The sequence below is a fragment of the Pseudomonas sp. R28(2017) genome, assembly GCF_002112505.1.
GTDB lineage: Bacteria > Pseudomonadota > Gammaproteobacteria > Pseudomonadales > Pseudomonadaceae > Aquipseudomonas.
Genome location: NZ_NEHW01000015.1, coordinates 55962 through 112848, shown reverse-complemented (window position 1 = coordinate 112848; position 56887 = coordinate 55962). Strand labels below are relative to the sequence as shown.

Genomic DNA, 56887 nt, shown 5'->3' with positions numbered 1-56887 from the left:
ATCACGGCGCCGAACACCACCTGCAGGCCGTTGGTGCCGTCATTGCCGATGATCGCAACCATGGTCGCCACGCTGGCGAAGGACACCCCCTGGACCAGCGGCAGGCGGCAGCCGAAGAACGGGATGCCGAGGGTCTGCAGCAAGGTCGCCAGGCCCCCGGCGAACAGCGAGGCGGCGATCAGCATGCCGACATCGGCCGGCGACAGGCCAGCCGCCTGGCCGATGATCAGCGGCACGGCGATCATGCCGCCGTACATGGTCAGCACATGCTGCAGGCCATAGGCGAAGTTGGCGCCAATGCCGAGGTTCTCGTCTTCCGGACGAGGTGTAGCGGGAGAAGTCATGGTGAGTAGCTCGCTTTTGTTTTTGTTACGCGTCTAACTGCACGGATTCAGTCGCATTTCGGTGGTGCGGGTGTTACAGGGTCGCAGCCGGGCGCGCCGCGCTCCTGCGAGCGCGGCGGCCGGGGTGGTTCAGGTTATTCGCCGCTGACGAGCTGGTAGGCCAACTGGTTGTGGCGTTCCAGTACCCGCGGCAGGTCGATGGTGGTGATGCGGCCATCCTGCACCACCACCCGGCCATTGATCACGCTGGTGTCGACGTGGGTCGGGGTGCAGAACACCAGGGCCGCCAACGGGTCGTGCAGGGCACCGGCGTAGGCCACGTGGCCCAGGTCGAAGGCGACGAAGTCGGCGATCATGCCGGGTGCCAGGGCGCCGATGTCGTTGCGGTTGAGCACCTTGGCGCCGCCCAGGGTGGCGATTTCCAGGGCCTCGCGGGCGGTCATCGCGTCCGGGCCGAAGCCGACGCGCTGCAGCAGCAGCGCCTGGCGCACTTCGCCGATCATGCTGGCGCCGTCGTTGGAGGCCGAGCCATCCACCCCCAGGCCGACCGGTACGCCGTGGTCGCGCATCTTGCGGATCGGCGCGATGCCCGAGGCCAGGCGCATGTTCGAGCAGGGGCAGTGGGCGACACCGGTGCCGGTGCGGGCGAACAGCTCGATGCCGTGCTGGTCGAGCTGCACGCAGTGGGCGTGCCACACGTCGTGGCCGACCCAGCCGAGGTCTTCGGCATATTCGGCCGGGGTCATGCCGAACTTCTCGCGGCTGTAGGCGATGTCGTTGACGTTCTCGGCCAGGTGGGTGTGCAGCGACACGCCGTAGTTGCGCGCCAGCACCGCAGCTTCGCGCATCAGGTCACGGCTGACCGAGAACGGCGAGCAGGGGGCCACCACCACGCGCAGCATCGAACCGTGGCTGGCATCGTGGTAGTCCTCGATCAGGCGCTGCGACTCCTTGAGGATGTCGCTTTCCTTCTCCACCACCGAATCAGGCGGCAGGCCGCCCTGGCTGCGGCCCACACTCATGCTGCCGCGGGCGGCGTGGAAGCGCATGCCGATCTCGCCGGCAGCGTGGATGCTGTCGTCGAGCTTGCAGCCGTTGGGGTAGATGTACAGGTGGTCGCTGGAGGTGGTGCAGCCAGAGAGGATAAGCTCGGCCATGGCCGTCTGGGTCGACACCGAGATCATTTCCGGGGTCAGCCGCGCCCAGATCGGGTACAGGTTGGTCAGCCAGTTGAACAGCTCGCCGTCCTGGGCCGCAGGCACCACGCGGGTCAGGCTCTGGTACATGTGGTGGTGGGTGTTGACCAGGCCCGGGATGACCACCTTGCCGGCCATGTCGAGGATCACATCGGCGTGCTGCGGCAGCGTATCGCTGGGGCCGACCTGCTTGATCAGGTTGTCTTCGATGTACAGGCCGCCGCCTTTGATCTCGCGGCGTTCGCCGTCCATGGTGACCAGCAGTGCGGCGTTCTTGACCAGGAGGGTCTTGGGGGTGTGTTGCAGGGAAGCTTGCATGTCTCATGCCTGGCGCAATACGCAGCGACGTTGGCCGGTGTCGTAGGCGCACAGGCATGCATGTAAGCAAAGTTTGAAATTTTTGTATACAGAAAAATGCCGGGGCCCGCAGGCCCCGGTACGTTTCAACCCGCTTGCACGGGCGCCTTGCTGGCGCCTTTGCGCAGCCCTGTGACGCCCCAGGCGAGGCCCAGCACGGCAGCGATCACCGAGCCAGACAGCACGCCGAGTTTGGCCGCGCCCAGCGAGGCCGGGTCGCTGTAGGCCAGGTTGGCAATGAAGATCGACATGGTGAAACCGATGCCAGCCAGCAGGCCGATCAGGGTGATGCCGCGCCAGTTGACCTGGGCCGGCAGGCTGCACCAGCCCAGGCGCACCATCAGCCAGCTGACGCTGATGATGCCCAGCGGCTTGCCGGCCACCAGGGCCACGGCCACGGCGGTCATCACCCAGTGCGGCCCCTCGGCCGACAGGTCGATGCCCGACAGGCCGACGCCGGCGTTGGCCAGGGCGAACAGCGGCATGATCGCGTAGGCCACCCAAGGGTGCAGGGCACCGCCCACACGGGTCACCGGGGCCACCAGTTCACGCTGGGCCAGGCGCAGGCGCTTGAGTGGGGCGCTCAGGTCGCCGGTGTCCTGCTCGGGGGCCTTGGCGCGGCCGAGCAGGTCGTTGGTGAAGCGCGACACTGCATCCAGCGGGCGCTCGCCGATCGGCATGGCGGCAACCGGGGTCATCAGGCCGAGGATCACGCCGGCCAGGGTCGGGTGGGCACCGGTCATCAGCATGCCGACCCAGGTGATGGCACCAGGGATGACATAGGCCCAGGCCGAGCCAACGCCGATCTTCTGCAGCCCGATCACCAGCAGCAGGCCGACGGCGGCGACGCCGAAACCGCTGTAGTCGAGGCCACCGGAGTAGAAGACGGCGATGATCAGCACGGCGATGATGTCATCGATGATCGCCAGGGCCAGCAGGAACACGCGGATGTTGGAGGGGATCGACTTGCCCAGCAGGGCCAGCACGCCCACCGCGAAGGCGATGTCGGTAGCGGTCGGCACCGCCCAGCCTTGCTGCTCGGCTGGCGCATGGCCGAAGGCCAGGTAGATCAGCGCAGGTACCGCAACGCCGCCCACCGCGGCGGCCATGGGCAAGGTGGCCTGACGCAGGCTGGCCAGGGCGCCTTCGTGGATTTCGCGGCGGATTTCCATGCCCACGACCAGGAAGAAGATGGTCATCAGGCCATCGTTGATCCAGAAGTGCAGGGATTGCGAGAAGCTCAGCGAGCCGATGCCGAAGCTGACCGGCGTGTGCCACAGCGCGTCGTAGCTGGCGGCGGCCGGGGAGTTGGCCCAGATCAGGGCAGCGACAGCCGTGATCAGCAGGACGATGCCGCTGACCGCTTCGATATGAAGGAAACGCTCGAAATTGGCGAAGGCGCGTTGGGCCAGGCGCTGGGCGCGGGTCAAATGGGTTTTTTGCATAGGCGCAAGAACTCCTGCAGGCGGCCCGACCTGCACTGTTCTTTAACCTGCATCACTGCACCTTGCAGCTAGCACCCGCGGGGGAGTTTAGCGGGTGGGGGGGAGGGAGGCCAAGGATTTCCGCCTTTTCAGCCTCCGATGTGTGTGGTTGGTTTCACGGTTGTTCTGCTTGGGCAGGGGCGGTGCGGGATTCCAGGTCCATTTCGGCGGGCCAATTGACCTCGGGGGCCAGGCGGTCAAATGGGTTACGTAAAGCTATTTTTCCCTCAGTGTTCGGGCCCGGAGTCTCATCCTTGTTACTGGAGGGATGGAGGAAGTCGGGAATTGCTTCGGGGCCCTGTTGCATGTACAGCCTGACGATGGCCCAGTATTGCTCGCCTTCCTCTATATCGTCGGTAAAGAACACGCGGTCGATTACTTCGTCGGTGCCGAGTTTGCAGATCGAAATCTTCACTTCCTCCTTGAACCCACCGTAACCGGGAGCATAAACTCGGTACGCCTCGAGGGTGAGGTCATCCCAGTCGTAAGCTACGGGTATCACGCCCCAGTTCTTTTTGCCGAATGGGTTTAGGTGGGTGAATCGGTACTGATAGAAATAGACCTTGCGACGTTGTCTGTTGAAACGGATGGGTTCATTGTTGGGAAAGCCAAGATCCATTCGGATGTAAGGAGTTAGGAGGCAGAAGATGCAGGCGTGAAAGAAAATATACCAAGAGAGCTCTTTTAGTCCTGCTGAATCTAGCTTGAGCGGGAAGTGGCTGAAATATCTGATTGTAAAGTACAGGGTCATAATTGATGTCGCGACGCCTAAGATAATCCAACCACCTCTTAGTTTTAAGGTGGCTCGGGATAACTCGAGGTGGTTTTCATTTATGTCGGTTAAATTGTGAGGTGGCTTTTTAACTCTAGGGTCAATGGCCGCTTCGGTATTGGGGGCAGGTAGATCGTATTTCCAACCGAGATCTCGATCAGGCTTTTCCATTGTTTGTTCCCGATGTGGTAGGTTTTACGCATGATCTTCCTGGGATGGCTTGGTGCGAGATTCTAGGTCCATGTCAGCGGGCCATTGGACTTTTGGTGCACGCTGATCAAAAGGGTTGGAATGAATGCCCTCATTCCATTCCCAAGGCGGATTGACGAACTCAGGGAGCGCGTCGGGCCCTTGCTGCATGAACAATCTTGCTATATTCCAATACTGTTCGCCTTTTTCTATGTCTGCAGTGAAGAAAACGCGGTCAATTATCTCGTCGGTTCCAGGCTTGCAGACAGATATCCGGACTTCCTCCTTTAAGCCGCCATACCCCAAAGGTGCATAAAAGCGATAAACTTCGGCAGTGAGATTCTCCCAGTCGTAAGCAACCGGTTTAACTCCCCAGTTCTTGCGGCCGAACGGGTGAAGGCGATCCATTCGGTACTGGTAGAAGTAGACTTTTCGGCGGTGCCGGTTGAAGCGGATAGGTTCGTCGCGTGGCAGTTCCAACTCGAAACGAAGGTAGGGCGTAACTATAAAGAATGACCCAATGAATGTGGCTAGTGCTACGCTCGCAAGAACCAAGTCGATTTTAGGGAATGAACTGAAGTAATTAAATATTGAAAAAGTTGTTTCTAATGTGACTAGTAGAAGCAAAATTGGCCCAATAACGATCCAGTACCCCCTGAATTTCAGTATGGATCTTGGGATTTCCAGATGATTTTGGCTGATTTGATTTGGTGGTGGGTCTAGCTGGTCGGAAATTGATTGCAGAAGAGCCGGCGCATTTGGAGCGGGTAGGTCATATTTCCAGCCAAATCCGCGATGAGGAAGGGTCATTGTTTTTCCTCCTGTATTTTTACTTCTGCGACAGCGTCCGGAATGTTTCGATCTGGCCAGTAGGCCGATACAAGGGTGGCGGATAAAATGTTGTGTCTTCCAATGACAGGAGTGAGCTCTACGGTTCCAGTGATGACTTTCAAGTTGTAATTATCTTGGGGCTGCGGAAGCTTTTGATTGGTGTTTGTTATTTTAATGGTGTCTGCTTTGTAGTCCGGGGTTCTAGGGCGTTTCGAGGGTGCTAGGGAAGTGTGGTTGGCGGTTCTTGTTGTCAGGGATGGAACAAAATATTGTTCACTTGCAATTACTTCACCTCCAGTATGATCTGGTGGGTTACCGTCTCCTGAACGATGGATTATTAAGGCCCAGAGGTATCCGGAAGTGCCTTCTGTGAATTGAGGGAGCATGATTCTGAATTTTAGTGTTGTATTGGTTTCCAGGTTGACAAGGCCACCTATTTTCGGACTCGTTGCATGCTCTGCTTTGACGGTTACGAATGTCAGTCCATTTGTCAGGCCCAGTGTGCATGCATTCAATTCGGAGATTGCAATGTCCGCATAATTTGGCGAGTCCCAGTGGATTCGTGGGGATTCGTTGGCGTTGCCGAAATAACAGCGCCTAGCCCACCGCTCTAGAGGTGTTGATTCGCTCTCAGTGGCTGTTTTCATCAGGGTATACGTGACAAAGCCAAGTACTATCGCGATTCCTAAAGGCCCAAACATGATCGGGTAGAATACAGCAGCAGTTGAGAATACGGTGCTGAGTATTCCGGCGATGAAAGTGTACCTGTACCATTCGTATGAGGTTTCGTCGCCAGAGGTACTGCTTCGCCTCATTGCGAGCAATGCCTGAATTGAATCAAAGAGTCCGGTGATGGCGCTGATGGCTGCCCCGGTTCTCGCAACTGTACGACCAATGGAGAACCTGTTTTCTATTTTCGCTCTGTGTGGCATCAATAAGCCCAAAAGCTCTATTTCTCCACCAAGAAGACCTAGGCTCGATCCATATAGGGCCATCATGGCCTCATTGGACTTCGGGCCGATTTCTTCCTCCACTATTTTGAGGTTCTTTTCGAGGCTATCGTTCATCAAGTAGAGCCCACCCAGCGAAAGTAGCAACTCCCAGCCTCTTCCCGTTCTTCGTAGCCCGCTGAAGCTGTCGCGGACCAATTGCGATGCTTGGCCCGCGCTGATCTTCATCCCATTCAGCGTCTTCCGCGCATCCAACTCCAGTGTTCCCGCCGCGACTTTGACGTCCACCAGCGCCATCTTCGCCGCATCATTCAGCTGATTGACGTTCAGCTTCACCTCCCTGGCCAACCGCTCATGCAGGTCATGCGCCGTGCCTGCGACCCAAACGCTGACCGGGATTACCTGGTGCGCCACTTTTGGATCGAGCACGGCCAAGCTCAGCAGGCCGGTCTGGATGATCGGTTTGACTTTTTCTGCTTGCCTGAATATGCCGGCCTTCACGTCTTCGAGGTCCGGCATCATCTGCGCCCGCGCTTCGGCCAGTTTCTTGCTGGCGCTGTTTTGCAGTTCACGCAGGTGAGCGCTCTGCAGCGCGTAGTACTCGCCTAGCTTCATCTGCACCTGCAGTTCGATTAGGTGCACACCGTTGTAAATCCGCTGGCTGGCACTGTTCAGGTGCCGCACGGCGTGCTGGATACCAGGGTCGAGCCGCGCCTGCAGGCGCAGGCTGGCGGCATTCACCGCACCCTGCAGTTCGGTGATGGCCTGCTTGAGCGAGTCTCGCATCTTCAGGCCGGCGTCTTCACTGGTGATGAACTTGCTCAAGGCGTTGTAGAGCTTTTCGCTGTCGTTCCAGTTGATTGGCTCGGTTGGCGAGAAGCTTGGCAGCAGTGCCGCCATTAGAGGGCCGTCGCGCAGTAACAGAGCGCGGTAGGGTGGGCTGTTCGGGTCTTGCAGCCACTTCAGCCACAGCGTTTCACTGGTGCCCGGGGCTGGCTCAGAATTGGTGGGCGGCGCTTCGGTGATGCCACCGGCCAGGCATGCAGCAATGGTCTTGCTGTAGGCAATGCCCGATTCGCGGTCCCGGCCATCGTAGTCGTGCTGTTCGATCAGGGCGAAGGCCGCGTTTTCGCAAAGGTTCGCGTAGGTGCTGGCATGCCGGTCGATGAAGGCCTGAAAGCGAGCTTCCTCTTGGTCGTATTCGGCATGGAATGCCGCACGCCGTGGCTCGTCGTAGCGCTCTTCGAGTTTTTCATCGCTCTCGCGCTGGTGCATTTCGACTATGCGCTGGCGTTCTACCTCGGGAGCGGTGAACAGCGGCGGCCCGTCGCCAGTCTGTGGCTCGGACGTCATGGGTACTTTCTGCGCCGCCCACTCACGCTGGGTAGCGCGGATGATTTGCAAGATCTGCGACGTCTGCAGCTGATAGGCGCGCAGCGGGTCCTCACGCCAGGCCTGGCGCTTGATCACCCAGTTCAGGCGCTGGTGGTTGTACTCCTGAATCAGCCCGACAGTGTCGTCGAGCACCACCGCCAGCACGCCGTTTTCCAGCTGGTGGCGGGCCATGGCGTTGACCAAGTAACCGCGCAGGGCAGTCTTGCGCAGGAAACGGCTGTGGAAGCCATGGGCACTGTCGAACGGGCCGTTCAGTTGCTGGGCATACTCGAATACCTGGCGATCGACCTGGAGGTTCTCCGGGGTCATGGCCAGGCCCAGTAGCTCAGGGTGCTTGCGCGCCTGGATCAGGTCCAGGCCTTCGAAGCGCTGCGCAGGCGCTCGGCCGCTCTCGTAGGCTTGCAGCACGCTGACCGGCCAGGGATCGCTGGAGAAAGCCAGCCAGGCCGAACCGTAGGTGTCGGTGTCGACATTGAGGAAGGACGACGGGATGTCGTGGTCGTCATGCACGCAGCGCTCGGGCAGCGACGGGGGTGGTCCCAGGTTCGGCTCGTAGGGATTGAAGCGGCGCAGGTGGCCTTGCGCGGTGACTTCGTAGGCATGCCAGATACGCTGGTCGAGCAGCACATAGAGGTAGCCGCTGCGCAAGGTGCGCAGACCCATCCGGGTTTGCGTGGCGGGGTCGCTGCCGGGGCGGGTATCGGGGACCACGGCGCGGCGCAGGGGGAGGATCGGCAGGCCCTGGCGCTGGCAGGCTTTGCAGGGAGTAAGCAGGAAGTCTGTTTCGGTGATCAGGTTGGCAATGTCTTGAGAGAAACCCATGGGAAGTCCTCGTCTAACAGCTGGCGGCGCTTAGAACTGCGATTCTGATTTAGTATTCGAAGTCAGCCGTTGAAATTAAGCTGGCAAAGGAAGGCTAGCGAGGAATCACTTCGTTTTGGAAATTTCGACTTCCTAAAATGTTGTAGGAAAAGTTACCCGAATAGTAAATTTTCTATTAATTGAGAGGGCAGGTTTAAAGTCTCAGAGTTCGACTGAGAGATGGATTGAAATCAATCTGTTTGTTTGGTTTGGCTTCAGGATTTTCTCCTTCATCTACGATTGCTCGGGACGACGCGCAGCCGCAGCGCGACACAAGGTCGCTCCTACCAAGAGGCCAAGCCGGCATGCCCGATTATTGAATTCAATAATGTCGCCGTGCCACTATCCGGACAGCTGAGCTGCCAGCGTGCTCCCTCCGCCCGGCATGTTCGTCTCGACTGATTACACTGTTGAAGTCGCCACATAAGGAATGCCGTGGATGGTTTGCATGTTGCTGGGTCGTGCTGCCGAATCGGCAGGTCGCCTGTGGGCGAACAGGGTGGGCATCGGGCGTTCATGGAGCGGGCAGCCATGAGCAAACCCGCACGCGCAATCTCCCTGCAATGGCTGGTGGCCCTGGCCATCATGCTCGGCATGCTGCTGCTCGGCGCCGGCCTGGCCTGGCAGGGCTACCGCGGCATCAGCCAGGCCCTGGTGGCCGCGGCCGGCGATGCCGCGCAGCAGGTCGGCAAGACCATCGACGAACGCGCCCGGCGCCTGGTCGATCCGGCCCAGAGCAGCATTCGCCTGTTGGCCTTCAACCCTTCTACCGGCAACGTGTCGCAGCGCCTGGAGCGCCTGCCGCAGCTGGTCGAAAGCCTGAATGCCAACAAGATGCTCAGCGCCGCCTATGCCGGCTACCCCGATGGCGAATTCCTGCTGGTGCGCCGCTTGCGCGACCCGCAGTTGCTGGAGCGCTTTGCCGCGCCGCCCGGCACCCGCTTTCTGGTGCAGAGTGTCAGCCTTGGCGAGGGCGGAGCGATGGTGGGTGAGTGGCGCTTCTATGACCCGGCGCTGACCTTGCTCAAGGCCCAGGCAATGCCGGACTATCACTACGACCCGCGTTCGCGCCCCTGGTTCGTCGATGCATCGGCACAGTCCGGCACCGTGCTGACCCACCCCTACGTCTTCTTCACCACCCGCGAAATCGGCATGACCATGGCCCAGCGCAGCGTTGACGGCGCGGCGGTGCTCGGCATGGACGTTTCGGTCAACGACCTGGCCAGCGAAACCCGTGACCTGCGCATGACGCCCGGTACCGAGATCGCCGTGGTCGACGACCAGGGCGATGTGGTCGCGTACCCGGACCTGCAGCGGGTCATCGTGCACGAGGGCGACGCCGTGCGCCTGTCGCGAATCGGCGAGCTGGGTATCCCCAGCCTGCAACAGGTGTACAGCCGGCTGCCACAAGGTACGCGGCCACAGGTCTATCAGGTCGACGGCGCAAGCTGGTACGGCATGCGCGTGCCGCTGACCAACCTGGCCGGGCAGGACCTTCAAGTGTTGATCGCGGTGCCGGCGCATGAGTTGCTGGCGGGGGCGCGCAAGGTGCTGTTCGAGCAACTGCTGTGGACCGCTGCGCTGATGGCCGTGCTCCTGCTGCTGGGCGGCTTGCTCGGCCAGCGCATCGGCCGCCCACTGCACCAGCTGGCCGAGCAGGTGCGCGGCCTGGCCGATTTCGATTTCAGCCGCGAAGTGGGGGTGGACTCGCGGGTTTCCGAAGTGCGAGCGCTGAGCCGGGTGCTCCGGCGCATGTCCGGCACCATCCGCAGTTTCCAGGCGATCACCCTGACACTCAGCCGCGAGACGCAGCTGGAGCGCATGCTCGATGGCGTGCTGACGCATCTGGTGGAGGCTGCCGGGGTCGGCGCCGGGGCGGTGTACCTGTTCGATGACCGCCATGGCCATCTTCGCCTGGCCGCGTCCTGCCGGGGTGCGGGCTACCCCGAGGTCATAGAGGTCGCCGACGGCGAGCACCACGACCTGGCGACGGCGGTCACTCAGGCCATGGCGCTGGGAGGGCGCAGCCTTGCGGTGGTCCTCAATGACCGCAGCCATGAACGGCTCGGCATCCTTGTTCTGGAGTTGCAGGGTGAGCCTGCTGAAGTGGGCGAGCCGTTCCGTCGCTTCGTCGAGGAGCTGTCCGGCGCCGCCGCCGTGGCCATCGAGACGCGCCAGCTGGTCGAAGCCCAGCAACGCCTGCTGGACGCGATGATCAAGTTGCTGGCCGACGCCATCGATGCCAAGAGCCCCTACACCGGTGGCCACTGCGAGCGCGTGCCGCAGTTGGCGCAGATGCTGCTGGACAAGGCCATGCAGGCCGACAGCGGCCCCTTTGCCGATTTCAGCATGACCGAGGCCGAGCGCTACGAGTTCCGCATTGCCGCCTGGCTGCACGATTGCGGCAAGGTCACCAGCCCGGAATATGTAGTGGACAAGGCGACCAAGCTGGAGACCCTGTACAACCGCATCCACGAAATCCGCATGCGCTTCGAGGTGCTCTGGCGCGATGCCGAGCTTGCCTACTGGCAGGGCCTGGCTGCTGGCGAGGCCGGGCCGGTACTGCAGCGCACGCTGGAGCAGTGCCGCGCCGAGCTGCAAGAAGAGTTCGCGTTCGTCGCCACGGCCAATATCGGTGGCGAGTTCATGCAGGATGAGGATGTCGAGCGCCTGCAGCGCATCGGCCAGCGCCGTTGGCAGCGGCATTTCGATAACCGCCTGGGCATTTCCCGCGATGAGGAGCAGCGCTTTGCCGGTGCCGCGCCTGCAGCCTTGCCGGTCGATGAGCCGCTGCTGGCCGACCGCCCCGAACACTTGCTGCCCTGGGGGCCGCGCAAGCCGCCGGTGGTCAAGGGCGACCCGCGCAACGTCTGGGGCTTCGACATGCGCCTGCCGGCCAATGCCAGCAACCATGGCGAGCTGTACAACCTGGCTATCCGCCGGGGCACGCTCAACGATGAAGAGCGCTTCAAGATCAACGAGCATATCGTGCAGACCATCATCATGCTGACTGCACTGCCGTTCCCGCGCCAGCTGCGGCGTGTGCCGGACATCGCCGGCAACCACCACGAGAAGATGGACGGCGGTGGCTACCCACGCCGGCTGGGCAAGGACCAGCTGAGCGTTGCCGAGCGGGTGATGGCGATTGCCGATATCTTCGAGGCGCTGACAGCCGCCGACCGGCCGTACAAGCCGGCGAAGCGCTTGTCCGAGTCGGTGAAGATCCTGGTGTTCATGGCCCGTGACAACCACATCGACGGGCAGCTGCTGTGGCTGTTTCTCAGCAGCGGGGTGTACAGGGAATACGCCGAGCGCTTTCTGCGCGACGACCAGATCGACGAGGTGGACGTGACGTACTGGCTGGGGCAGTTCTAGGCTAGGCCTGGCTACCAGGCCAGGATCGCGGCCAGTTCCACCGCACACAGCGCAGTTACGCACACCGCCAGCAGCAGATTCACCGTGACGCCAGAGGCAATGGTCTCAGCCTGCAAGCCGACTACATGGCGCTGGTAGCTGCGGCGCAACCGCAGCCAGGCAGCGCCGGCAGCCAACAGGCACAGCACTGCCGGCGCTACGGCCAGCCAGCGGTGGTGTGGCACCCAGCGCAGGAAGAAGCAACTGCACACCACCATCGCCAGAATGGTCCGGCGCCAGGCCAGCAGTGTACGCTCCGGCTGCAAGCCGTCATCGGCATGGGCGAGCTGCGGGTCAGGCATGGAAGAACACCGCGTAGGCAAAAAACGCCATCACCAGCGACACGCCGATCGACAGCGCCGGGGCGATCAGCGGGAACGGCAACGGGCGCTTCTGGCGCATCGCCCGCTCCACGTTCAGCCAGCGCACGAAGGCCGGCAGGCTCAGCAGCAGGGCCAGGCTGATCAGCGCCACCGCCAGCAGGCGGCGGGTGCCGGGGCTGAAGATCTCGGCGGTGAACATGTCCACGGCGATGCCGCTGGCCAGCAGCGCCAGCGCGGTCCTGATCCAGGCCAGGAAGGTGCGTTCGTTGGCCAGGGTGAAGCGCGGGTCCGGTTCCTGGCCGTCGGCGAGCAGCTTGCTGGCCAGCCAGCCCCGTGAGGGCTCGGTGTTCTTGTTCAAGGGCAGTCGTCCTCCTCGGGTAAGGTCGGTGGGCGTCAGTGTGAGTGGCAAACCCTGCCAATGTCCATGGTTCGCCACCGGCCGGCGCTATTCGTACTCCGTTACGCCGCTGATATGCCGCCCGGCGACATAGCCGAAGGTCAGTGCCGGCCCAAGGTTGATGCCGCCGGAGGGGTACCAGCCGCCGAACACGCTGGCCATGTCGGTGCCGGCCGCATACAGGCCGCTGATCGGCTGGCCGGCGTCGTTCAGCACGCGGGCGTGGCCGTCGGTGCGCAGGCCGGCGAAGGTGCCGAAGCAGCCGGGCTGCACCTTCACGGCATAGAACGGGCCTTGCTCAATTGGCGCCACGCAGGGGTTGGGGCCCTTGTGCAGCGGGTCGCCCTGTTTGCGGTTGAACGCTGTCGAGCCGCGGCCGAAGGCAGGGTCCTGGCCTTGGCGTGCGTGCAGGTTGAATTCAGCGACCGTGGCGCTCAGCCCCACGGGGTCGATGCCGCACGCCTGGGCCAGGTGTTCCAGGGTGGTGCCGCGCTTCAGGTAGCCGCTGCGCAGGTGTGGCCCGATCGGCAGGGGCGCCGGGCGCGCATGGCCGAGGCCGAAGCGGCGCAGGAAGCGGTGGTCGCAGACCAGCCATGAGCAGACGTCTTGGCCCTGCGGTACGGCGGCGACCATGGCCGATACATAGTCGTAATAGCCGTGCGCTTCGTTGACGAAGCGCTTGCCGTTGGCCAGCACGCCGATGATGCCCGGCTTGCCGCGTTCGATGATGTGCGGGAAGTGGCCGACGCTGCCGTCGCGGTGTGGCACCTTCGACACGGGCGCCCAGGCCACCGGCGACTTCAGGTCGGTGGCCACCACGCCGCCGGCCGATTCGCCCAGGCGCAAGCCGTCGCCGGAGCACGACGGCGGGGGCAGGGCGAGGTTGTCGTGGCCGCTGGCATCGCGGGGGAACAGCTGCCGGCGCCGGGCCGGGTCGTTGGGGAAGCCGCCTGCGGCCAGCACCACGGCCCTGGCGCGGATCGTCCGTTCGCCTTGGGCGGTCGAGACCACCGCCCCCAGCACCTTGCCGTCTTCCATCAGCAAGCCCTTGGCCGCCGTCGACTCGATCATCCGCACACCCAAATCGTCAGCCGACTTCGCCAGCCGCGCCACCAGCGCCACCCCGTTGACCAGGTGCATCGCCCGGCCATGGCGGGCCAGGTGGTAGAGATGGCGGATGAAGCGTTTGCACACGTGCAGCAAGGCGCGGGGCGAGCGGGTCATGTTGAGGAAGGCGGCCAGGTCGGCACCGGCCATGATCGGCATGCCCATGAACGAGGTCTCGCGCATGGTCTTGCGCAGGCGCGGCAGCAGCGCGCCGAGCTGGCGCGCATCGTACGGCGCGGCAATCACCTGATGGCCGCCGAGGGCGGCGCCGGGTGTGTCGCCGTGCATGTCGGGGATGCCGTTGCCGTCGGCGAACTGCAGCGTGGTGTGTTGCTCGAAAAAAGCCACCATGTGCGGGCAGGCTTCGAGGAAGGCATCAACGCGCTCGGCGTTGTAATGGGCGCCCAGTTCGTTGCGCAGGTAGGTACGCGGCTGTTCGATATCCTCGCTGATGCCGGCACGCCGGGCCAAAGGGTTGCGTGGCACCCAGGCCCAGCCCCCGGACCAGGCGGTGGCACCGCCAAGAACCGGGTCCTTCTCTACCAGGATGACCTTCTGCCCGTGCCAGGCGGTCGTGACTGCTGCTGCCAGCCCGGCTGCGCCAGAGCCGATGACCAGTACGTCGCAGTCGCTTGGGAAGGGTTCGGCGGGCATTGCGGTATCTCCTGCATTATTATTGGAACCTGATTCCACAATATTCTTTTCATGTGGCTGGCACTGCAAGGCCAGGCGCCAACTTCTGGTCGATTACCGGACACTTCAGTGCCTGAGGCTCTCGACGCCTATCGACGGCATGGAATCATCTTCTAGAATTCGGCAAATTTTCAGGGATCCCCGTCATGGCTGGTAGTCAGATCGAACGCGCCTTCAGTCTTGTTGAAAGCCTCACCGGCGAGCCGCACGGCTTGCCGCTGCAAACCCTGGCCGAGCGCCTGGACATTCCCAAAAGCGCCACCCACCGCATGCTCACCGAGCTGGTGCGCCTGGGTTACGTGCGGCAGAACCGCGACAACAGCCGCTATCAGCTGTCCGCCAAGCTGGTGGCGATGAGCTTTCGTTACCTCTCGAGCAGCGGCGCCGACATCATCCAGCCGATCCTCGACCGCCTGGCCCAGGACAGCGGCGAGCTGGTGCGCCTTGGCGTGATCGAAGGCAACCGCCAGACTTGGATCGCCAAGTCCCAGGGTGCCCGTTCCGGGCTGCGCTACGACCCCGACATGGGGCGTGACGCGCCGCTGTTCTACACCGCTTCCGGGCATGCCTGGCTGGCCAGCCTGAACGATGAAGACGCGCTGCAGATGGTGTTGCGCCAAGGCATTGCCGACCCCGCCCAGTTCGGCCCCAATGCGCCGCGCTCGACCGATGACTTGCTGGCCTACCTGCAGCGCGCCCGTGAGCGCGGTTATGCCTGGGTCGAGCAGACCTCGGCCATCGGCACTTCAGCCCTGGCCGCCGTGGTGCGCCGCCCGCAGAGCGACGAGGTGATTGGCGTGCTCAGTATTGCCGGCCCCAGCGCCCGCCTGGCGCAAACCCGCCTGGCCGAGCTGGCGCCGCTGCTGCTGGCAGCGGCAGAAGAGCTGTCGGCGGCCAGCCGGGCAAGCGAATTGTTCGCCTGATGTGCATTTCTGGTCGGTAATCGCACAGTCTGTGGGGTAGGTCGTTCTGAAAAGCTGAACTTGGTTCTACATTGTGCAGTGTCGATTCTGGAATCTGGTTTCACAATCGGCGCCACAATAACGACAAGAGGACAGTGCGTTGAACTCACCCCTACGAATCGCCCTGATCGGCGCCGGCATCATGGGCCGCCAGCATTACCAGCACCTGCGCCGGCTGCCGCAAGCCCAGCTGTGCGCGGTGGCAGACCCAGGCCCACAGGCTGAAGCTTTCGCTGCCGAGTGCGGGGTTGCCTGCTTCGCCGATCACCGGCAGATGCTTGAGCAGGCGCGGCCCGATGCGGTGATCGTCGCCAACCCTAACAACCTGCACGTGGCTTGCGCTCTGGATTGCGTCGAGGCCGGTGTACCGGTGCTGGTGGAAAAACCGGTGGGGGTGCACCTCGATGAAGTCCGTGCCCTGGTCGAGGCCTCGCGCCGCCACGGCGTGCCCGTGCTGGTCGGCCATCACCGGCGGCACAACCCGCTGATCGCCAAGGCCCATCAGGTGATTGGCGAAGGCAAGCTGGGCCGGCTGATCAATGTCACCGCGCTGTGGCAGCTGCAAAAGCCCGACAGCTACTTCGAAACACCCTGGCGCCGCGAGCCGGGGGCGGGTTTTCTGCTCACCAACCTGATCCACGACCTCGACCTGCTGCGCCACCTGTGTGGCGAGGTGGTGCAGGTGCAGGCCTTCACCCGCAACGACGTGCGCGGCTTCGCCAATGAAGACAGCGCGGCGGTGCTGCTGCAGTTCGCCAACGGTGCGCTGGGCAGCCTGACCGGCTCCGACGCGGTGGCCGCGCCGTGGAGCTGGGAGTTGGACTCCGGCGAAAGCCCGATCTACCCGCGCCAGGATGGCCAGCCCTGCTACCTGCTGGCCGGCACCCAGGGTGCGCTGAGCATCCCACAGCTCAAACGCTGGCATTACGCCGAGGCGGGTTCTGGCTGGCACACACCGCTGTTGCAGAGCGAGGAGGCCATCCCCGCAGGCGAGGCGCTGACCTTGCAACTGCAGCACTTCATTCGCGTCGCCCAGGGCACTGAAGCGCCGTTGATCGATGCCGCCGACGGTGGCCGTACCCTGGCCCTTGTCGAAGCGATCCGCCAAGCCGCCGAAACGGGCCGGGCCTGCGCGCCAGCGCTCATCGCCTGATTTTTTCGTCCTTAGGTAAATGACATGACCGACCGAATCTTTTCCCTGGCTGCCCTGACGGTGCTCGAACTTTCCCCGCCAAAAATGGTGGAAGCCGCCGCCCGTGCCGGTTACAGCCATGTGGGCCTGCGCCTTGTGCCGGCCACCGAGCAGGAACAGCACTTCCCACTGGTGGCGGACGCCGAGCTGCGCCGGCAAACCCAGGCGCGCCTGCGCGACACCGGTATCAAGGTGCTCGACCTGGAAATCCTGCGGCTCAAGGCCGACACCTGTGTGGCCGATTTCGAAGCGATACTGGCTGTCGGTGCCGAGCTGGGTGGCAGCGAGTTGCTGGTGGCTGGCAACGACCCGGACGAAGCGCGCCTCACCGCAAATTTCGCCGCACTGTGCGACCTGGCCGCCGGCTATGGCATCCACCCGCACCTGGAGTTCATGCCCTGGACCGACGTGCGCGACCTGCGCCAGGCCATGCGCGTGGTGGCCAACGCCGACCGGGCCAATGGCTGCGTGCTGGTCGACGCCTTCCACTTCAACCGCTCGCGCTCCTCGCTGGACGACCTGGCGCAGCTGCCGGCGCAGTGCATGCGCTATGCCCAGCTGTGCGACGTCGCCGGCCCGGTGCCGGCGGACATGGACGAGATCCTGCGCCAGGCGCGCAACGAACGGCGCTTCCCGGGGGAAGGCGATGCCGACCTGGTGGGGCTGTTGCGTGGTTTGCCGGCAACCGTACCGTTGAGCCTGGAGATCCCCACCCGGCAGCTGATGGAACAGGGCATCAGTGGTGAGCAGCGTGCGCGCATGGCACTGGAGAAGGCCAAGGCGGTACTCGCCACAGTTTGAGCTCATGGCGCGAGCTACCTGATCGACGGCGAGCCGGCTCTCACAGGATTTTCACCCGTTACCAGGCGTGCGCTGTACCTGTGGAAGCCGCGCTCGCCCCGAATTGATATCCAGGATGCCGATCACAAATGACTGCTATCGACCCGAAGCGGTCGTTATGACGGTTGTCTTAGAACCGCTCGACCAGCTCATCGGGAGCAGTTACGCTGGCGTCATTTGCACGGAAGCAACAATGACAAAGCCATACCGAGGAAGCTGCTTGTGCTCAGCAGTCAGTTTCGAGCTAGTCGACCCGCCCCAGGCAGTGAGTCATTGCCATTGCAGCCAGTGCCGCAAAGGTCATGGAGCCGCATTCGGATCCTACGGAAGCATTCAGCGCAGCAAGCTGCGCGTGCTCCGCGGCGCCAATTACATCAAGACCTATGCTTCTTCGCCGACGGTAGCGCGCGAATTTTGTATGGAGTGCGGCTCAACCTTATTCTGGTCACGTTCTAAAGGTGAATATACCGATTGGATTTCCATAGCGCTGGGCACCCTTGATACGCCGTTCCTGCCGAAGAAGCATAAACACGTACATGTCGATTCCGCTGCGCCCTGGTATGCACCAGCTGGCATTCAGACTCAGAGCGACTGACCGGAAAGAGGACTGCCGGTTACGGCCGCTTCCGACCCTTTGCAGCCGTCCGAGGTGTTTACCAAACCAAGCAGATTCAAGAACCACATCCGCACCGAGGCGGTTGCGATTGCTCTTGACCAGCCATCGGCCCCTCTTAGAATGAGAATCCCATATCAAGGAACGATTTCATGATCACCTGCCATGTCCGGTACATCATCGATCCCTATCAGATCGATGCCTTTGAACGCTACTCCCGCTCTTGGATTCCAGTAGTCACCCGGATGGGTGGACAGCATCACGGCTACTTCCTCCCGGCTGAAGGGGCAAATAACGTCGCGTATTGCCTCTTTAGTTTCTCCAGCCTTGCCGACTACGAACGGTATCGGCAAGAAGCCGCAATTGATCCTGAATGCGTGCGTTTGGTTGAGGAAGCGTCCGAATTGAAGTTCATCGTGAGCTACGAGAGAAGCTTCCTGCGCCCTTTGCTTGCCTAGTGCTTAGGTAAGCTTCTCCTCACGCCGACCATAGAGTCGGTCTGATCTGCTCGCGCCCCTCCGAGTGTCCTCAATGGGTCGAAAGAAGCCATCCACGACCGGCGGCTCTCGACCCATAGTGGACGGCCCTAGCCGTCTGCTTGCGGTCAAAAGGATTTAGACTATTCCGACGTCCTATCAGAGATTTTTTACATGCTGATCGAATGCCAAAGGTGCGATCAAGGTTACGTTCAAGCAATGCTTGTCCGCGCTACACAAATTCCCCTGTGGATCTGCGAAGAATGTGAAGCTACATGGACGAGCCGGGCTGAGGTTAACACCCATCAATTTGAAGACTATGGGACGTTAATGGCCCGTATAGGCCGAAGTGGCTTATGGTCAGAATTGGAACCACAGTGAAAAGATCACCCTCGCATAATCTGTTGCTGAGTGCCCGATGTGGGTCGACGGTGGTTAGTCGCGACCGGCTGCTTTCGACCCATAGCAGCCCTTGAGCAATCTATGACGAAGCAGTAGCGTTGGCAGCAAGGTTGACGAGTAATACTCTGGTAAAAGAATGTCCTTCAATTCGCATAAGAAAAAGCTGCTGGATGAAACCGAGCCACTCCCGCACCGTGCGTCACATGCGCGCTCATGCGCCCTGCTGGTAGCTCAAAAAATAGGATTGCCTCGTGATGCTGTAATTGAGCTGGTGGCGCGTCAAACTGGCGTCAATCTCCATAAGCCACAGTCTGTTGCCGAACTGCTGATCGCTTTAGCGGAGCTGGAGAAAATACGCCTGGATCAATAGTGGCTATCCCAGCCTGCAGTCTTCGTCTGAGGCTGTCATAGGAACTGGCCGCTATGGGTCGTAAGCGGACGGTCGCGAATGGCTGCTGTCGCCCCACAGCGCTCGGGGCCGGTGGTTTACCTGTAAGCGCCGGCCGCCGGCGATGAGGCCAGTGCAGCCCCCCCCGGACACCCATGAAAAAAGGGGCCCGTCAGGGCCCCATCGAGGTAACTGGAATCCGGCTTTATTGGCTCTCGAGCTTGCGCGGCGCCATGAAGTACATCCAGATCAGCGCCAGGAAGTACATGGCCGGGATCATGGTGAACAGCACGGCATAGTTGTTGTTCGTCGCCATCAGCACGCTGCCGACGATCTGCGTCATGAACATCCCGCCAATCGCCGCGCACATGCTGGCGAATCCGAATACCGTGCTGATCAGGTGCTTGGGCGTGTAGTCCATCACCAGGCTCCAGATATTCGCCGTCCAGGCCTGGTGTGCACCGACCGCCAAGGCGATGGCCAGCACTGCGATCCACAGCCCGCTGGCATGGGCGGCGAAGGTCACGCTGACCATGGTGCAGGCGAAAATCAGCATCGATACCAGGCGCGCGGTGGTGGCGCGCACGCCGCGGCCGATCAGCCACGAGGAGAGGATGCCGCCACCGATGCTGCCAAAGTCCGCGGTCAGCCAGATCAGCATCAGCGGGATGCCCATCTGGGTCACGCTGATGCCCAGGTTGTACTGCTGGTTGAGGAACGGCGGCAGCCAGTACAGGTAGAACCAGAACACCGGCGCGGTGATCGCGTAGGCCACGGCGAAGGCCCAGGTGCCGCGCATGCCGAGGATGCGGCTGAAGGGCAGGCGCGCCACCTCAGGCTCGGCGTCCTGCTGGATGTAGTCGAGCTCGCTCTGGCGTACTTGCGGGTGCTCTTCCGGGTTGAAGTACTTAAGGCCCCAGAACACCAGCCAGACCAGTCCCAGGCAGCCCATGGCGATGAACGCCGCCTGCCAGCCCCAGACAGTGAGAATCAGCGGCAGCAGGGCCGGGGTGATCATGGCGCCGACGTTGGTGCCGGCGTTGAACAGGCCGGTGGCGATGGCCCGCTCGCCGGCAGGGAACCAAAGGCGCACGGTCTTCACGCAGGCCGGATAGTTGGCCGCTTCGGTCAGGCCGAGGATGAAGCGGCAGACCATGAAGCCGGCAGCCGAGGTGGCCAGGCCGTGGGCGCCGGTGGCCAGGCTCCACAGCAGCACGGCGGCGAAGAAGGCGCGCTTGACGCCGACCTTGTCGATCAGCCGGCCCTGCAGCACGAAGCCGACCGCGTAGCCGACCTGGAACCAGAAGTTGATGTTGGCGTAGTCCATCGCCGTCCAGCTCATGGCCTTGGCCAGCTCCGGCTGCATGATGCCGAGCGCGGCGCGGTCGATGTAGTTCAGGGTGGTGGCGAAGAACACCAGGGCGAGCATGCCCCAGCGGGTCTTGCCGACGGCGAAGGCGCCACGGATCTTGTCGCCGATGCCGGCAGAGGGCAACCGTGGGCTGGCGGTAGTGAGCTTGGAGTGGTTCATATCCTGGTCGTTTCTTGAAATTGTAATGAACGGCTGTTTCTCGAACGTGACCTGGCCCCAGGCAGGGGGTGCACGCAAGGCCGGTGCATGGTGGGCAGTGAAGCGGCGAGCGTCAATTCGCTGCAGGGGGCTACTGTTCGATAATCGAACAGTAGTGTGCCACGTTCACCGGCGGGCCAGCGCCTTGCCGGCGAGGTAGCCGAAGGTCATGCCCGGCCCCAGGGTGATACCACCGCTAGGATAATGCCCGGCCATCACGCTGTGCATGTCGTTGCCGACCGCGAACAGGCCGGGTATCGGCTGCTGGGCGTGATCGAGCACGCGTGCCGCAGCATCGGTGTGCAGGCCGGCGAAGGTGCCGAGGCTGCCGGGGAGCAGCTTCACCGCATGGAAGGGCCCGTGCAGCAACGGCCGCAATGAGGGGTTGGGCCCCTGCAGCGGTTCGCCTTGGGCCTTGTTGTAGGCCGAGGCGCCGCGCTGGAACAGCGGGTCTTCGCCGCACGCGGCATGCCGGTTGAAGTCGGCCACGCTGCGTTGCAGTTGTCCGGCGTCGATCCCGCAGCGTTGCGCCAGTTCTGCCAGGGACTGGCCGCTGAACAGATAGCCGCGGCGCTGATAGAAGCGGGTCGGGAAGGGGAACGGCTTGGCCCAGCCGATACCGTAGCGCCGTTGTGCGGCATGGTCGCAGATCAGCCAGGCTTCGTGCGCTTCGCCCGCTGGCGTGGTGGCGAACAGTGCATTCATGAAGTCGTGGTAGCAGTCGGCTTCGTTGACGAACCGTCGGCCGTCGCGGCGCACGGCGATGAAGCCGGGCTTGGCGCGGTCGATCAGGTGCGGGAAGTGGCCAATGCTGCCGTCGCGGCGTGGCACGCGGGACACCGGTGCCCAGGCACCGGCCTGAGCCAGCATGCCGACGTGCCCCCCGACCTGTTCGCCCAGGCGCAGGCCGTCACCGCTGTTTTCCGGTGGCGCGGCGCAGTGGTGCTGGTGGCCATCGGGCGCATGGGGCATCAGCTGGGCGATGCGTTGGCGATCATGGGCAAAGCCGCCACAGGCCAGGACCACGCCACGGCGTGCCTGGATCAGCTGGCCATCGGCGAACTGCGCGCCGTCGATGCGCCCATCGCCCAGCAAGCGGGCGGCTGGTTTGTCGGTGAGCACTGTCACGCCAAGGTCCAGGGCGCTGCGCAACAGGCGCGCGACCAAGGCGTTGCCGTTGACCAGGTGCAGGCCGCGGCGGTGCAGCAGCAGGTCGCGGCCATGGCGCAGCAGGCGCTTGCCAACGTGCAAGGCGGCCTTGGGCGAGCGCCGTGCATTGAAAAACGCGGCCATGTCCGCGCCACCGGCGATGCCCATGCCGGCCAGGCTGACGATGTCCAGTGGCGGGCGCAGCTTGTGCAGCCACGGGCCCAGCAAGCGACCGTCGAACGGCAGCGCGCACAGCGAGCGCCCGCCACGGGCGCTGCCGTCGCCGTCACGCATGTCGGGCATCTTGCTGCCAGACTGGAACTGCACGGCAGTGTGTTGCTGGAAGAACGCCACCATCTCCGGGCCATGGTGCAGGAAGGCGCGCTGGCGAAGGTCCAGTTCGGCAACGTGGGTCTGGGCGCGCAGGTAACGTTCTGGCGCGTCGTCGATTTCGATGATGCCTTCGGCGACGGCCAGCGGGTTGCGCGGAATCCATAGCCAGCCCCCCGACCAGGCACTGGTGCCGCCAAGCTGGCTGGCCTTTTCCGCGACGATCACCTTCAGGCCGTGATGCGCGGCGGTAACGGCGGCCGCCAGGCCAGAGGCACCGGAGCCGATGACAAGTACGTCACATTCGAGGGGGTGCATGGATGGATCCTTTTGACGTTCAGCGAGAGCGTTGTGGGAGCAGCAGCCGTGCTCAGTTTCTGAAAGCTGGCGCGAACGCTGTGGGAGCGGGCTTGCCCGCGAAACAGGCGCCGCAGTGGCTGGCACGGGCTTCGCCCGTGTTCGCGGGCAAGCCCGCTCCCACAGGTTTGAAAGCGAGTAAGACAGTTGCGCCGCACGCTCCTCGTTAAATCAGGGGCTGGTTACTGCAGCGGCGAAAAACCCGTGGGCCGCAGCAGTCGCGATTGCAGCTGCAGCACCGCGCCCAGCTCCCGGTTGCGCCGCGAGAACTCCGCCCAGCGTGGGTCGGCGGCCATCGCGGCACGGCGCGCCATGCGCTCGTCGAGGCTGGCGTAGGCCCACAGGTGCACTACCTGGTTGACCTCGCCGAATTCGCTGGTGAAGAAGCCCACCAGGTTGCCCAGGTGTTCGCGCTGCACCTCCAGTGCATGGCTCTGGTACAGGGCCAGCCAGTCGGCCATCTTCAACGGGTCGAGGGTGTAGGTTCTCAGTTCGTAGTACATGCGGGTTGCTCCAGGTGGGTGGCTGGCGCCTGCAGGCGCTCGGCGATATGGCTGGCGGCGAGCCAGCCGAAGGTGAGGGCGGGGCCAAGGGTGATGCCGGGGCCGGGGTAGGTGCCGTTCATCATTGAATTCATGTCGTTGCCCACGGCATACAGCCCGGCAATCGGCGCGCCGCTGCGGTTCAGCACGTTGGCCTTGGCGTCGGTGACCAGGCCGCGTGCCGAACCGAGGTCGCCGGTATGGATGCGGACGGCGTAGAACGGCGCCTTGGTCAGCGGTGCCAGGCACGGGTTGGGTTGGTGCTGGGGGTCACCCATGTAGCGGTTGTAGCTGTTGCCGCCCTTGCCGAATGCACGGTCGATGCCGTTGCCGACGTCGGCATTGAAGCGCTCCAGCGTCTGTTGCAGGGCCTGCGGGTCGACGCCGATGGCCGCCGCCAGGGCGGGCACGCTGGCGGCGCGCTGCAGGTAGCCGGCGGCGATCAGCGCCGCATTGTCTACCGGCTTTGGCCGCGCCAGGCCCAGGCCGTATCGGTTCATTGCCTCGGCGTCGCAGATCAGCCAGCAATGGCCGATACCGTTGGCGAGCATGGTCTGCACGAAGTGGTGGTAGGAGTTGGATTCGTTGACGAAGCGCCGCCCGGCCGGGTCGACCGCGATCACCCCAGGCTTGGCGCGATCGGTGACCAGGTGCGGAAAGCGCTCGCACTGGCCATTGGCGTGGCGCAATTCGGACACCGGCGCCCAGAAGAAATTGGCCGCCAGGCCTTCCCCCTGTGCCGCCGCCACCGCCTCGCCTAGGCGCAGGGCGGCGCCGTCATTGGTGGCCGGCGACATGCTCAGGTGGGTGGTTGCGGCGTCCGGGCGATAGCCTGCTGCCAGTTTGCCGGCGGCAAAACCACCCATGGCGCAGACCACGCCACCACGCGCCTGCACCCGTATCAATCGGCCTTCGCGTTGCACGATCACGCCGGTTACCGCGCCGCGTTCGACGATCAGCTCCTGTGCCTCGCTGCGCAGCCACAGTTCACTGCCGTGGGCGAAGGCGCTGCTGGCCAGGCGTGCGATCAGCGCGTTGCCGGTGGTCAGGCGGGTCCCGCGTGGGTGGCGCAGCCGGTCCCGCGCATAACGTGCCATCAGCTTCAGGCAATGCCACAGCGAGGCGGGCGAGCGGCGCAGGTTGAGGAAGTGCTGGATGTCCACGCGGTTGACCATCATGCCGCCGAACAGCAGCATGCCCGGCGGCGGCATCTGCAGGTCCTTGAAGCGCGCGCCGAGGTGGCGACCGTCGTACTCGACCATCTCCAGGGCACGGCCGAACTCGGTGGCGCCGGGTTCGTCGGGGTAGTAGTCCGGCGAATGCGGGCGCAGGCCGTAGCGCAGTTCGGTGTTGCGTTCCAACCAGCGTAGGGCCTGGTGGCCCTGCTCGATGAAGGCATCCACCAGCGCCGGGTTGTAACCGGCGCCGATGATCGTCTTGAGGTAGGTGCGCATGGCCTCGGGGGAGTCCTTGGCACCGGCCGCCTGGGCCTGATCGCTGCCGTAGATCCACACCGCGCCGCCGGAAATCGCCGAGGTACCGCCAAAGCGTTCGGCCTTTTCCACCACCAGCACCTTCAGCCCGCGGCGGGCCGCCGTGGCTGCCGTGGCGAAGCCCCCGGCACCGCTGCCGAGCACCACCAGATCGTACACCGCTTGTTCGCTAACGCTCATGGCTTCAGATCTCCAGCGGTGTGACGCCCATGAAGGCGCCGAGGTGGCCCAGCTGGGCGAAGGCCATTTGTGCACCGGTCTGGATCGGGCAGCCGCGTTCGCGGGCCTGGTGCAGCAGCGGGGTGATTTCCGGCGAGGTGACCACGTCGGCCACCAGCGTGGCGGCCTTCAGGGTCTGCAGCAGCGCGGCGGGCAGAGGCAGCTCGCCGCTGTTGCCCATGCCGACGGGGGAGGCGTTGACGACCAGGTCGAAGGCTTCCAGTGAGCGGTAAAGGGTGGCGACTTGAAGCGCCGGGAAGGCATTGCCTAGCACTTCACCCAGTGCACCGACGCGTTCGGCGCTGGGGTCGCTGAGGGTGAGGCTGGCAATGCCCGCTTCACCCAGTGCATAGGCGATCGCACTGCCGACCCCGCCGCAACCCACCACCAGTGCGCGCTTGCCGCTGGCCACGAAGCCTTGCAGGCGGGCGGCACCGAGGAAGCCCGCGCCATCGACGTTGTCGCCCAGCAGGCGGCCGTCGTGTTCACGGCGGATCACGTTGACCGAGCCCAGTGCCTGGGCGCGCTCGCTAAGCCCGTCCAGCCGCGTGGCCAGGGCCTGCTTGTACGGCACGGTGACCACGCAGCCGCGCAGGTTGCGCCAACCGCGCAGGTGGTCGACAAAGGCGCCCAGTGCTGTTTCCTGCAGGTCGATGGGAAGCATCGCCAGGTCGCGGGCGTTGTGGGCGAACCAGGTGTTGAAGTTTTCCGGCGACTTCACCTGGGCGATAGGCGAACCGACGATGGCGACCAGTTCTGTCGAACCTCGGATCATGCTGACCTCCGTTATGGCTGTTGTTGTGGAGGCAAGCTTGTCGTGGGGCGGCAACGTCAACAATGCGCTGATCGGCTGTTTGATGCGATAATCGCAGCCACCTTTCGGTTATCGCAGTAATTGCCCCTTTCCAAGAGCCGCGTACATGCCCCAGTCCGAGATCCACCCCCGCGATCTGATCGCCGGCCTGCAGAAAGGCCTGGCGCTGATGCAGCTGTTCAGTGCCGATCAACCACGCCTGAGCGTGCCCCAGGCAGCCAGGTTGTCCGGCCTGACCCCCAGCGCCGCACGGCGCTTTCTGCTGACGCTGGTGCACGAAGGCTTCGCCGAGACCGACAACCGCCATTACTGGCTGACCCCCAAGGCCCTGCGCCTCGGCCAGGCCTATGTCGATTCGGCGCAGTTGCCGCGCATGCTGCGGCCGATCGTCGAGCAGGTGGCGCGGCAGACCCAGGAGCATGTGTCGGTGGGCAGCCGTGATGGCGACGAGATCATTCACCTGGTGCGCAGCCGCTACAGCCACATCGCTTCGTTGTCGATCCGCCCCGGGTCACGGGTACCGATGTATTGCACGGCAAGCGGCCGGGTCTGGTTGGCGTGGCTGGAGGAGGGGCAGCGTGAGGAATACTTTGCGCGCAACCCGCTGAATGCGCTGACGCCCTACACCCAGACCGACAGGGCACTGCTGGAGGCGGAGTTGCAGCGGGTGAGGGCGCAGGGCTACAGCATCGTCGATCAGGAATACGAGATCGGCATGCGTGTGCTGGGTGTGCCGCTGCTCGACCGCAGCGGCCAGTTGAAGGCGACCTTGACTATCACCACCCATGCGTCCCGGTTGAGCATCGACGAAATGCGCCTGCGCTACCTGGCGACGCTGTATGAGGCGCAGGCGTTGCTCAAGCCGGTGCTGGATTGAAGACGGTGCCAAAGCCAGGCGCGGGGCGGCTTGATTGCGGCGCCAGGGCGCAATCCAGATTCGCTTGCAGCGGGCAGTCGTTGCTGGGCATGATCAAGCCTTCTCTCACAGGAAAAGGATTGCCAACATGCCTGCCTATCTCGCCGCACAGAACGAATTGATCGTAGGGGACGGCCTGGTGGTTGAGGCACCGGCCGGGGAAGGGCCCTACGTCGTGGTGTTCGAGGACGATGAGGAAACCGGCTATTTCTACGCCCTGGATACATCAGGCGCCGGCAACCCGATCCAGACTGCGCTGCACATCTACGACGTGGAGAGCGTCGCGGACCGGGACAAGCCCTCCACGGTCAAGATTGCCTGGTCCGAGGACCACCGCAAGGCGCTGCTGCTGATCAACGACTACCCGCATGCGGTCTTCGATTTCGAAGCCAGGCAGGGGCACAACCGCACCGGGTTCCCGCTGCCGACGGACAATGGCTGGTCGCATGCCAGCCAGGAGTGGGATGACAGCGCGCTGCGGCATTTTGCCTGACGCGGCTTCATGCTCAGCGCGAAAGGGGTTGATGCATGAACCCCTCGGCGCTAGCGGAACGAGGGTGTTCGATCTTGGCGCCGTGCCGCCCGGCACAGATCTACCCCCATTGCAGAACAGCAGGAGCGCCAGGCTCGGCGCCGAGCCTGGCAATTAGCCAAAGACCGCTAAAAAGCCCTGAAGTTTCACCGAAAAAACAGTAGCTTAGAGAATTTTTCCACGCCGTGTTACTCGTCGGATTTCAATTGTAAGCCCCCGTGCAGAGCCTCAGGATCGCCTCGGCATCCCTTTGAGGCTTTTACGCATGAAGTACTCCTCGATTCTGTTGTTGTCCCTTGGCTTGCTGAGCGGCGTCGCATCGGCAGGCGGCAATACCGAAGCAGGCATAGGCGGCGCATTGGGCGGGGTATTGGGCTCGGTGGTCGGCCAGTCGATCGGTGGCAACACCGGCTCGGCGATCGGCGCTGGCCTGGGTGGCGCGGCCGGTGGTGCGGTGGGTGCCAACAAACACAGCCGTGGCGAAGCTGCCATTGGCGGCGCACTGGGTGCAGCCGGCGGCAACGTGGTCGGCCGCCAGATGGGCGGTACCACGGGCAGCCTGATTGGCGCGGCAGCCGGTGGCGGCGTGGGTGGCGCCCTGGGTAACCACATGGGCCGGGAATACGATGATGAAAGTGGCCACCATTCCCGTGGTCGCGACTACGACGATGATGACGACGATGATCGGGGCTGGCGGGGTCGCCACCACGACCGTGGCCATCACTATGGCTGGCGCAAGCACCATCGGGACTGGCGCGACGACGACTGATCTGTGCCGAGACAGATGGCCCGTTGCCTGAGCCACGGGCGCTGCCAGCGATGACTGGCAGCGCAGTTCGCAGTCACTGATCGATGCCGGCGCATTCCACCCGCAAGAAGGGGAATAACTCGTCTGGATTACGGCATTCGCTGTTCAGCTTCACGCGTGCGGCTTCTGCCTGTGACCTGGTCGCATAACTGGGTTTGAGCCGCAATTTCTCCTGGTTGTCGTAGATGTCGAAGCCACCAGAAACGGTAGCGGCATAGAAACGAGAGCCCGATTGAAAGCATTCTTTTTCGACGGGTACAGCGGGAACGATAACAAATCTTGATTGCATGATCCGTGCCTCCCCAGGCAGATACCTTAGTATTAGCCTGAAGGGCGGAAGGCATCAATATGACTCATCGGGACGATTCAATGGCGCGGCGTGTCACGCATACCCGGCACGCCGTTGTCACGCGGGGCCGTCAGGCGGCCCCGGTCTTGCTCTGCACACTCATTTGACGGTGATGGGTGCGGTCACGCTCTGCCCCAGTGCCGACTTCACGGTGATCGTCGCCGGTGTCGCCGGGCCGCTGCCGGTGGTGGTCACCGACAACCGCCAGCGTGCTCCGCTGGTGGCTGCCGTCAGCGTCGCCGTGCCCAGGTTCAGCGGGCCACTGGTGGTAGCTGCGGTCACGCTGATGCTGTTGCCGTTGGCCACCGAGGTGGTGCCAGCGATGTCCCAGGTTGAGCGGTTGTTGCTGCGCACTTGCACCACGGCGCTGCTGACCTCGATCTGGTCCGCCACCACGGCAGGGCTCACTGCGACACTGACCGTGGCTGGCGCCAGCGACTCGGCGCCTTTGGCGTCGCGTGCCGTGTAGGCGAAGCTGGCGATGAACGGGGTGTCGGCCGTGGTCGGCGGGGTATAGGTGATGGTGGTGCCGTTGCTGCTGGCGCTGCCCTTGCCGGAATCCGGCTGGTTCAGGCCGGTCACCGTCAAGGGCAGGTGGCCCTCAGGGTCGGTGTCGTTGGCCAGCACGTTGATCACGATCGGCTTGCCGGCCGTGGTCGCGGCGCCGTCATTGTTGGCCACCGGTGGCTTGTTGGCCGGGTCCGGATCGTTGTCCTTGCTGGCGGTACGGAAGGTCGGCAGCCCCACCGAAGCCATGTACTCCACGCCATCCCAGCCCGGCAGCGGGGTGGGCATGACCTGGAACTGCCCCGGATGCTCCAGGTCCCAGCGCAGCAGCATCGAGGAGTCTTCGTGCTGGGTATTGTGGCAATGTTCCATGTAGGTGCCGGCGAACTCGCGGAAGCGAATGGCCACGTCCAGTTCCACCGAAGCATCGGCTTCCGGCCCGATGCGGTAGACGTCCTTGCGTGCCCATTTCTCCCATTCCGGTGGTGCCTTGCCGTCACGGCTGAGGACCACGCCCTCTTCGAAGTGCACATGCACCGGGTGGCTCCAGCCGTTGCCGCCGTTCTTGATTTTCCACACTTCCAGGGTGCCGTCGCCACTGAAGCCGCCCGGGGTCGCTTCGCTGGCCATCTGCGGGGCGGCGGTGATGCGCCGCGGGTCCATGCTGTAGCCGAAGCCGCCGTCGGTCTTGATGGTCCACGGTGCGCTGTCGGTGCCGTCGGAGCGGCCGAACAGGAACTCGCGGTGCCGCGCGGCCTTGAGCTTGGCCTGGTCGGCTGCGGCGGTGCGGTCGATGGTCAGCGGGATCATCTTCAGGCCCTCGGCCTTGCCCGGCTTGGCCGGTTCATAGGTGCTCGGGTCCATGCTGACGTCGGTGCCGCTGTACGGTTGCACGACCATTTGCAGGAACTTGCCCACCACCGGGTCGCCCTTGTCCCATTCCGGCCCTTTGCTGGTCTGTTTGATCACCGCCTTGTACTTCTCGGACAGCACGTCGGCCAGCTCGATGGCCTGTTTCGGGCCCTTGCCGGTGTCGTGTTCCATCAGGTTGACGAAATACAGCTTGTCGCCGGCCTTGATGCCATGTTTGGCGAAGTTGATGATGATGTCGTAGCGCTCGGCGATGGCCTGCACCGGCAGGATGGCATTGTTGTCGTCGGTCTTGCCGTCGCCGTTGAGGTCCAAAGTGCCGTCGAACGGTACGGCATGTTCCATGATGTTGCCGTCGTTGGCGATCATGTGGAACGGCACCCGGGCGTACGACACGTTGGAGCCGGACGGCCCCTTGAACTCGCCACTGTTGCCGGCGATTTCACGCACCACGGCGAACTTGAAGTAGCGCGACACCGAGCCGTTGAGCAGGCGGAATCGGTAGCTGCGGGCGCGTACCTTGAGCTTGGGCTGGTACTGCCAGTTGACCAGCATCTGGTCGCCGAGGAAGCCGTCGGTGTTGAACGGGTTGAACCACAGCTGGCCGTTCTGATCCCAGGCCTTGTCGGCGATTACCAGGTTGACGTCGTAGTCGCGGTTGCCCCAGGGCATCCCCGAACCGCTGGGCAAGCGCAGGTTGACGCCGTCCTGCAGCGCTTCGTTGCCGCGGTCGATGGCGCTGTAGTAGTTCATCATCACGGCGTTGCCCTTGTAGACGTTCTGCGCCGTGAAATCCAGCATGTGATCGTGGAACCAGTGGGTGCTCATGGTTTCGCGCCAGTCGCCACGAATCTTGATGCTGCCGTTCTCGCAGGTTTTCAAACCTGGGCTGGCATCGTTGACGTACAGGGTCTCGCCCGGCGAGCAGGGGAACGCGGCGCGCGGGTCTTCGGCACGGGTGTTGATGGTGTCGTAGCCGGCCAGCTGCACCGGCCAGCGGTAGTCGTAATACTGGCCGGGGAAGAAGTAGGCGTTGGCGTAGCCATCGCTTTCGGCCGGGTTGTGGCCGTTGTGTTCGTGGGTGGAAATGGTGTGCAGGCCAAAGCCTGCGTTGGCCGCCGGGTCGATCGGCAGCGCGTTGTAGTGGCGCATCAGCATTGGCTGGCCGTAGCGGACCATCAGCAGCTTGGCCGGGAAGGTACCGTCGAAGGTCCACAGCGCCTTGTGGTTCTGCAGCGGCATGTTCGGGTGAAAGCGCGTGTCGATGCCCTTGGTGGTACCGAGGGTGGTCGGGATGTCCGAGGTCTGGTAGTACAGCCCGCCCGGCCCGAACTCACCGACGGCATAGTTGTGCAACTGCTTGCGGTCCCGCAGCCCCTGGTTGATGCGCGCACCGGCCTGCGCAGTCTTGAACGCCGCCTGGGGGTAGAACTCGTTCCAGCGCTGGTGCGACCAGCCTTTTCCGGGTGGCCGGCCTTCTGCCGGCGAGCCGACCGAGTTGCGGTTGAGGAACAGCTCGATCTGCGCCTTCCACGGGTTGCGGTCGAGGGTGTTGGCGTACTGGGTGGGGAACGGGTAAAGGCCCGGCTGCTTGAGGAAGGCTTCCAGGGCGTTGCCGTTGGGGCTGCTGCGGGCCACCACGTCAGGGTCCTGCGCCGGGGCTGCGCCCAGCGTGGGGACCGGGAAGGTGAGTGTCGGTGGCGGCAGGTTGGGGTCGAGTTTTTCCGGGCCGAATTCCTCGAACAGCAGCAATTGCTGGGTGAACGGCTGTGCCCCGAACAGCGGGCTCGGCTTGCCATTGGTGGGGTAGTTGCGCGAGGTCTGCAAGGCGGGCGGCAGCACGTTGTCGACGCGGGTGCTCGCGCGATCACCGTACACCCCGTCTTGCAGCTCCAGCGCACCCTCGTTGGCCTCGGGCAGGTTGAACAGTTCGAGCAGCGCCGGGCCGGGGTCGACCGGCTGGTCGCTGTAATGCGACGGGTCCGTCGGCGGTGGCTGGCTGACATCGTCCAGCGAGGAGGCCTCGGCCGAGAAACTGAGCATCAGTGCGGTGACGGCAGACAATCTGAATGCGTGGGAACCGGGGTGGATCACGACAGGTATTGGCATGGTCGGGTGCCTCGCTCGTAGCTAGGTGGCTTCGGGCCACTGATAGCGCTTTGCCTGGTTTAACAGGCCTCGAGCAACGGCTATGCCAACATTTTTTTCACATGCAGTTTGCCGGGCAAGTCCTTGTGCAGCTTGGTGTGCGCAAAATAAAGGGGCGCAAGTACCCCAGGCCAGCGCCCAGCAGCGGGTCCATTTTCCCCACGAATGGTGGGACTTCCAGCTTGCCGCAGGATCTTGTGGGAGCGGGCGTGCCCGCGAACACCGGCGAAGCCGGTGCCATGCACCGCGTCGCATGCTTCGCGGGCACGCCCGCTCCCACAGGGTAAAGCGGCGCTTGCTGAGGCTTTGTTCGCTGCGCGACAGCGCAGCCCAAAGGGCTGGGTGATCTCCCACAGGGAGTGTCAGCCAGCCTGCGCCGCCAGGCTGTTACTTACATTACGCCCCAGCACCAGCACCGTGACAAAACCACAACCCACCAGGGCCGTGGCCAGGCTCAACAGCACCGAGCTGCCCAGCTGGTCGACGATGCGCCCGCCGAAGAACGAGCCCAGCGCGATGATCACCTGGAACATGGCCACGAACAGTGGCATGCCGCGTTCGACATCCTTGGGCGCCACCACGAACATCCAGATGCTGGAGCAGGCCGGGAACGCGCCAAAGGCGAAGCCCCACAGCGCGATCAGCATGGCCGCGCCGGTCAGGCCGGTGGCGAAGTAGGGGAACAGTGCGGTGCTGACGCCGATCATCACCGCCACCAGCATCAGCGTGTGGCGCACGCTCTGGTTGGCGGCGTAGCCGGCGAACAGGTTGCCGATCACCCCGGCCACGCCATAAAGCAGCAGCAGCGAGCCGATGGTCGGGCCGTCGAAGCCGGAACTCTGCTTGAAGAACGGCGCGACATAGGTGTACGCGGCAAAGTGCGCCAGGCCGATCAGCAGCACGGCGATCAGGCCGACCCGGGCTTGCGGGTTGACGAACAGCGCCGGCAGGTCACGGATGTGAATGGCCTTGTCCGGGTTGAGCCGCGGCAGCAGGAACAGCTGCGCCAGCAGTACCGGCACGCCGAGCAGTGCGGTGACCAGGAAGGTCATGCGCCAGCCCATCAGGCCACTGAGCCAAGTACCCACGGGCACGCCCAGCACGGTCGCCAGGGTCACACCGGCCATGATGATCGAGGTGGCCCGGGCCACGCTCACGCCCTTGGGCGCCAGGCGGCCGCTGAGGGCGATGGCGGTGGCCCAGAAGCCACCGATGCTGATGCCCAGCAGCACGCGGCCGAACAGCAGCAGGCTGAAGTCGCTGGCGTAGGCCACCACCGAGTTGGCGATGATCATGATCAGCGTCAGGCCGATCAGCAGGTAGCGCCGGTCCATCGCGCCGATGCCTACCGACAGCAGTGGCGCGGCGAGGGCCGCCATGATGCCGGGCAGCGTCACCATCAGCCCGGCCTGGCCGGCGCTGATGCCCAGGTCGCTGGCCACATCGTTGAGCACGCCCACCGGCAGAAACTCGCTGGTGACCAGGGCGAAGGCGCCCACGGCGACCGAGAGGATCGCCAGCCACTGCTGCCTGACGCTTTGTTGATCATGTTCGGGAAGGCCGTGGGAGGCCTGACTGACGCTTGGCATGTTCCTGATTCCAAGGTGAGGTCGCCTGTTGCAGGCGAGGGGGAGGGAAAATTGAAGGCGATTATAAGAGCCGGCTGTGGCACGTCGACAGGCGAGCCGCTCGATAGTATTCATCAACGGGATCGATGGAACGCGCCGGGTAGAGCACCCGCTGAAGGCTGCGCGCGTTTGTATCACAGCGTATCCAGAGGCGATGCGGATACCCAGTGATGCGATCCGCAAGGGATCATGACACAAGCCAGGTACGTTCCAGGCGTCAAATGGGCTCCATCGAAGCGAAGCAGTAACGCCTCGGTTCAAACCGAACCCCTTGAAGCCCGGAGCGCATCACCATGAACCGCAAAGCCGTCTACACCGCCTGCCTGTTTGCCGCCCTGAACGTCTGCACCCTGGCCGCCCGTGCCGAAGCCGCCGACAGTGCCCGCGACTACACCTATGGCACCCACCTGGACATCAAGAAAGTGCTGGCGACCAGCCAGGATGCAACGCCGGCCTGCGGGGTGGTCAATGCCCGCCTGACCTACCTCGACTCCCACGACCAGACCCAGGTGCTGAACTACCGCACCCTCGGTGACCACTGCATCGGTGAGAACTGATACGCAACCACTGCCCCCCGCCTGACGACAGAGGAGCACGGCCATGAACTGGTGAGACAGATCGCCTGAACACTCGACCCCGGGGCTCACTGCTCGCCAGCAGTGGGCCCCGTCAGTTGTGCCGCGATGCGCACCAGCTCCGCCACCGAACGTGCCTTCATCTTGCGGGTGACCTTGCCGCGGTGGGCCTTGACGGTGATCTCGCTGATGTCGAGGTCGGCGGCGATGACCTTGTTCATGCAGCCGGCCACCACGCGGTCCATGATCTCCCGCTCGCGTGGGGTCAGTGAGGCGTAGCGTGCGCGCAGCTCCTCGAGCTTGACGTCGCGCTCGAGGGCGCTGCGGCTTTTCTCCAGCGCGGCATGGATGGCGGCCAGCAGGATGCCGTCGTCGAACGGCTTGGTCAGGAACTCCAGCGCCCCGGCCTTCATTGCCCGGACCGTGCCGGGGATGTCGCCGCAACCGGTGATGAAGATGATCGGCATGCCCGCCTGGGTGCCGGCCAAAGCGGCCTGCAGGTCCAGGCCGTTGAGGCCCGGCAGGTTGATGTCCAGCACCAGGCAGCTGGGCACGGCCTCGCGCGGGTGGGCGAGGAAGGCCTGGGCGGAGTCGAACAGCCGTGGCTGCCAGTTGGCGAAGCGGATCAGCAGCTCCAGCGACTCGCGCACGGAAATGTCGTCGTCCACCACGTACACCAGCGGGGTCGCCGTGGCGGTCAGGGAGGCGTTGAGGTGGCGGGCGATCATCGGCTGTGCTCCTTGAAGTCCTGGTTCAATCGACCGGCAACGCGGCGCTCAGTGCCTTGAGCAACTGCGCCTCGCTGAAAGGCTTGGCCAGGCAGTCGACCACGCCGGCACGCGGCAGGCGCGGGTGCTGGCAGGCATCGGCGTTGGCGGTGATGAAGATGACCGGGATGGCATGGCCGCCAGCGTGCAGGGCCTTGAGCAGGTCCGGGCCCGACAGGCCGGGCATCACCATGTCGAGGATCAGGCAGCGGGCCTGCGCCTTGCAGGGGGAGGCCAGGAATGCCTCGGCCGAGGCGAATGCCTCGACCGCAAAACCGAACTCCCTGAGCAGGTCGGGCAGCGACTCGCGGACCGACTCGTCGTCATCCACCACCGCCACCAGCACGGGCTCCTTCATGGGTTGACCTCCTTGGCGGCATCACCGTCTGCCGCTGCGCCGCTGGCCGTGGGCAGCGGAATGGAAAAGTGGAAGGTCGCCCCCGGCCCGTCATTGAGTGTGGCCCAGAGCTCCCCGTTGTGGCGCTCGATGATCGAGCGGCTGATGGACAGGCCGATGCCCATCCCGGTTGCCTTGGTGGTGTAGAACGCCTCGAACAGGCGCCCCATGGCCTGGGCATCGAAGCCGCTGCCGTTGTCGCGCACCTGCAGGTGCACGCCGTGCCGTGCATCGAGGTCGGTGCTGATCAGCAGCTGGCGCGGCGCGCCGGCCAATTCGCGCATGGCTTCGACGGCATTGAGGATCAGGTTGAGCATCACCTGTTGCAGCTGCACGCGGTCACCCTGAACTGCGGGCAGCCCCTTGGCGAACTGCACCTGAAGCACGACGCCATTGCGCCGCAGTTCGCCGAGCAGCAAGGTGATGACCTCGTGCGCCGCCTCGTTCACATCCACCGCTTCGTTGCGCACGCTGTGCCTGGCGAACAGCGCGCGCAGGCGCTTGATCACGTCGGCCGCGCGGTTGCCGTCGCGAAGGGTACGCCGCGCGGTTTCCATGGCGCCTTCGACGTTGGGCGGGCTGGCACCGAGCATGCGCAGGCAGGTGCTGGCATTGGTGACGATGCCGGCCAGCGGCTGGTTGACCTCGTGGGCGATCGAGGCCGTGAGGGCGCCGAGGCTGGCCACCCGTGCCAGGTGGGCCATTTCCGAGCGGATCTTGTCCAGTGCTTCCTCGGCCTGCTTGCGGTCTTCGATGTCGGTGTTTTCGCCGTACCAGTGCAGCACCGCGCCGGCCTCGTCGCACTGCGGCACGGCGCGGATCAGGAACCAGCGGTAGACCCCGTCGTGGCGGCGCAGCCGGGCCTCGTACTCACCTGGCGTGCCGGCCTGCATCAAGCCCAGCCAGTAATGCAGCAGGCCGTCGGCGTCGTCCGGGTGCAGCGAGGCGGTCCAGCCGTGGCCGCGGGCCTGCTGCTGGGACATGCCGGTGTAATCGCACCAGCGCTGGTTGATGAAGTTGACCTCGCCGTTGGCATTGGCACTCCAGACAAAGCCGGGCACGGCGTTGATCAGGTTGCTCAGGTCTGGCTCGTTCAGCATGGCGGTTCTCTGCGTTGCGGGCGCCGCCGGGGCAGCATGCGCTGCGGCGCGGCAGGTGCCCATAGTACTTAGGTGTCACTGCGCCGGCGGTCACTGCAGCCCACCAGCAGGGCGGCCAGCAGCAGGCTGGCGGCGTACAGGTTCAACAGCTGCTGCGGTGTCCACTGCTCGGCCAGCAGCAGGCCGGCGACGCTGGGTGACAGAATGCCGCCCAGGCGGCCGATGGCAAGCACCAGGCCGACACCGCTGGCGCGGGTTGCCGTGACGAAGCTGCGCGGCGCCAGGGTGTAGAGGGCGGCGATGGCCCCGTTGAGCAACAACCCGGTACCGAAGCCGGCGGCGAGGGCCAGCGCCAGGGTGTGGCTTGCGGGCATCATCAGCGTCATCAGCAGGGCATCGAGCAGCAGCAGGCCGACCAGCAGCCGCCGCGAACCGAGGCGGCGCGTGGCAAGGCCCACCAGCACCGCGCCGAACATGCCGCCGGCATTGAGCAGCATGCCCGCACCGAGGCCGTCCTCGCTGGAGAAGCCGTTGCGGATCAGCAGCACGGGTGTCCAGCTGGTGACGAAGTAGTAGCTGAACATCAGCAGGAAGAAGGTCGCGGCCAAGGCAACGGTCTGCAGCCATTGCCCTGGCGCGAACAGCAGCCGGTATCGGGCCCGCATAAGGGGTGCGCCGGCTTGCGCGGCGAACGCCAGATACTCCCTGGACTCACGCAACCCGCGCAGGCCGGCCAGCGCTGCGAGCAAGGTGATGCCTGCGCCGGCCAGAAACACATGGCGCCAGCCCGCGCCTTCATTCAACGCGCGGGCCAGCAGCCCGCCCAGGGTGGCGCCCAAGGCGAATGCCGCGGATTGCAGGGCGACGGCCAGGCCGCGGCGGCGTTCGCTGGCGTATTCGTAGGTCAGCACGTTGGCACCGACCAGGATCGCCCCCACACCGAGGCCGGTCATGGCCCGCAGCAACAGCAAGGTGGCGTAGTTCTGGGTCCAGTACGACAGCAGCATGCTCACGCCGCTCAGGGCAAGGCTCCACAACAGCAGCGGGCGGCGACCATGGCGGTCGGCCAGGGTGGCGGCGCACAGCGAGCCGCAGGCCATGCCGACCAGGCTTGCGCTCAGCAGCACGCCGACCTGCACGGCATTCAGCGCCCACTCGGCGGCGACGGCATGGGCAGTGAAGGCCATGGCCATCGCGTCCATGCCATCGATCACGTTGAACAGCATGCACAGGCCGATCACCCGCCACTGGGTAGTGGCCGGTGCCGTTAGCGGATGGCTGAGGGTCTGCCCGTTCATGCGGGGTCCTTCCATGGTTTTGCGTGGAGTCTGCACGAAAACCGCGGGCAGTGGGAGCGACAGGCTTGGCAGTTGCTGACACCAAGGTATCGCCCGACACCTAGGTGTAATCGCCGCCTGGCGCTGGCAGTGATGTGATCAGCCTGGCATAGCCAAAGGAGATTCATCATGCGTGCTGCTCCGCCTGTTCCGTTGCCTCGCTGCGCCAAGGCCGGTGCGCTCGGCCTTGCCCTGTTTGCTACCTGCATGGGGGCATGGGCGGCCGAGTCGCAAGCCATCCGCCCGTACCACATCCATGTCGACGACGCCCAGTTGGCCGACCTGCGCCAGCGCATCGCCGCCACCCGCTGGCCCGACAAGGAAACCGTCGACGATACCTCGCAAGGCGTGCAGCTGGCCCAGGTGCAGGCGTTGGTGAAGTACTGGGGCAGCGACTACGACTGGCGCAAGGCCGAGGCCCGGCTCAATGCGCTGCCGGAGTTCATCACCACCATCGATGGCGTCGACATCCAGTTCATCCATGTGCGCTCGCCCCAGCCCAACGCCATGCCGCTGATCCTCACCCATGGCTGGCCGGGCTCACAGTTCGAGTTCCTCAAGGCCATCGGCCCGCTGACCAACCCCACCGCCTACGGCGGGCGTGCCGAAGATGCCTTCGACGTGGTCATCCCGTCGATCCCCGGCCATGGCTTTTCCGGCAAGCCCGCCGTGCTGGGCTGGGGCCCCGAGCGGGTGGCCAAGGCCTGGGACGTGCTGATGAAGCGCCTGGGCTATCAGCACTACGTGTCCCAGGGCGGCGACCACGGTTCGGTGATCTCCGATGCCCTGGGCCGCCTGGCGCCTGCCGGCCTTCTGGGCATCCACCTGAACATGCCGGCCACCGTGCCGCCCGAGCTGGTCAAGCCGATCAACAGCGGCGACCCCGCACCGGCGGGCCTCGGCACTGCCGAGCGCAGCGCCTACACCGCGCTCAGCACCTTCTTTGGCCGCAACGCCGCCTACGGCGCGATGATGGTCACGCGGCCACAGACCATCGGCTATTCGCTGGCCGACTCGCCCGCCGGCACGGCGGCCTGGATGTACGAGAAGTTCGCCGCCTGGACCGACAGCGATGGCCACCCCGAGCGGGTGCTCAGCCGTGACGAGATGCTCGACGACATCACCCTGTACTGGCTGACCGACAGCGGCGCGTCGTCCTCACGCTTCTACTGGGAAAACAATAACAACAACTTCAGTGCGGCCGCGCAGAAGACCCAGGACATCAAGGTACCGGTGGCCATTACCGTGTTCCCCCGCGAGATCTACCAGGCGCCGCAAAGCTGGGCGCAGCGCGCCTACCCGTCACTGGCCTACTACCGCCAGGTCGACAAGGGCGGCCACTTCGCGGCCTGGGAACAACCGCAGCTGTTCAGTGAAGAGCTGCGCCAGGCGTTCCGCCCCTTGCGGGCGGCAGGCAAGGCGGGCGACGCCCAGGTATCCCGATAACCCCAACCCCGGAGTTTCACCATGAACCCCACGACCCCACGTATCCGCCGCCTGCTGGGCCTGGCGCTGCTGCCGCTCGCGGCCCTGAGCCTGCAACCCTGCCAGGCCCACGCCGGCACTGTCGCCGCCAGCACGATCGAAGCGATCAAGCCCGGCAGCCATGTCTCGTTCGGCGAGTTGAAGCAGGTCAAAGCGGGCCTGCTGGAGGTGTCCTACGCCGAACTCGGCCCAGCCGACGGCCCGGTGGTGATCCTGCTGCACGGCTGGCCCTACGACATCCACAGCTACGCCGACGTCGCCCCGGCGCTGGCGCAGAAGGGCTACCGCGTGCTGGTGCCTTCGGCCCGTGGCTATGGTGACACGCGCTTCCTGTCGGCCAAGACCCTGCGCAACGGCCAGCCTGCCGCGCTGGCCTCGGACCTGATCGATTTCATGGATGCCCTGGGCATCCAGCAGGCGGTGCTCGGTGGCTACGACTGGGGCGCTCGCACCGCCGACATCGTTGCCGCGCTGTGGCCGGAGCGGGTCAAGGCGCTGGTGGCGGTCAGCGGCTACCTGATCGGCAGCCAGGAGGCGGGCAAGGCCCCCTTGCCACCTGCTGCCGAGCTGCAGTGGTGGTACCAGTTCTACTTCGCCACCGAGCGCGGCCGCCAGGGTTACCAGCAGAACACCCACGATTTCGCCAAGCTGATCTGGAAGCTGGCCTCGCCGCAGTGGCAGTTCGACGACGCCACCTACGACCGCAGTGCCGCGTCGTTGCAGAACCCCGACCATGTTGCCGTGTCGGTCTTCAACTACCGCTGGCGCCTGGGCCTGGTCAAGGGCGAAGCGAAGTATGACGCGCTGGAGAAGAAGCTCGCCGCCTTCCCCACGATCCAGGTGCCGACCATTACCCTGGAAGGCGACGCCAACGGCGCGCCGCACCCGCCTGCCGAGGCCTATGCCAAGCGCTACAGCGGCAAGTACGAGTACCGCCTGATCAGCGGCGGGGTCGGCCACAACCTGCCCCAGGAAGCGCCGCAGGCCTTTGCCCAGGCGGTGATGGATGCCGACCATTTGTGAAACCGAGGAACCTACCCATGAAGCAGCTCATGACCGCACTGGCCATCACCGCCAGCCTGTTCAGCGCCGGCCAGGCACTGGCCCAGGCGGAAAAACCCACTGTCGTGCTGGTGCACGGTGCCTTCGCCGACGCCTCCAGCTGGAACGGCGTGATCCGGATACTGGAACAGGACGGCTACCCGGTGGTCGCCGTGGCCAACCCGCTGCGCAGTGTCGCGGCAGATGGCGCGGCGGTGTCGGCGGTGATCGGCCAGATCAGCACCCCGGTGGTACTGGTCGGCCATTCCTACGGTGGCAGCGTGATCAGTGCGGCGGCCAACGGCCATGCCAATGTCAGCGCGCTGGTGTACGTCGCCGCCATCACCCCGGACGCCGGCGAGACGGTCGCGGGCCTGGCCGGCAAGTTCCCTGGCAGTACGCTGGGCCCGGCCCTGGCTGCGCCGGTGCCGCTGGCCGACGGCGGCAAGGACTTGTACGTCCAGCAGGCGCGCTTTCACCAGCAGTTCGCCGCCGATGTACCGGCTGCCCAGGCCGCGGTGATGGCCGCGACCCAGCGGCCGATCACCGACGCGGCGCTGAACGAGCCGTCCGGCGAGCCGGCCTGGAAGCACATTCCGTCCTGGTACATCTACGGCGACCAGGACCGCAACATCCCGCCGCAGTCCCTGGCGTTCATGGCCCGGCGCGCCCACGGCAAGGCGGTGCAGGTGATCAAGGGGGCGTCCCACGTGGTGATGATTTCTCACCCCGAAGCGGTGGCACGCATGGTTGAAAAAGCGGCGGCCGGCCAGTCGTGAGGGCGGGCAGGGCGGGTATCATGCCGGCATTGCAAGGGCCTGCCAGCGTTGCTCCAGCTGGCGCAGGTCGAGGGTCTCGAAGCCTTCGCTGAACTGCTCGCGGTACTGCGCCAGCAATTGCCTGGCTTCGGCCAGGCGCTGCTGCTCGCGCCACAGTTCGGCCAGGTCCATGGCGCTGCGCAAGGCCCAGCTGCGCGAGCCCTGCTCGTGGCTGAGGGCGAGCGCTTCGCACAGCAGGGCTTCGGGCAGTTGCAGGTCGCCCGGGTTCATGGCCTTGTGGATGGCCGCCTTGATGCGCAGCAGTTCGGGCAGGGCGAAGGCATCGCCGCTGCTGCGGCAGTGGCCGATGGTGTGGCTGACCTGGGCCAGCGCTTTGTCGTAGGCACCACTGAGCACCAGCCCTTCGGCAAGGGCGATCTCGAAGTACGTGGTGAGCAGCTCGTAGCGCATGCCGTGCAGCCTGGCCAGGGCTTCTTCCAGCGCGGCGACGGCATTGGCCGGTTGCCCGCTGCGGATGTCGATGGCGGCCTGGATGCCCTGGACGGCCGCCATGTAGGGCGCAAAGGCATTGGTCTGGGCGACCTTGGCGAAGACCGCGAGGCCGTTGCGGGCGCGTTGCAGGTCACCGGTCCAGATGTCGATGTGCAGCGTCCAGACCAGTGCGATGCAGTAGGTGGCGGCGTGGTCCAGCTGCACCGCGTCGCGCTCGACCTGTTGCGCGCCTTGCCGGGCCTGGTCGGGGTAGCCTTGCAGCCACAGCGTGCGGGCCAAAGCCAGGCCGGTGCGGTTGCGGTGGTCGAAGCCGTAATGGATGGTGCTGCTGCGTTCGGAGGGCAGGCTGTGGCGCAGCGAGGTTTCCAGGGTCTGCCGGGCCAGGGTCTGGTTGCCCAGCAGGTGGTAGGCAATGCCCGCCAGCGAGGCGGCTACCGCCGTTGCCTCGGGTTGGCCCATGCCTTTGGCGACTTCGACGGCCTGTTCGGCCCAGTGCAGCGAGGCGGCAAAATCGCCGATGCGCTCGTAGAAGATCTGCAGGCGGCCCAGCAGGCGCAGCTGCGACCAGCGGTCATCCAGCTGCTCGGCAATCTCCAGGGCACGGTGCAAGGCTTGCCGGGCCGCTTCGTTGTTGCCTTGGGTGAACATCAGCACCAGCCCGAGCGCGGCTTGCAGTTCCATTTCGGTGGGCGTGCCGAAAAAACCCAGCTGCAGCAGTTCGGTGGCCCTGGCGCACCAGGTACGGCACTCGACCAACAGCGAAAAATGCAGGAACAACTGCGCGCTGGCGGCGGCCAGCGGCAGCGCCAGGCCGGGGTCGCCCTGGGGGCCGAAGCTCCACTCCAGCGCGCTGCGCACGTTGCCCAGCTGGCTGGCCAGGCGCGCCGAGGCGCTGAAGATCTGCTGCGGCGTACCGCCCAGGTGGCTGAGCAGTTCCGTGTGGAAAGCGGCATGCCGAAAGGCCAGGGCATGGGCCTCGTGCGGGCCGCGCAGCAGCAGTTTTTCGCGGGCGTAGGCGCGGGTCATTTCCAGCAGCCGATAGGCCGCCGAAGCGTCACTGCGGTCGACCGTCACCAGCCCTTTGGCGCACAGTTCATCGAGCAGGGCGGCAGCGTCGAGCGGGTCGAGGGTGTCGTCGGCGACGATGTACGTCACGGCCTGCAGCGAGAACGGGCCGACGAACACCGCCAGGCGGTCGAACACCAGGCGTTCCTGCTCGCCCAGCAGGCCGTAGCTCCAATCGAACATGGCGCGCAGTGTCTGGTGCCGCGGTTGCGCGGTGCGGCGCCCCGACCAGCCCAGTGAAAAGCGCTCGCCAAGCAGGGTATGGGTGGCCTGCACGCCGTGGCTGGCCACCCGCACGGCGGCCAGCTCGATGGGCAGCGCCATGCCGTCCAGGCGCCGGCAGATGTCGCCGATCATGCGCGCATCGTCGGTACTCAGGGTCAGGGCGGTGTTGCTCGACGTGGCACGTTCGACGAACAGGCGGATGGCCGGGAAGGCCAGCAGTTCGTCCAGGCCCAGCGCTTGTTGCTCGCTGGGGAAGGCCAGCGGTTCGAGCCGGTGCAGGTGCTCGCCACGGGCACGCAGGGGTTCGCGGCTGGTGGCCAGGATGGCGACGCCTGGCGCGGCATCGCGGATCTGCTCGACCAGCGTCGAAACGGCATCGATCAGGTGCTCGCAGTTGTCGATGACCAGCAGCAGCTGCTGCCCGCGCAAATGCGCCAGCAGCACGAACAGCGACGCTTCGGCTTGCACCGGAATGCCCAGCGAGCCGGCGATCGCCGACGGCACCACGTCGGCATCTTCGACCTGGGCCAGGTCGACGAAGCGCACCGTTCCTTGCCCGCTGCTGGCCAGGCGATGACCGATCTCGACGGCCAGGCTGGTCTTGCCGACGCCACCTGGGCCGACGATGCTGAACAGCCTGGGCTGCTGCAGGTGCTCGCAGACTTGCAGCACGTCGCGCTCGCGGCCGATCAGCTGCGAACGCGGCGGCAAGCTGCCGACCGCAAGGCGAGTACGGTTGGGCAGCGGGTAGGCCGCCGAGGGCGCTGGCACGGTGGGTGCGCCCGGGGTATGGGTGATCGGCGCGACGAACGCGTACCCCACGCCGACCTGGGTGTTGATGTAGCGCGCGCCGTCCTCGCCATCCCCCAGCGTGCGGCGCAAGCCGGTCATGTGAAAGCGCAGGCTGCCTTCTTCGACGACCAGGTCGGGCCACACGCGCCTGAGCAACTCGCGTTTGCCGACCACCCGGCCGGGCCGCTCGAGCAGGGCCAGCAGCAGGTCGAAGGCGCGGCCGCCGATATCGACCGGCGTGCCGTGGCGGGTGAGCATGCGTTTGCCCGGCACGACCTGGAACGGGCCGAAGCTGATGGCCGACAGGGAGGGCTCAAGTTGGTCGTCCTGGGGAGACTCCGCGGTCATCGTGCTCTCGGCGCTGGAAAGAAGAATTGGCGCGACGGTGAACCCCGTGCCGGTCGCTACATGATAGGTATTTTGCGCACCTGGGCAAGCATCGCCCGGCCGCCGTTCAGTGTACCCGTGCTGCCGTGCGGCGTTTGCCCGGCACTGCCGTGACGCTGAACGCCAGCGGCTTGCGACGGTGTTCGACCAGGGTATGGCGGGCCATGTCGATCAGCCAGGCGCGAAACGGCGACTGCGGGTCGTAGCCTGTGCAGCGCTGGCAGACCGCCCGCCAGGCCTGCTGTACCAGCTCATCAAGCGCTTGCTGCGCCAGCCAGCCGGCCTGGACCTGCCCCTCGTAGAACGCCAGCAGCAACGGCATGACCTGGCGGGACAACTGCTCCAGCGCACCCGGGCGACCGTCGAGGGTATCGGCCAGCAGCGCGGCCAGCTCCTCATTGCTGGCCCGATCAGCCCGGTACAGACAGTGTTCGCGATAATCGTCAGTCATCAGCGGATTCCTTCTACGTCATCTATCGACTTGCCAGCGCACACGGTGGCGAGCGTCCAGCCTGAGCGGCATTGGCGGCGAGTGCCAGTTATGCGCTGTTAGCTTCTGTTAGCGTGCTCAACGGGCCGAGCCAACGGCATCGTAGCGAGGCATCGCTGACGATAAATGCCAGAATGTATCGGCCAAGTGACAACCTGCAGGAGTGAGCAATGAACACGGATGCACGCACGCCCGGCCAGGCCGAAGCACTGGATGGGCGCAGCGAGGACTACCGCGACTACCAGGATGTCGCCTTGCCGATGACGGCGCTGGTGCGCAACCAGCCGGCCGGGGCCTACAACACGCCACACACCCACCGTCACGGCCAACTGTTGTACGCCACCCACGGTGTCATGCGGGTGGCGACGGACGACGGCCTGTGGTTCCTGCCCCCCAGGCGCGCGCTGTGGATCCCGGCGGGCGTTGTGCATGACCAGCTGATGCTGGGCGCGGTGAGCATGCGCTCGATCTACATCCAGGCCGACCTTGCCGCACGCTTCGGTGAGCGCTGCCGGGTGCTGGAGGTATCCACGCTGTTGCGCGAGCTGATCCTGGTGCTGGCCGGCCAGCCCATCGAGTACGAACTGGCGGGGCGCAATGCCCATGTGGTGGCGTTGATCCTCGACGAACTGGCGGCTGCGCGGACCTTGCCGCTGCAGATTCCCTGGCCGACCGACCGGCGCCTGCTGCTGATCTGCAACGCCATCGTCGAGGCCCCCGGGCATGCCCGCACCCTCGAATACTGGGCGGACACGGTGGGTGCCAGCCCGCGCACGCTGATCCGGCTGTTCCTCAGGCAGACCGGCATGACCTTCCGCCAGTGGGTGCAGCAGGTGCGCCTGGCCAGTGCCCTGGACCGGCTCGACAACGGCGAAGCGATCGGGGCCGTGGCCCGGGCGTTGGGGTACGCCAGCGCCAGTGCGTTCAGCAACCTGTTTCGCCGGGTGATGGGCGAGTCGCCCAGCGCGTTCCTGGCTGCACGCTGAAGGCGGCCATCAGTTGCCGACCGGCTCGGTGACCGGCGCGGGGAGTGTCAGTTGCGCACACAGCCCGCCGCCCTCGCGGTTGTGCAACACCAGCGCGCCCTGCAGCGACAGCGCCAGCTGCTGGGAAATCGCCAGGCCCAGCCCGGTGCCACCAGTGTCGCGGTTGCGCGAGCTCTCCAGGCGATAGAAAGGCTTGAGCACTTCGGCCAGCAGGTCGTCAGGGATCCCCGGGCCACGGTCGAGAACGTGAATGGCCAGCTGCCCGCGGCTTGGCCTGAACACCGCGATCTCGACGTCCTCGGCATATTTCAGGGCGTTGTCCACCAGGTTCACCAGCAACCGGCGCAGGGCATGGGGGCGGGTTTCGAGGACGGCGTCGCCGGCCATCTCCAGGCGCACCGGCTTGCCGGTATCCAGGTAGTCGAATACCAGGCTTTGCAGAAACGCCTGCACATCGATGCGCCGGCTGACTTCGGTCGCGCTGTCCATGCTGCGGGCATACGCCACGCCTTCCTGGACCAGGTGCTGCATCTCGCTCAGGTCGTTCCACAGCTTGTCCTTTTCCAGCGAGTCTTCCATCAGTTCGGCACGCAGCTTCATGCGGGTGATCGGCGTTTGCAGGTCGTGGGAGATGGCCGCCAGCAGTTGCATGCGCTCTTTCACATGGGCGGCGATGCGTGCCTGCAGGGTGTTGAAGGCCACGGCAGCGTAGGCCACCTCCACCGGGCCGGACTCATCCAGGCGCGTGCCACCGCCGTTGGGGTCCAGGGTGTCGACAGCCCTGGACAGGTGCGTCAATGGGCGTATCGCCGTGCGCACCGCCAGCCAGGTACACCCCAGCAGCAGCAACAGCTGGCCGACCAGCACCAGCGGCAGCCACGGCGAAAGCGGCGAGATGGAAGGGCGCACATCGATGGTCAGCGGGCTGCCGTCGTGCAGGCGAAAGTGCGCCTGGTAGTGCGGGCGCAGGTCCGCCAGCTGGGTGTAGTGCAAACTGTACTCGCGGCCCAGGGTCGCTTCCATGGAGCGCACGAACTCGGGCGGCGCGGCCATGTCCAGCGGCGTGCCGGGCAGCCCTTCATCCAGCTGGTAGCGGTAGTTGGGGTGCACGAAGCGCGGCAGCCAGGCCTTGCGCTCCTCGGCGGGCAGGCGTTCGAGTACCGCCACCGTGGTGCTCAGGTCCTGTTCCAGGTTGCCCAGCATCAGGGTCTTGGCGCTCTGGTAGCGTTCGTAGAACTGCAGGCCGAAGGACAGGCCGTGGGCGATCACCAGGCTGACCAGGAAGATCAGCGACAGCCGGGAGGCCAGGGTGCGTGGCCAGCGTGCAGGTTTCATGCGGGTTCCCCGAGGATCTGTACGGCGTAGGCGAACACATAGCCTTCGCTGCGCACGGTCTTCACGTAGGCGGGGTCGCGGGCGTCATCGCCCAGGCGTTGGCGCAAACGGCTGACCAGCAGGTCGATCGAGCGGTCGAACAGGTCGGCGTCACGGCCCTGGGTCAGGTTGAGCAACTGGTCGCGGCTGAGCACCCGCTGCGGGTGGTCGACGAACACCCGCAGCAGGCGGTATTCCGCACCGCTCAAGGCGACGACGGTGTCTTCGCTGTCGAGCAGGTGGCGGGCGGTGGTGTCCAGCCGCCAGCTGCCAAACGCCAGCAACCGCCCGGCCTCGCTGACGACCAGGTTGGGCGGCAGCATGCGCGTGCGGCGCAGCACCGCATTGATCCGCGCCAGCAATTCACGGGCGGCAAACGGCTTGACCAGGTAATCGTCCGCGCCCATCTCCAGGCCGACGATGCGGTCGGCCTCTTCATTGCGTGCGGTGAGCATCAGCACCGGCGTGGTCTTGTGCTTGCCGGCGCGCAGCTCGCGGCACAGCAGCAGGCCGTCGTCGCCGGGCATCATGATGTCCAGCACGATCAGGTCGACACGGTTGGACTCGAGGAAACTGCGCATCTGCCTGCCGTCGGCCATGACGGTGGCGCGCAGGCCATTCTTGCGCAGGTAGTTGCCCACCAGCTCCCTGATCTCGCGATCGTCGTCGACGATCAGGACGTGATCCACGTGCTCCATCTGCCCCACCTCATGCGTCTTGCACCTTGAAGCGCACTCTTGTAACGGTTGCCTGCCAGGCGCGCCATTGCATCAAGGTGTCGGTGCCGGGCTCAGGCTACGCTGAGCGTCACGGCAATGTTGCCGCGGGTAGCCTTGGAGTAGGGGCAGTTGTGCTGGGCGGCCTGCACCAGCACTTCGGCAACCTCCGGCGAGATGTCCGGCAGCGTCACGGTGAAGTGCGCGCGCAGGAAGAACCCCTGCTCGGCGTGCAGCAGCTCGACCTGGGCGTCGACGGCGGCGGCTTCCGGGAAGGCGAGCTTGCGGGCGTTGCAGGCGTGGCGCAGGGCGCTGAGGAACGAGGCGGACCAGCTGACGGCGAACAGTTGCTCGGGGTTGCTGCCGTTGGCCGGCACGCCGGGCGGTGACAGTTTAAGTTGCAGCCGCCCGTCATCGCTGCAGCCGACACCGTCGCGGCCACCGCGGGTATGGGTGCGTGCGCTGTACAGGAGTTTTTCGACACTCGGCATGGGTAATTCTCGTGATCCGTGCTCTGGCCTCCAGCGTGCGGCGCCGGGCGGTGGACTGCCCGTTATCTGCTGTTAGCTGTTATTAGCCGCGGCCACTGCGGGGCAGCATCGATACCTTCGTATCCTGTTGGCCGGGGCCGGTGGGTGCTATCACTGCCCTGGTGTTACCGGTCAGCCACCTACCGAGAGGGAACCACGATGCTTCTACATCAATCGACCTGGGTTGAAACCGAACGATTCCTCCAGCGCAGCCGCACCATCGTCATCCCGATCGGCTCCAACGAGCAGCACGGGCCGACGGGGTTGTTGGGCACCGACTGGATGTGCCCGCAGATCATCGCCTTCGAGGCGCAGAAAACCGCCGATATCCTCATCGCGCCGACCTTCAACATCGGCATGGCCCAGCACCACCTTGGCTTCCCCGGCACGATCTCGCTCAGGCCATCGACCTTCATGGCCGCGATCACCGACTGGATTCGTTCGCTGGCGGTGCATGGCTTCGAGAAGATCCTGTTTCTCAACGGCCATGGCGGCAACGTGGCCTCGATCGAGGCGGCATTCTCGGAGATCTACGCCGAAGCCAGTTTCGCCCGTCGCCCGGCGGGGTTTGCCTTGAAGCTGTGCAACTGGTGGGACCTGGAAGGCGTCGACGCGCTGGCCAAGGAACAGTTCCCGACAGGGCACGGCATCCATGCCACGCCCTCGGAAATTGCCGTGACCCAGTGGGCCTATCCGGATTGCATCAAGAGCGCCGACTATGCACCGCCGATCGCCAACTGGGGCCCCATCCGCGAGGCCTTGGATTTTCGCGCGCGCCACCCGGACGGGCGGATGGGCTCCGACCCGGGCCAGGCTTCGCCGGAGAAGGGCGAGGCACTGGTCCGGCTGGCGGCGCAAGGGCTGGTGAAGGCCGTGGATGCGTTCAGCAGCGAAAGCAGACCGGGCTACTCCAGCGCCTCGGCCACCCCCTGATCCTCACCCAGGAAGCCACCGCTCTGGTGCTGCCAAAGCCGCGCATAGGTGCCGTTCTTCGCCAGCAGTTCGTTATGGGTACCTTGCTCGATGATGCGCCCCTCATCCATCACGATCAGCCGGTCCATGGCGGCGATGGTGGACAGCCGGTGGGCGATGGCGATCACCGTCTTGCCCTGCATCATCTCGTCGAGGCTCTCCTGGATGGCCACCTCGACTTCCGAGTCCAGGGCACTGGTGGCTTCGTCCAGCAGCAGGATCGGGGCGTTCTTGAGCATCACCCGGGCGATGGCGATGCGTTGCCGCTGGCCGCCTGAAAGCTTGATGCCGCGTTCGCCCACCAGGGTGTCGTAGCCGCTGTGGCCGTCACGGTCGCTGAGCTGGCGGATGAAGCCATCGGCCTGGGCGTTGACGGCGGCGCGCTGGATCTGCGCCTCGCTGGCCTCGGGGCGGCCGTAGGCGATGTTGTCGCGGATCGAGCGGTGCAGCAGCGAGGTGTCCTGGGTGACCATGCCGATGGCGCTGCGCAGGCTGTCCTGGGTGACGCGGGCGATGTTCTGCCCGTCGATGCGGATCTCGCCGCGGTCCACGTCATAGAAGCGCAGCAGCAGGTTGATCAGCGTCGACTTGCCGGCACCGGAGCGGCCCACCAGGCCGACCTTTTCGCCAGGATGGATGCTCAGGCTCAGGCCATCGAGCACCTGGCGCTCGCCGTTGTAGTTGAAGCTGACATTGTCGAAGGTCACCGCGCCACCGCGGGTTTCCAGCACGCCGGCATCCGGCGCGTCCTGCACCTTGGGCCCGCGGGTGAGGGTGGCCATGCCGTCCTGCACGGTGCCGATGTTCTCGAACAGCGAGGTCATCTGCCACATGATCCAGTGCGACATGCCGTTGATGCGCAGGGCCATGGCCGTGATCGCGGCCACCGCGCCGGTACCGACCTGGCCCTGGTGCCACAGCCACAGGGCGTAGCCGCCGGCGCCGAAAATCAGCCCGACCACCAGTGCCTGGTTGACGATTTCGAACTGGCTGACCAGGCGCATCTGGCGAAAGCCGGTCTGCTTGAAGTCTTCCATCGCCGCCCGGGCGAAATGCGCCTCGCGCCTGGAGTGGGAAAACAGCTTCACGGTGGTGATGTTGGTGTAGGCGTCGGAAACGCGCCCGGTCATCGACGAGCGCGCATGGGCCTGTTCCTGGCCGACCTTGCCCAGGCGCGGCACGAAATACAGCATGGCCAGGCCGAACAGCGCGAGCCAGGCAATGAACGGCAGCATCAGCTTGGCGGCAAAACCACCGGCCAGGGCGATGATGGCGATGAAGTACACACCGATGCCCGGCACGATCTCGATCACCGTGAACAGCACTTCACGCACGGCCAGCGCGGTCTGCATCACCTTGGTGGTGACCCGGCCGGAAAACTCGTCGGAGAAGAACGACAGGCTCTGGCGCAGCATCAGCCGGTGGAAGTCCCAGCGCAGGCGCAGTGGCAGGTTGATCGCCAGCACCTGGTGCTGCATCAGCGTGCGCAAGGCCACCAGCACGATGCTGGCGATCAGCAGCAGGCCGACGCCCCACAGCACACGGCTTTCTTCTGCGCTCACGCCACCGCCGGCCTGCCAGTGGGAGAGCAGGTCCACCACCTGGCCGAGGAAGGAAAACAGCCAGGCTTCGTAGATCGACACACCGGCACTGAACAGCGCCAGCGCCAGGATGTAGCCGCGGGCACCGCGGGTGCAGGCCCACAGAAAACGCAGCAGGCCGACCGGGGGTGGCGGTACCTCGTCCGGCGGGAAAGGGTCGAGCCAGCGTTCAAAGGCGCGAAACATGGGGGTCTCCGGGGTTTGCTCGGTAGCGACAACCATACAGGTTGTCGTGGGATTGCGTGAAGGCTCCCAAGTGCCTGTCGGGAGATTTGCAGCGCCTGTGAGATCGAGCGCCGCCCGCGCGGCGCATCGCGAGCTGCGCTCGCTCCTACGTTTGTTTCTGGCCAGTAACGCCTGTGACAGGCGCGCGCGACCGCCTGGTTTGTACGACTCGATATCGAGTCAGGCGCCAAGGCGTTCGCGCGCATATCCCGCAGGAATAATTGGCCCGAAACAAACGTAGGAGCGAGCGCAGCTCGCGATGCGCCGCGCGGGCGGCGCTCGATCTCATGGCCGCTGAACCTCTCAAGGCGAACACCCCTGAAACCCAACCGCCCCCAACACATCCCCCTGATTTTTTACGCTCTTTTTACGACAGCCCCGACGGCCTGCAGGGATACTGACCGCGCGATGCTCAGGGATGGCATGCATTTCCAACCGCCAGTCCAGAGAAGCCTTTCGTGAGCCAGTCCGCCGTCGCAGCAAACCCACCCCAACCCAGCAAATCTTCCGCCGTCGGCATGCTCGTCGCCGCTGTTGGCGTGGTCTATGGCGACATCGGCACCAGCCCGTTGTACACCCTCAAGGAAGTGTTCGCCGGGCACTACGGCGTGCAGGCCAACAGCGCCGGTGTGCTCGGCGTGCTGTCGTTGGTGTTCTGGTCACTGCTGTGGGTGGTGTCGCTCAAGTATGTGCTGTTCATCCTGCGCGCCGACAACCAGGGCGAAGGCGGCATCATGGCCCTGACGGCACTGGCGCACCGCGCGGCGGCACCCTGCAAGCGGCTGGGCAGGGGGCTGGTGCTGCTCGGCCTGTTCGGCGCCGCGCTGTTCTATGGCGACAGCATGATCACCCCGGCCATCTCGGTGTTGTCGGCCGTGGAGGGCTTGCAACTGGCGTTCGACGGCATCGAGCATTGGATCGTGCCGCTGGCGGTGGTGGTGCTGGTGGCACTGTTCCTGATCCAGAAACACGGCACCGCGCGCATCGGCATTCTGTTCGGGCCGATCATGGTGTTGTGGTTCGTGGTGCTCGGCGCGCTGGGCGTGCACGGCATCGTCCAGCGCCCGGAGGTGCTGCAGGCGCTCAGCCCGGTGTGGGCGGTGAGGTTCTTCATCCTGCATCCGGGCATGGGCGTGGCCATTCTCGGCGCCGTGGTGCTGGCGCTGACCGGTGCCGAAGCGCTGTACGCCGACATGGGCCACTTCGGCCGCAAGCCGATTGCCCGGGCCTGGTTCCTGCTGGTGCTGCCGGGGCTGGTGCTTAACTACTTCGGCCAAGGGGCGCTGATCCTCGGCAACCCGGAGGCGGTGCGCAACCCCTTCTACCTGCTGGCGCCCGACTGGGCCCTGCTGCCGATGGTCGGGCTGGCCACGCTGGCCACCATCATCGCCTCCCAGGCGGTGATTTCCGGGGCGTTTTCCATGACCCGCCAGGCCATCCAGCTGGGCTATGTGCCGCGCATGTTCATCCAGCACACCTCCAGCGAGGAGCAGGGGCAGATCTATGTGGGCATGGTCAACTGGGCGCTGATGGTCGGCGTGGTGCTGCTGGTGGTCGGCTTCGAGTCGTCCGGGGCACTGGCGGCGGCCTATGGCGTGGCGGTGACCGGCACCATGCTGATCACCACGCTGCTGGCCTCGGCGGTGGTGCTGCTGCTGTGGAAGGCGCCACGCTGGCTGGCGGTGCCGATGTTGCTGGCCTTGCTGCTGGTCGACAGCCTGTACTTTGCCGCCAACGCCCCGAAGATTTTCCAGGGCGGTGCCTTCCCGGTCATCGCCGGCGTGGCGCTGTTCGTGCTGATGACCACCTGGAAGCGCGGGCGCAAGATCATCGTCGAGCGGCTGGACGAGCATTCGCTGCCGCTGGAGCTGTTCATCGCCAGCCTGCAGGCGCAGCCGCCGCACCGCGTCAGCGGCACGGCCGTGTTCCTCTCCGCCCGCCCCGAGGCGGTGCCCCACGCCTTGCTGCACAACCTGCTGCACAACCAGGTGCTGCATGAGCAGGTGGTGCTGCTCACCGTGGTGTTCGAGGACGAGCCACGGGTCAGTGCCGGCAAGCGTTTCGAGGTCGAGGCCTTCGGCGCCGGGTTTTACCGTGTGAGCCTGCACTTCGGCTTCATGGAAGAGCCCAACGTGCCGCTGGCCCTGAGCCGTTACCCCAATACCGATCTTGCGTTCGGGCCGATGCGCACCACCTACTTCCTCAGCCGCGAGACGGTGATCGCCGGCAAGCAGAAGGGCATGGCCCGCTGGCGCGAGCACCTGTTCGCCTTCCTGCTGAAGAACGCCAACAGCAACCTCAAGTACTTTCAGTTGCCGCTGAACCGGGTGATCGAACTGGGGACCCAGGTCGAGATGTAAGCGCTGGGTTCACACCGCTTCACGGCGATAGGCATAGGTCTCGGCAAAGCGCGACAGCATGTAGGCGCTGCACGACACCGGCGGGTACTTGGCCGGGTTGTCGCTGCCGGAGCAGTTGGGCAGGCAGCTGATCTCGGTGTCTGGGTGCGGTTCGGCGAAGAACGGCATCGAGTAGCGGTCCACCCCCAGCGGGCTGATCACCCGGTGTGGCGTGGAGGTGTAACGGTCGTTGCTCCAGCGCGCCATCATGTCGCCGATGTTGACCACATAGGTGCCTTCGATGGGCGGCGCGTCGATCCACTGGCCGTCGCGGCTGCGCACTTGCAGGCCGCCGGCGTTGTCCTGATACAGCAGGGTGATGCAGCCGTAGTCGGTGTGCGCGCCGGCGCCTTGCTGGTCGGCGCTGCTGGCGGCCTGGCGGGGTGGGTAGTGGATCATGCGCAACACGCTGATCGGCTCGGCGAAACGCTGGTCGAAAAAGTCCGGCTCGATGCCCAGTGCCTCGGCCATGGCCCGCAGCAGGGTCAGGGACAGCGCGTGCATGTCCTGATAATGCTGTTGCAGCAACGCTTCCCAGCCGGCGATGGCCGGGTGGCGATTGGGGCCGCGCAGCGGTTTGCCGGCGAGTACGTCGGGGTGCTCGGCGCTCATGTGGAAACCCATGTCGAAGGTTTCCTTCAGGTCGCTTGGCCGGTTCGGGTCGAGCTGCTCGGTGGCGATGGCGCCATAGCCGCGGTGGTGGGCGCTGCGGGTGATGTCGATACGCAGCTTTTCCTCGGCCGGGCGGGCGAAGAAGTCTTCGGCGGCAGCTTTCAGTGCAGCGATGCGCGCGGCCGGAATCGGGTGCCCCTTGATGTAGTAGAAGCCCCATTGCCGGCAGGCGGCGTCGATCTGCCGGGCCACGGCCTGGCGGGCAGCGGGGTCGTGCTGGTACAGCGGGGTGATGTCGATGATGGGCAGTGTATTCATCAGGGCTCCGGATTACGGGCTGTTGGCAAGGTCTCTGTATGTGGAGGCCTTGCGGTAGCAACTGTCGTGCTCACTTTCTGAAAGCTGGCGCGAACCCTTGTGGGAGCGGGCTTGCCCGCGAACACCGGCGAAGCCGGTGCCAGGCACCTCAGCGCTTGCTTCGCGGGCAAGCCCGCTCCCACAGGTACAGTGCAGGTCTCAGGTTGCTGTACTGCCTGTTTACTTGGGCAGCTGTGCGGTGATGCCTTTGACGTAGTAGTTCATCCCCGCCAGTTCGGCATTGCTGGCCACCGCGCCTTCAGCAATCTTCACCTCCCCAGCCTGGTCGAGGATCGGCCCGGTGAACGGGTGGAACGAGCCGTCCTTGATGCTCGCGATGATCTGCTCGGCGCCGCTTTTCACGTCGGCCGGTACCAGGTCGCTGATCGGCAGCTGGACGGTGCCGTCGGCCAGGCCGCCCCAGTAGTCCTGGGGCTTCCACTGACCGTCCATGACCGCCTGGGCGCTCTTGATGTAATGCGGGCCCCAGTTGTTGACGATGGACGTGAGCACCGCCTTGGGCCCGAAATGGGCCATGTCCGAGGCGTAGCCCACCGCGTAGATGCCGCGGCGTTCGGCGGTCTGGATCGGCGCCGGGCTGTCGGTGTGCTGGAACAGCACGTCGACGCCCTGGTCGATCAGCGCATTGGCGGCGTCCGCTTCCTTGCCCGGGTCGAACCACGAGTTGACCCACACCACCTTGATCTCGGTGCCGGGGTTGTACTTGTCCAGCGCCAGCTGGATGGCGTTGATGTCACGCAGCACCTCCGGGATGGGGAAGGACGCGACGTAGCCGACTTTCTTGCTCTTGGTCATCTTCGCGGCGAGGTAGCCGCCAACGTAGCGGCCTTCATAGGAGGTTGCCAGGTAGGTGCCGAGGTTCTTGTCCTGTTTGTAGCCGGTGGCGTGTTCGAAGGTGACCTTGGGGAATTGCTTGGCGACCTTGGCGGTAGGGTTCATGTAGCCGAACGAGGTGGCGAACACCAGGTCGTAGCCACCCTTGGCCATGTTGCGGATGACCCGCTCGGCGTCGGCGCCTTCCGGTACGTTCTCGACGAAGCTGGTCTGGACCTTGTCGCCGAACTGCTTGATCAGCGCCTGGCGGCCCTGCTCGTGCTGGTAGGTCCAGCCGTGGTCGCCGATCGGGCCGATGTAGACGAAGCCGACTTTCAGCGGGTCGGCGGCGGCGCTGACGGCGCAGAGCGCCGTGCCGAGGCCGATAGCGGCGGCCAGGGTACGCAACAGCCGGGTGCTTTTTTTCAGATGCATCGAGGGTTCACTCCTGTGGGGCTTGTGTCGTTTTGTTGTTTGCCGGGGCCTCATCAGCGCCCCGCTTTCCAGGGCTGGCCCAGCGAAACCGGGGCGTACAGCCGGGTCTTGAACGCGTTGCGCGAGAGCACCACCAGCACCAGGATGGTCGCCACGTACGGCAACATCGCCAGCAGGTTGGCCGGGAAGCTCACGCCAATGCCCTGGGCCACCAGGTGCAGGATGCTGGCCAGGCCGAACAGGTAGGCGCCGAGCAGCACCCGCAGCACCCGCCAGCTGGCGAACACCACCAGCGCCAGGGCGATCCAGCCGCGGCCGGCGGTCATGTTCTCTGCCCACATCGGCGTGTAGGCCAGCGACAGGTAGGCACCGGCCAGGCCGGCCATGGCGCCACCGAACAGCACCGCCAGCGTGCGCACGCGCAGCACCGGCAGGCCCATGGCGCTGGCGGCGTCGGGGTTTTCGCCAACGGCTTGGAGGATCAGGCCGGTGCGGCTTTTCAGCAGCACCCAGGCGACCAGCAGGAACAGGGCGAAGGACAGGTAGACCAGCAGGTCCTGGTTGAACAGCATGTGGCCGATGATCGGCAGCTCGGCCAGCAGCGGAACCGGCAGGGCTTCGAAACCGCTCAGCGGCTTGCCGACCCAGGCGCTGCCGACGAACGCCGACAGGCCGACGCCGAAGATGGTCAGGGCCAGGCCGGTCGCCACCTGGTTGGCCTGGCAGCCCAGGGCAACCACGGCGAACAGCGCGGCCAGCAGCATGCCGGCCAGGCAGGCCATCAGCACGCCGAGCCACAGGCTGCCGGTGGCGAAGGCGGTGATGAAGCCCACCACCGCGCCGAACAGCATCATGCCTTCCTGGCCGAGGTTGAGCACGCCGCTCTTCTCGCACACCAGTTCGCCCAGGGCCACCAGCAGCAGCGGGGTACCGCAGCGCACCATGGCGTAGAGGATGTTGCCAAGCAGATCGATATCCATCGTCGAAGCCTCAGCCTGCGCGCCCATGGCGCCAGGCACATGTCAGGGGCAGGGGAGGTCAGGCACTGGCCGCTTCGGCCACCGGCGTGCGGCGCCGCCAGTTCAGCGTGAGCCGCGGCCGGTAGAGGATCAGCACGTCGCAGGCGAGCAGGTAGAACAGCATCATTCCCTGGAACAGCCCGGTCAGTGCCTGCGGCAGATTGAGGCTCATCTGCGCGTTCTCGCCGCCCAGGTAGAGCAGCGCCATGAGCAGGCCGGCAACCAGAATGCCCAGCGGGTTGAGCCGGCCGAGAAAGGCCACGGTGATCGCCGCATAGCCGTAGCCCGGCGATACCTGCGGCACCAGCTGGCCGATCGGCCCGCTGACTTCGCTGACCCCGGCCAGGCCCGCCAGGCCGCCGCTGATCAGCAACGCCAGCCACACCAGGCGCTTTTCGCGAAAGCCGACGAAGCCGGCGGCGCGCTGGTCGAGGCCGAGCACCTTGATCTGGAAACCCAGGAAGCTCTTGTGCAGCA

48 protein-coding genes (2 of these 48 only partly in view) are annotated in these 56887 nt (G+C 65.0%); 17 read left to right on the top strand and 31 right to left on the bottom strand.

The annotated features are described in order from the left end of the window. The 6 genes from CAF78_RS23305 to CAF78_RS23280 all read right to left on the bottom strand — a co-directional run. On the bottom strand, positions 1–344 hold the beginning of the coding sequence (locus CAF78_RS23305; RefSeq protein ID WP_085679972.1) for a nucleobase:cation symporter-2 family protein. The gene continues 1168 nt to the left of window position 1, outside the view; the window shows 344 of its 1512 coding nt (coding positions 1–344); the start codon lies at positions 342–344; the stop codon falls past the left edge of the window. A 134-nt stretch (positions 345–478) separates the two neighbouring features. Further along, positions 479–1858, bottom strand: a complete 1380-nt coding sequence (locus CAF78_RS23300) for an 8-oxoguanine deaminase (protein WP_060485395.1) — start codon at positions 1856–1858, stop codon at positions 479–481. A 125-nt stretch (positions 1859–1983) separates the two neighbouring features. Further along, entirely contained in the window at positions 1984–3342 is a 1359-nt protein-coding gene (gene nhaA, locus CAF78_RS23295) for a Na+/H+ antiporter NhaA (protein ID WP_085679975.1), read from the bottom strand. 154 nt (positions 3343–3496) lie between these two features. Beyond that, positions 3497–4324 (bottom strand): DUF6708 domain-containing protein, encoded by an 828-nt coding sequence (locus CAF78_RS28825; protein ID WP_256573938.1) that lies wholly within the window; start codon positions 4322–4324, stop codon positions 3497–3499. Positions 4325–4348: 24 nt separating this feature from the next. Beyond that, positions 4349–5152 carry a DUF6708 domain-containing protein gene (locus CAF78_RS28820; RefSeq protein WP_256573937.1) on the bottom strand — a complete coding sequence of 268 codons (804 nt, stop codon included), beginning with the start codon at positions 5150–5152 and terminating at the stop codon, positions 4349–4351. After that, positions 5149–8340, bottom strand: a complete 3192-nt coding sequence (locus tag CAF78_RS23280) for a T6SS effector BTH_I2691 family protein (protein ID WP_085679871.1) — start codon at positions 8338–8340, stop codon at positions 5149–5151. Before CAF78_RS23280 ends, CAF78_RS28820 begins: the two co-directional genes overlap by 4 nt. A 570-nt stretch (positions 8341–8910) precedes the next feature. Between CAF78_RS23280 and CAF78_RS23275 the strand changes: the two genes are divergently transcribed. Continuing rightward, complete coding sequence (locus CAF78_RS23275; RefSeq protein WP_085679874.1) at positions 8911–11754, top strand: HD domain-containing phosphohydrolase; 2844 nt, start codon at positions 8911–8913, stop codon at positions 11752–11754. 11 nt (positions 11755–11765) lie between these two features. On the opposite strand, the gene CAF78_RS23270 is transcribed toward CAF78_RS23275, so the two are convergent. The 3 genes from CAF78_RS23270 to CAF78_RS23260 form a co-directional block, all read right to left on the bottom strand. Then, the gene (locus CAF78_RS23270) at positions 11766–12095 is read right to left on the bottom strand and encodes a DUF202 domain-containing protein (RefSeq protein ID WP_085679877.1); all 330 of its coding nucleotides are present in this window, start codon (positions 12093–12095) and stop codon (positions 11766–11768) included. Then, on the bottom strand, positions 12088–12474 hold the full coding sequence (locus CAF78_RS23265; RefSeq protein WP_218572263.1) for a YidH family protein: 387 nt from the start codon (positions 12472–12474) through the stop codon (positions 12088–12090). The genes CAF78_RS23270 and CAF78_RS23265 overlap by 8 nt, the downstream gene beginning before the upstream one ends. A gap of 87 nt (positions 12475–12561) precedes the next feature. Then, the gene (locus CAF78_RS23260) at positions 12562–14274 is read right to left on the bottom strand and encodes an FAD-dependent oxidoreductase (protein ID WP_085679880.1); all 1713 of its coding nucleotides are present in this window, start codon (positions 14272–14274) and stop codon (positions 12562–12564) included. A 185-nt stretch (positions 14275–14459) separates the two neighbouring features. Here CAF78_RS23260 and CAF78_RS23255 point away from each other — a divergent pair, with 185 nt between their 5' ends. The 6 genes from CAF78_RS23255 (at position 14460) to CAF78_RS28320 (ending at position 19168) form a co-directional block, all read left to right on the top strand. Beyond that, positions 14460–15236, top strand: a complete 777-nt coding sequence (locus tag CAF78_RS23255) for an IclR family transcriptional regulator (RefSeq protein WP_085679883.1) — start codon at positions 14460–14462, stop codon at positions 15234–15236. A 139-nt stretch (positions 15237–15375) separates the two neighbouring features. Then, the gene (locus tag CAF78_RS23250; RefSeq protein WP_085679886.1) at positions 15376–16428 is read left to right on the top strand and encodes a Gfo/Idh/MocA family protein; all 1053 of its coding nucleotides are present in this window, start codon (positions 15376–15378) and stop codon (positions 16426–16428) included. A 24-nt stretch (positions 16429–16452) separates the two neighbouring features. Continuing rightward, entirely contained in the window at positions 16453–17268 is an 816-nt protein-coding gene (locus tag CAF78_RS23245) for a sugar phosphate isomerase/epimerase (protein WP_085679890.1), read from the top strand. A 232-nt stretch (positions 17269–17500) separates the two neighbouring features. Further along, positions 17501–17902 (top strand): GFA family protein, encoded by a 402-nt coding sequence (locus CAF78_RS23240; RefSeq protein WP_085679939.1) that lies wholly within the window; start codon positions 17501–17503, stop codon positions 17900–17902. 170 nt (positions 17903–18072) lie between these two features. After that, positions 18073–18378: an NIPSNAP family protein gene (locus CAF78_RS23235; protein WP_085679892.1), complete on the top strand. Its 306-nt coding sequence runs from the start codon at positions 18073–18075 to the stop codon at positions 18376–18378. A 556-nt stretch (positions 18379–18934) separates the two neighbouring features. After that, positions 18935–19168 (top strand): hypothetical protein, encoded by a 234-nt coding sequence (locus tag CAF78_RS28320; protein WP_143515048.1) that lies wholly within the window; start codon positions 18935–18937, stop codon positions 19166–19168. A gap of 223 nt (positions 19169–19391) precedes the next feature. Here CAF78_RS28320 and CAF78_RS23225 read toward each other — a convergent pair whose 3' ends face one another. The 5 genes from CAF78_RS23225 to CAF78_RS23205 all read right to left on the bottom strand — a co-directional run bounded on the left by CAF78_RS23225 (position 19392) and on the right by CAF78_RS23205 (position 25621). Further along, complete coding sequence (locus CAF78_RS23225) at positions 19392–20717, bottom strand: MFS transporter (protein ID WP_085679898.1); 1326 nt, start codon at positions 20715–20717, stop codon at positions 19392–19394. Positions 20718–20882: 165 nt separating this feature from the next. After that, the gene (locus tag CAF78_RS23220; protein WP_256573936.1) at positions 20883–22679 is read right to left on the bottom strand and encodes an FAD-dependent oxidoreductase; all 1797 of its coding nucleotides are present in this window, start codon (positions 22677–22679) and stop codon (positions 20883–20885) included. A 95-nt stretch (positions 22680–22774) separates the two neighbouring features. Beyond that, positions 22775–23095, bottom strand: a complete 321-nt coding sequence (locus CAF78_RS23215) for an NIPSNAP family protein (RefSeq protein ID WP_085679904.1) — start codon at positions 23093–23095, stop codon at positions 22775–22777. Continuing rightward, positions 23080–24807 (bottom strand): FAD-dependent oxidoreductase, encoded by a 1728-nt coding sequence (locus tag CAF78_RS23210; protein ID WP_085679907.1) that lies wholly within the window; start codon positions 24805–24807, stop codon positions 23080–23082. The genes CAF78_RS23215 and CAF78_RS23210 overlap by 16 nt, the downstream gene beginning before the upstream one ends. 4 nt (positions 24808–24811) lie before the next feature. Beyond that, the gene (locus CAF78_RS23205) at positions 24812–25621 is read right to left on the bottom strand and encodes a shikimate dehydrogenase (protein ID WP_085679911.1); all 810 of its coding nucleotides are present in this window, start codon (positions 25619–25621) and stop codon (positions 24812–24814) included. A 145-nt stretch (positions 25622–25766) separates the two neighbouring features. On the opposite strand from CAF78_RS23205, the gene CAF78_RS23200 reads away from it, so the two are divergent. The 3 genes from CAF78_RS23200 to CAF78_RS23190 all read left to right on the top strand — a co-directional run bounded on the left by CAF78_RS23200 (position 25767) and on the right by CAF78_RS23190 (position 27877). After that, on the top strand, positions 25767–26537 hold the full coding sequence (locus CAF78_RS23200; RefSeq protein ID WP_085679915.1) for an IclR family transcriptional regulator C-terminal domain-containing protein: 771 nt from the start codon (positions 25767–25769) through the stop codon (positions 26535–26537). Positions 26538–26664: 127 nt separating this feature from the next. Next, complete coding sequence (locus tag CAF78_RS23195; protein ID WP_085679918.1) at positions 26665–27069, top strand: DUF2251 domain-containing protein; 405 nt, start codon at positions 26665–26667, stop codon at positions 27067–27069. Positions 27070–27373: 304 nt separating this feature from the next. After that, positions 27374–27877, top strand: coding sequence for a glycine zipper domain-containing protein (locus tag CAF78_RS23190; protein ID WP_085679921.1), 504 nt, complete (start codon positions 27374–27376; stop codon positions 27875–27877). Between the two features lie 73 nt (positions 27878–27950). On the opposite strand, the gene CAF78_RS23185 is transcribed toward CAF78_RS23190, so the two are convergent. The 3 genes from CAF78_RS23185 to CAF78_RS23170 form a co-directional block, all read right to left on the bottom strand. Continuing rightward, entirely contained in the window at positions 27951–28205 is a 255-nt protein-coding gene (locus CAF78_RS23185) for a hypothetical protein (protein ID WP_085679924.1), read from the bottom strand. Between the two features lie 159 nt (positions 28206–28364). Next, on the bottom strand, positions 28365–31751 hold the full coding sequence (locus CAF78_RS23180) for an Ig-like domain-containing protein (protein WP_085679927.1): 3387 nt from the start codon (positions 31749–31751) through the stop codon (positions 28365–28367). A gap of 401 nt (positions 31752–32152) precedes the next feature. Then, complete coding sequence (locus CAF78_RS23170; protein WP_085677416.1) at positions 32153–33379, bottom strand: MFS transporter; 1227 nt, start codon at positions 33377–33379, stop codon at positions 32153–32155. A 332-nt stretch (positions 33380–33711) separates the two neighbouring features. Between CAF78_RS23170 and CAF78_RS23165 the strand changes: the two genes are divergently transcribed. Next, positions 33712–33975: a DUF2790 domain-containing protein gene (locus CAF78_RS23165; RefSeq protein ID WP_085677415.1), complete on the top strand. Its 264-nt coding sequence runs from the start codon at positions 33712–33714 to the stop codon at positions 33973–33975. Between the two features lie 86 nt (positions 33976–34061). On the opposite strand, the gene CAF78_RS23160 is transcribed toward CAF78_RS23165, so the two are convergent. The 4 genes from CAF78_RS23160 to CAF78_RS23145 form a co-directional block, all read right to left on the bottom strand. Further along, positions 34062–34721 carry a response regulator transcription factor gene (locus CAF78_RS23160; protein ID WP_085677414.1) on the bottom strand — a complete coding sequence of 220 codons (660 nt, stop codon included), beginning with the start codon at positions 34719–34721 and terminating at the stop codon, positions 34062–34064. A 25-nt stretch (positions 34722–34746) separates the two neighbouring features. Next, the gene (locus CAF78_RS23155; RefSeq protein WP_085677413.1) at positions 34747–35118 is read right to left on the bottom strand and encodes a response regulator transcription factor; all 372 of its coding nucleotides are present in this window, start codon (positions 35116–35118) and stop codon (positions 34747–34749) included. Further along, a complete protein-coding gene (locus CAF78_RS23150) occupies positions 35115–36257 on the bottom strand; it encodes an ATP-binding protein (RefSeq protein ID WP_371856913.1) in 1143 nt (380 codons plus the stop codon). The genes CAF78_RS23155 and CAF78_RS23150 overlap by 4 nt, the downstream gene beginning before the upstream one ends. A gap of 68 nt (positions 36258–36325) precedes the next feature. Beyond that, positions 36326–37555, bottom strand: a complete 1230-nt coding sequence (locus CAF78_RS23145; protein WP_085677411.1) for an MFS transporter — start codon at positions 37553–37555, stop codon at positions 36326–36328. A gap of 168 nt (positions 37556–37723) precedes the next feature. On the opposite strand from CAF78_RS23145, the gene CAF78_RS23140 reads away from it, so the two are divergent. Genes CAF78_RS23140 through CAF78_RS23130 form a run of 3 tightly spaced genes read left to right on the top strand, consistent with a single transcriptional unit; the run spans position 37724 to position 40899 of the window. After that, positions 37724–39040, top strand: coding sequence for an epoxide hydrolase family protein (locus CAF78_RS23140; protein WP_085677410.1), 1317 nt, complete (start codon positions 37724–37726; stop codon positions 39038–39040). 21 nt (positions 39041–39061) lie between these two features. After that, the gene (locus tag CAF78_RS23135) at positions 39062–40102 is read left to right on the top strand and encodes an alpha/beta fold hydrolase (protein ID WP_085677409.1); all 1041 of its coding nucleotides are present in this window, start codon (positions 39062–39064) and stop codon (positions 40100–40102) included. A 17-nt stretch (positions 40103–40119) separates the two neighbouring features. Then, a complete protein-coding gene (locus CAF78_RS23130) occupies positions 40120–40899 on the top strand; it encodes an alpha/beta fold hydrolase (protein WP_085677408.1) in 780 nt (259 codons plus the stop codon). Between the two features lie 18 nt (positions 40900–40917). Here CAF78_RS23130 and CAF78_RS23125 read toward each other — a convergent pair whose 3' ends face one another. Beyond that, positions 40918–43821: a winged helix-turn-helix domain-containing protein gene (locus tag CAF78_RS23125; RefSeq protein WP_085677407.1), complete on the bottom strand. Its 2904-nt coding sequence runs from the start codon at positions 43819–43821 to the stop codon at positions 40918–40920. A 106-nt stretch (positions 43822–43927) separates the two neighbouring features. Next, complete coding sequence (locus tag CAF78_RS23120) at positions 43928–44311, bottom strand: sigma factor (protein ID WP_085677406.1); 384 nt, start codon at positions 44309–44311, stop codon at positions 43928–43930. 209 nt (positions 44312–44520) lie between these two features. On the opposite strand from CAF78_RS23120, the gene CAF78_RS23115 reads away from it, so the two are divergent. Next, complete coding sequence (locus tag CAF78_RS23115) at positions 44521–45336, top strand: helix-turn-helix domain-containing protein (RefSeq protein ID WP_085677405.1); 816 nt, start codon at positions 44521–44523, stop codon at positions 45334–45336. Positions 45337–45345: 9 nt separating this feature from the next. On the opposite strand, the gene CAF78_RS23110 is transcribed toward CAF78_RS23115, so the two are convergent. The 3 genes from CAF78_RS23110 to CAF78_RS23100 all read right to left on the bottom strand — a co-directional run bounded on the left by CAF78_RS23110 (position 45346) and on the right by CAF78_RS23100 (position 47917). Further along, on the bottom strand, positions 45346–46671 hold the full coding sequence (locus CAF78_RS23110; protein WP_085677404.1) for a HAMP domain-containing sensor histidine kinase: 1326 nt from the start codon (positions 46669–46671) through the stop codon (positions 45346–45348). After that, entirely contained in the window at positions 46668–47408 is a 741-nt protein-coding gene (locus tag CAF78_RS23105; RefSeq protein WP_085677403.1) for a response regulator, read from the bottom strand. Before CAF78_RS23105 ends, CAF78_RS23110 begins: the two co-directional genes overlap by 4 nt. A 92-nt stretch (positions 47409–47500) precedes the next feature. Then, positions 47501–47917: an Ohr family peroxiredoxin gene (locus tag CAF78_RS23100; protein ID WP_085677402.1), complete on the bottom strand. Its 417-nt coding sequence runs from the start codon at positions 47915–47917 to the stop codon at positions 47501–47503. A 198-nt stretch (positions 47918–48115) separates the two neighbouring features. On the opposite strand from CAF78_RS23100, the gene CAF78_RS23095 reads away from it, so the two are divergent. Further along, on the top strand, positions 48116–48889 hold the full coding sequence (locus CAF78_RS23095; protein WP_085677401.1) for a creatininase family protein: 774 nt from the start codon (positions 48116–48118) through the stop codon (positions 48887–48889). Here CAF78_RS23095 and CAF78_RS23090 read toward each other — a convergent pair. Further along, positions 48862–50715 carry an ABC transporter ATP-binding protein gene (locus CAF78_RS23090; protein ID WP_085677400.1) on the bottom strand — a complete coding sequence of 618 codons (1854 nt, stop codon included), beginning with the start codon at positions 50713–50715 and terminating at the stop codon, positions 48862–48864. The genes CAF78_RS23095 and CAF78_RS23090 overlap by 28 nt on opposite strands. 557 nt (positions 50716–51272) lie before the next feature. Between CAF78_RS23090 and CAF78_RS23085 the strand changes: the two genes are divergently transcribed. Further along, on the top strand, positions 51273–53114 hold the full coding sequence (locus tag CAF78_RS23085) for a potassium transporter Kup (protein ID WP_143515098.1): 1842 nt from the start codon (positions 51273–51275) through the stop codon (positions 53112–53114). Between the two features lie 9 nt (positions 53115–53123). Here CAF78_RS23085 and CAF78_RS23080 read toward each other — a convergent pair whose 3' ends face one another. From CAF78_RS23080 to CAF78_RS23065, 4 genes are all read right to left on the bottom strand, one after another. After that, positions 53124–54083 carry an isopenicillin N synthase family oxygenase gene (locus CAF78_RS23080; protein WP_085677398.1) on the bottom strand — a complete coding sequence of 320 codons (960 nt, stop codon included), beginning with the start codon at positions 54081–54083 and terminating at the stop codon, positions 53124–53126. Between the two features lie 219 nt (positions 54084–54302). Continuing rightward, the gene (locus CAF78_RS23075) at positions 54303–55391 is read right to left on the bottom strand and encodes a BMP family ABC transporter substrate-binding protein (RefSeq protein WP_085677397.1); all 1089 of its coding nucleotides are present in this window, start codon (positions 55389–55391) and stop codon (positions 54303–54305) included. Positions 55392–55444: 53 nt separating this feature from the next. After that, entirely contained in the window at positions 55445–56371 is a 927-nt protein-coding gene (locus CAF78_RS23070; RefSeq protein WP_085677426.1) for an ABC transporter permease, read from the bottom strand. Positions 56372–56429: 58 nt separating this feature from the next. Next, on the bottom strand, positions 56430–56887 hold the final stretch of the coding sequence (locus CAF78_RS23065; protein WP_085677396.1) for an ABC transporter permease. The gene runs 643 nt beyond the window's last position; only the last 458 of its 1101 coding nucleotides appear in the window; its start codon lies off the right edge, out of view — the gene reads right to left on this strand; its stop codon occupies positions 56430–56432.

Coding starts and splice junctions, on each gene's coding strand:
- CAF78_RS23300 (WP_060485395.1), bottom strand. CDS start 1,858: ATGCAAGCTTCCCTGCAACACACCCCCAAGACCCTCCTGGTCAAGAAC.
- nhaA (WP_085679975.1), bottom strand. CDS start 3,342: ATGCAAAAAACCCATTTGACCCGCGCCCAGCGCCTGGCCCAACGCGCC.
- CAF78_RS28825 (WP_256573938.1), bottom strand. CDS start 4,324: ATGGAAAAGCCTGATCGAGATCTCGGTTGGAAATACGATCTACCTGCC.
- CAF78_RS28820 (WP_256573937.1), bottom strand. CDS start 5,152: ATGACCCTTCCTCATCGCGGATTTGGCTGGAAATATGACCTACCCGCT.
- CAF78_RS23280 (WP_085679871.1), bottom strand. CDS start 8,340: ATGGGTTTCTCTCAAGACATTGCCAACCTGATCACCGAAACAGACTTC.
- CAF78_RS23275 (WP_085679874.1), top strand. CDS start 8,911: ATGAGCAAACCCGCACGCGCAATCTCCCTGCAATGGCTGGTGGCCCTG.
- CAF78_RS23270 (WP_085679877.1), bottom strand. CDS start 12,095: ATGCCTGACCCGCAGCTCGCCCATGCCGATGACGGCTTGCAGCCGGAG.
- CAF78_RS23260 (WP_085679880.1), bottom strand. CDS start 14,274: ATGCCCGCCGAACCCTTCCCAAGCGACTGCGACGTACTGGTCATCGGC.
- CAF78_RS23255 (WP_085679883.1), top strand. CDS start 14,460: ATGGCTGGTAGTCAGATCGAACGCGCCTTCAGTCTTGTTGAAAGCCTC.
- CAF78_RS23245 (WP_085679890.1), top strand. CDS start 16,453: ATGACCGACCGAATCTTTTCCCTGGCTGCCCTGACGGTGCTCGAACTT.
- CAF78_RS23240 (WP_085679939.1), top strand. CDS start 17,501: ATGACAAAGCCATACCGAGGAAGCTGCTTGTGCTCAGCAGTCAGTTTC.
- CAF78_RS23235 (WP_085679892.1), top strand. CDS start 18,073: ATGATCACCTGCCATGTCCGGTACATCATCGATCCCTATCAGATCGAT.
- CAF78_RS28320 (WP_143515048.1), top strand. CDS start 18,935: ATGTCCTTCAATTCGCATAAGAAAAAGCTGCTGGATGAAACCGAGCCA.
- CAF78_RS23225 (WP_085679898.1), bottom strand. CDS start 20,717: ATGAACCACTCCAAGCTCACTACCGCCAGCCCACGGTTGCCCTCTGCC.
- CAF78_RS23215 (WP_085679904.1), bottom strand. CDS start 23,095: ATGTACTACGAACTGAGAACCTACACCCTCGACCCGTTGAAGATGGCC.
- CAF78_RS23210 (WP_085679907.1), bottom strand. CDS start 24,807: ATGAGCGTTAGCGAACAAGCGGTGTACGATCTGGTGGTGCTCGGCAGC.
- CAF78_RS23205 (WP_085679911.1), bottom strand. CDS start 25,621: ATGATCCGAGGTTCGACAGAACTGGTCGCCATCGTCGGTTCGCCTATC.
- CAF78_RS23200 (WP_085679915.1), top strand. CDS start 25,767: ATGCCCCAGTCCGAGATCCACCCCCGCGATCTGATCGCCGGCCTGCAG.
- CAF78_RS23195 (WP_085679918.1), top strand. CDS start 26,665: ATGCCTGCCTATCTCGCCGCACAGAACGAATTGATCGTAGGGGACGGC.
- CAF78_RS23190 (WP_085679921.1), top strand. CDS start 27,374: ATGAAGTACTCCTCGATTCTGTTGTTGTCCCTTGGCTTGCTGAGCGGC.
- CAF78_RS23185 (WP_085679924.1), bottom strand. CDS start 28,205: ATGCAATCAAGATTTGTTATCGTTCCCGCTGTACCCGTCGAAAAAGAA.
- CAF78_RS23180 (WP_085679927.1), bottom strand. CDS start 31,751: ATGCCAATACCTGTCGTGATCCACCCCGGTTCCCACGCATTCAGATTG.
- CAF78_RS23170 (WP_085677416.1), bottom strand. CDS start 33,379: ATGCCAAGCGTCAGTCAGGCCTCCCACGGCCTTCCCGAACATGATCAA.
- CAF78_RS23165 (WP_085677415.1), top strand. CDS start 33,712: ATGAACCGCAAAGCCGTCTACACCGCCTGCCTGTTTGCCGCCCTGAAC.
- CAF78_RS23160 (WP_085677414.1), bottom strand. CDS start 34,721: ATGATCGCCCGCCACCTCAACGCCTCCCTGACCGCCACGGCGACCCCG.
- CAF78_RS23155 (WP_085677413.1), bottom strand. CDS start 35,118: ATGAAGGAGCCCGTGCTGGTGGCGGTGGTGGATGACGACGAGTCGGTC.
- CAF78_RS23150 (WP_371856913.1), bottom strand. CDS start 36,257: ATGCTGAACGAGCCAGACCTGAGCAACCTGATCAACGCCGTGCCCGGC.
- CAF78_RS23145 (WP_085677411.1), bottom strand. CDS start 37,555: ATGAACGGGCAGACCCTCAGCCATCCGCTAACGGCACCGGCCACTACC.
- CAF78_RS23140 (WP_085677410.1), top strand. CDS start 37,724: ATGCGTGCTGCTCCGCCTGTTCCGTTGCCTCGCTGCGCCAAGGCCGGT.
- CAF78_RS23135 (WP_085677409.1), top strand. CDS start 39,062: ATGAACCCCACGACCCCACGTATCCGCCGCCTGCTGGGCCTGGCGCTG.
- CAF78_RS23130 (WP_085677408.1), top strand. CDS start 40,120: ATGAAGCAGCTCATGACCGCACTGGCCATCACCGCCAGCCTGTTCAGC.
- CAF78_RS23125 (WP_085677407.1), bottom strand. CDS start 43,821: ATGACCGCGGAGTCTCCCCAGGACGACCAACTTGAGCCCTCCCTGTCG.
- CAF78_RS23120 (WP_085677406.1), bottom strand. CDS start 44,311: ATGACTGACGATTATCGCGAACACTGTCTGTACCGGGCTGATCGGGCC.
- CAF78_RS23115 (WP_085677405.1), top strand. CDS start 44,521: ATGAACACGGATGCACGCACGCCCGGCCAGGCCGAAGCACTGGATGGG.
- CAF78_RS23110 (WP_085677404.1), bottom strand. CDS start 46,671: ATGAAACCTGCACGCTGGCCACGCACCCTGGCCTCCCGGCTGTCGCTG.
- CAF78_RS23105 (WP_085677403.1), bottom strand. CDS start 47,408: ATGGAGCACGTGGATCACGTCCTGATCGTCGACGACGATCGCGAGATC.
- CAF78_RS23100 (WP_085677402.1), bottom strand. CDS start 47,917: ATGCCGAGTGTCGAAAAACTCCTGTACAGCGCACGCACCCATACCCGC.
- CAF78_RS23095 (WP_085677401.1), top strand. CDS start 48,116: ATGCTTCTACATCAATCGACCTGGGTTGAAACCGAACGATTCCTCCAG.
- CAF78_RS23090 (WP_085677400.1), bottom strand. CDS start 50,715: ATGTTTCGCGCCTTTGAACGCTGGCTCGACCCTTTCCCGCCGGACGAG.
- CAF78_RS23085 (WP_143515098.1), top strand. CDS start 51,273: ATGCTCGTCGCCGCTGTTGGCGTGGTCTATGGCGACATCGGCACCAGC.
- CAF78_RS23080 (WP_085677398.1), bottom strand. CDS start 54,083: ATGAATACACTGCCCATCATCGACATCACCCCGCTGTACCAGCACGAC.
- CAF78_RS23075 (WP_085677397.1), bottom strand. CDS start 55,391: ATGCATCTGAAAAAAAGCACCCGGCTGTTGCGTACCCTGGCCGCCGCT.
- CAF78_RS23070 (WP_085677426.1), bottom strand. CDS start 56,371: ATGGATATCGATCTGCTTGGCAACATCCTCTACGCCATGGTGCGCTGC.